The 55,690-nt window shown below is 76.2% G+C and carries 55 protein-coding genes, 1 pseudogene and 1 riboswitch (2 of these 57 only partly in view); of the genes and pseudogenes, 27 read left to right on the top strand and 29 right to left on the bottom strand.

Annotated elements, in window-relative coordinates; translation table 11 throughout:
• Positions 1–25: the final stretch of an MFS transporter gene (locus BLQ97_RS04425; protein WP_091363474.1), read on the top strand. It extends 1,256 nt beyond the left edge of the window; only the last 25 of its 1,281 coding nucleotides appear in the window; its start codon lies off the left edge, out of view; it ends in the stop codon at positions 23–25.
• A gap of 77 nt (positions 26–102) precedes the next feature.
• Here the strand turns inward: BLQ97_RS04425 and BLQ97_RS04420 are convergent, their stop codons facing one another.
• Positions 103–1,809 (bottom strand): alpha-glucosidase, encoded by a 1,707-nt coding sequence (locus tag BLQ97_RS04420; protein WP_091363472.1) that lies wholly within the window; start codon positions 1,807–1,809, stop codon positions 103–105.
• 57 nt (positions 1,810–1,866) lie between these two features.
• Here BLQ97_RS04420 and BLQ97_RS04415 point away from each other — a divergent pair, with 57 nt between their 5' ends.
• The 4 genes from BLQ97_RS04415 to BLQ97_RS04400 all read left to right on the top strand — a co-directional run bounded on the left by BLQ97_RS04415 (position 1,867) and on the right by BLQ97_RS04400 (position 4,952).
• Positions 1,867–2,613 carry an SDR family oxidoreductase gene (locus BLQ97_RS04415; protein ID WP_245691797.1) on the top strand — a complete coding sequence of 249 codons (747 nt, stop codon included), beginning with the start codon at positions 1,867–1,869 and terminating at the stop codon, positions 2,611–2,613.
• A 74-nt stretch (positions 2,614–2,687) separates the two neighbouring features.
• Positions 2,688–3,065, top strand: a complete 378-nt coding sequence (locus BLQ97_RS04410; RefSeq protein WP_091363467.1) for an FKBP-type peptidyl-prolyl cis-trans isomerase — start codon at positions 2,688–2,690, stop codon at positions 3,063–3,065.
• Positions 3,066–3,225: 160 nt separating this feature from the next.
• Entirely contained in the window at positions 3,226–4,230 is a 1,005-nt protein-coding gene (locus BLQ97_RS04405) for a cation diffusion facilitator family transporter (RefSeq protein WP_091363464.1), read from the top strand.
• A 29-nt stretch (positions 4,231–4,259) separates the two neighbouring features.
• The gene (locus BLQ97_RS04400) at positions 4,260–4,952 is read left to right on the top strand and encodes a DsbA family oxidoreductase (protein WP_175471583.1); all 693 of its coding nucleotides are present in this window, start codon (positions 4,260–4,262) and stop codon (positions 4,950–4,952) included.
• A gap of 47 nt (positions 4,953–4,999) precedes the next feature.
• On the opposite strand, the gene BLQ97_RS04395 is transcribed toward BLQ97_RS04400, so the two are convergent.
• Together BLQ97_RS04395 and BLQ97_RS04390 are read right to left on the bottom strand one after the other, a co-directional pair.
• Complete coding sequence (locus BLQ97_RS04395) at positions 5,000–5,242, bottom strand: acyl carrier protein (protein WP_091363460.1); 243 nt, start codon at positions 5,240–5,242, stop codon at positions 5,000–5,002.
• A gap of 95 nt (positions 5,243–5,337) precedes the next feature.
• Positions 5,338–5,568, bottom strand: coding sequence for a hypothetical protein (locus BLQ97_RS04390; protein WP_091363459.1), 231 nt, complete (start codon positions 5,566–5,568; stop codon positions 5,338–5,340).
• An 81-nt stretch (positions 5,569–5,649) separates the two neighbouring features.
• Between BLQ97_RS04390 and BLQ97_RS04385 the strand changes: the two genes are divergently transcribed.
• Positions 5,650–6,174, top strand: a complete 525-nt coding sequence (locus BLQ97_RS04385; RefSeq protein ID WP_091363457.1) for an SRPBCC domain-containing protein — start codon at positions 5,650–5,652, stop codon at positions 6,172–6,174.
• Here BLQ97_RS04385 and BLQ97_RS04380 read toward each other — a convergent pair.
• Positions 6,150–6,572: a hypothetical protein gene (locus BLQ97_RS04380; protein WP_091363455.1), complete on the bottom strand. Its 423-nt coding sequence runs from the start codon at positions 6,570–6,572 to the stop codon at positions 6,150–6,152. The genes BLQ97_RS04385 and BLQ97_RS04380 overlap by 25 nt on opposite strands.
• Positions 6,569–7,810: an NADH:flavin oxidoreductase/NADH oxidase gene (locus tag BLQ97_RS04375; protein WP_091363454.1), complete on the bottom strand. Its 1,242-nt coding sequence runs from the start codon at positions 7,808–7,810 to the stop codon at positions 6,569–6,571. Before BLQ97_RS04375 ends, BLQ97_RS04380 begins: the two co-directional genes overlap by 4 nt.
• A gap of 217 nt (positions 7,811–8,027) precedes the next feature.
• On the opposite strand from BLQ97_RS04375, the gene BLQ97_RS04370 reads away from it, so the two are divergent.
• The 3 genes from BLQ97_RS04370 (at position 8,028) to BLQ97_RS24140 (ending at position 11,950) form a co-directional block, all read left to right on the top strand.
• The gene (locus BLQ97_RS04370; RefSeq protein WP_091363452.1) at positions 8,028–9,842 is read left to right on the top strand and encodes a phosphoenolpyruvate carboxykinase (GTP); all 1,815 of its coding nucleotides are present in this window, start codon (positions 8,028–8,030) and stop codon (positions 9,840–9,842) included.
• 216 nt (positions 9,843–10,058) lie between these two features.
• The gene (locus BLQ97_RS04365; RefSeq protein ID WP_091363450.1) at positions 10,059–11,273 is read left to right on the top strand and encodes an MFS transporter; all 1,215 of its coding nucleotides are present in this window, start codon (positions 10,059–10,061) and stop codon (positions 11,271–11,273) included.
• Positions 11,270–11,950, top strand: coding sequence for an acVLRF1 family peptidyl-tRNA hydrolase (locus BLQ97_RS24140; protein WP_281181369.1), 681 nt, complete (start codon positions 11,270–11,272; stop codon positions 11,948–11,950). The genes BLQ97_RS04365 and BLQ97_RS24140 overlap by 4 nt, the downstream gene beginning before the upstream one ends.
• A gap of 105 nt (positions 11,951–12,055) precedes the next feature.
• Here BLQ97_RS24140 and BLQ97_RS04355 read toward each other — a convergent pair whose 3' ends face one another.
• Complete coding sequence (locus tag BLQ97_RS04355) at positions 12,056–13,072, bottom strand: zinc-binding dehydrogenase (RefSeq protein ID WP_217637028.1); 1,017 nt, start codon at positions 13,070–13,072, stop codon at positions 12,056–12,058.
• A 142-nt stretch (positions 13,073–13,214) separates the two neighbouring features.
• On the opposite strand from BLQ97_RS04355, the gene BLQ97_RS04350 reads away from it, so the two are divergent.
• Complete coding sequence (locus BLQ97_RS04350; RefSeq protein WP_091363448.1) at positions 13,215–15,278, top strand: HelD family protein; 2,064 nt, start codon at positions 13,215–13,217, stop codon at positions 15,276–15,278.
• A gap of 80 nt (positions 15,279–15,358) precedes the next feature.
• Complete coding sequence (locus BLQ97_RS04345; protein WP_091363446.1) at positions 15,359–17,824, top strand: transglycosylase domain-containing protein; 2,466 nt, start codon at positions 15,359–15,361, stop codon at positions 17,822–17,824.
• A 23-nt stretch (positions 17,825–17,847) separates the two neighbouring features.
• Here BLQ97_RS04345 and BLQ97_RS23785 read toward each other — a convergent pair.
• A pseudogene (locus tag BLQ97_RS23785) lies at positions 17,848–18,666 on the bottom strand (YhjD/YihY/BrkB family envelope integrity protein); the annotation flags it as partial.
• A 47-nt stretch (positions 18,667–18,713) separates the two neighbouring features.
• Positions 18,714–18,938: a hypothetical protein gene (locus BLQ97_RS04335; protein ID WP_091363445.1), complete on the bottom strand. Its 225-nt coding sequence runs from the start codon at positions 18,936–18,938 to the stop codon at positions 18,714–18,716.
• A 186-nt stretch (positions 18,939–19,124) separates the two neighbouring features.
• A riboswitch (cyclic di-AMP (ydaO/yuaA leader) is annotated at positions 19,125–19,254 on the top strand.
• A 12-nt stretch (positions 19,255–19,266) separates the two neighbouring features.
• Between BLQ97_RS04335 and BLQ97_RS04330 the strand changes: the two genes are divergently transcribed.
• The 3 genes from BLQ97_RS04330 to BLQ97_RS04320 all read left to right on the top strand — a co-directional run bounded on the left by BLQ97_RS04330 (position 19,267) and on the right by BLQ97_RS04320 (position 22,166).
• On the top strand, positions 19,267–20,391 hold the full coding sequence (locus tag BLQ97_RS04330; RefSeq protein ID WP_245691794.1) for a C40 family peptidase: 1,125 nt from the start codon (positions 19,267–19,269) through the stop codon (positions 20,389–20,391).
• 113 nt (positions 20,392–20,504) lie between these two features.
• The gene (locus BLQ97_RS04325) at positions 20,505–20,822 is read left to right on the top strand and encodes a DUF3817 domain-containing protein (RefSeq protein ID WP_091363443.1); all 318 of its coding nucleotides are present in this window, start codon (positions 20,505–20,507) and stop codon (positions 20,820–20,822) included.
• A 15-nt stretch (positions 20,823–20,837) separates the two neighbouring features.
• Positions 20,838–22,166, top strand: coding sequence for a serine hydrolase domain-containing protein (locus tag BLQ97_RS04320; RefSeq protein WP_091363441.1), 1,329 nt, complete (start codon positions 20,838–20,840; stop codon positions 22,164–22,166).
• Between the two features lie 34 nt (positions 22,167–22,200).
• Here the strand turns inward: BLQ97_RS04320 and BLQ97_RS04315 are convergent, their stop codons facing one another.
• Positions 22,201–22,719, bottom strand: a complete 519-nt coding sequence (locus BLQ97_RS04315; RefSeq protein WP_091363439.1) for a hypothetical protein — start codon at positions 22,717–22,719, stop codon at positions 22,201–22,203.
• Positions 22,720–22,773: 54 nt separating this feature from the next.
• On the opposite strand from BLQ97_RS04315, the gene BLQ97_RS04310 reads away from it, so the two are divergent.
• Positions 22,774–23,028, top strand: a complete 255-nt coding sequence (locus tag BLQ97_RS04310; protein WP_091363437.1) for a DUF3253 domain-containing protein — start codon at positions 22,774–22,776, stop codon at positions 23,026–23,028.
• Here the strand turns inward: BLQ97_RS04310 and BLQ97_RS04305 are convergent.
• Positions 23,018–24,094 carry a M20/M25/M40 family metallo-hydrolase gene (locus BLQ97_RS04305; protein WP_091363435.1) on the bottom strand — a complete coding sequence of 359 codons (1,077 nt, stop codon included), beginning with the start codon at positions 24,092–24,094 and terminating at the stop codon, positions 23,018–23,020. The two genes, BLQ97_RS04310 and BLQ97_RS04305, sit on opposite strands and share 11 nt — an antisense overlap.
• 9 nt (positions 24,095–24,103) lie before the next feature.
• The gene (locus BLQ97_RS04300) at positions 24,104–24,607 is read right to left on the bottom strand and encodes an Lrp/AsnC family transcriptional regulator (protein WP_091363433.1); all 504 of its coding nucleotides are present in this window, start codon (positions 24,605–24,607) and stop codon (positions 24,104–24,106) included.
• 217 nt (positions 24,608–24,824) lie between these two features.
• Between BLQ97_RS04300 and pdhA the strand changes: the two genes are divergently transcribed.
• The 3 genes from pdhA to BLQ97_RS04285 are packed head-to-tail and all read left to right on the top strand — an operon-like array spanning position 24,825 to position 28,460.
• A complete protein-coding gene (pdhA, locus tag BLQ97_RS04295; protein ID WP_091363431.1) occupies positions 24,825–25,964 on the top strand; it encodes a pyruvate dehydrogenase (acetyl-transferring) E1 component subunit alpha in 1,140 nt (379 codons plus the stop codon).
• Positions 25,964–26,941, top strand: coding sequence for an alpha-ketoacid dehydrogenase subunit beta (locus BLQ97_RS04290; protein ID WP_217637027.1), 978 nt, complete (start codon positions 25,964–25,966; stop codon positions 26,939–26,941). Before pdhA ends, BLQ97_RS04290 begins: the two co-directional genes overlap by 1 nt.
• Positions 26,942–26,945: 4 nt before the next feature.
• A complete protein-coding gene (locus BLQ97_RS04285) occupies positions 26,946–28,460 on the top strand; it encodes a dihydrolipoamide acetyltransferase family protein (RefSeq protein ID WP_091363430.1) in 1,515 nt (504 codons plus the stop codon).
• A gap of 21 nt (positions 28,461–28,481) precedes the next feature.
• Here BLQ97_RS04285 and BLQ97_RS04280 read toward each other — a convergent pair whose 3' ends face one another.
• Positions 28,482–29,681, bottom strand: a complete 1,200-nt coding sequence (locus BLQ97_RS04280; RefSeq protein ID WP_091363428.1) for an FAD-dependent oxidoreductase — start codon at positions 29,679–29,681, stop codon at positions 28,482–28,484.
• Between the two features lie 174 nt (positions 29,682–29,855).
• Here BLQ97_RS04280 and BLQ97_RS04275 point away from each other — a divergent pair, with 174 nt between their 5' ends.
• Complete coding sequence (locus BLQ97_RS04275) at positions 29,856–30,320, top strand: SRPBCC family protein (protein ID WP_091363427.1); 465 nt, start codon at positions 29,856–29,858, stop codon at positions 30,318–30,320.
• A 183-nt stretch (positions 30,321–30,503) separates the two neighbouring features.
• Here BLQ97_RS04275 and BLQ97_RS04270 read toward each other — a convergent pair whose 3' ends face one another.
• Genes BLQ97_RS04270 through BLQ97_RS04255 form a run of 4 tightly spaced genes read right to left on the bottom strand, consistent with a single transcriptional unit; the run spans position 30,504 to position 34,773 of the window.
• Entirely contained in the window at positions 30,504–30,764 is a 261-nt protein-coding gene (locus BLQ97_RS04270) for an HPr family phosphocarrier protein (RefSeq protein WP_091116973.1), read from the bottom strand.
• 56 nt (positions 30,765–30,820) lie between these two features.
• Positions 30,821–32,953 (bottom strand): PTS fructose transporter subunit IIABC, encoded by a 2,133-nt coding sequence (locus tag BLQ97_RS04265; protein ID WP_091363425.1) that lies wholly within the window; start codon positions 32,951–32,953, stop codon positions 30,821–30,823.
• 18 nt (positions 32,954–32,971) lie between these two features.
• The gene (locus BLQ97_RS04260) at positions 32,972–34,009 is read right to left on the bottom strand and encodes a 1-phosphofructokinase family hexose kinase (RefSeq protein WP_091363423.1); all 1,038 of its coding nucleotides are present in this window, start codon (positions 34,007–34,009) and stop codon (positions 32,972–32,974) included.
• Positions 34,006–34,773: a DeoR/GlpR family DNA-binding transcription regulator gene (locus BLQ97_RS04255; RefSeq protein ID WP_091363422.1), complete on the bottom strand. Its 768-nt coding sequence runs from the start codon at positions 34,771–34,773 to the stop codon at positions 34,006–34,008. Before BLQ97_RS04255 ends, BLQ97_RS04260 begins: the two co-directional genes overlap by 4 nt.
• A 190-nt stretch (positions 34,774–34,963) precedes the next feature.
• Between BLQ97_RS04255 and BLQ97_RS04250 the strand changes: the two genes are divergently transcribed.
• The 3 genes from BLQ97_RS04250 (at position 34,964) to BLQ97_RS04245 (ending at position 39,364) form a co-directional block, all read left to right on the top strand.
• On the top strand, positions 34,964–36,673 hold the full coding sequence (locus BLQ97_RS04250) for a putative PEP-binding protein (protein WP_091363420.1): 1,710 nt from the start codon (positions 34,964–34,966) through the stop codon (positions 36,671–36,673).
• Positions 36,674–36,832: 159 nt separating this feature from the next.
• Entirely contained in the window at positions 36,833–36,979 is a 147-nt protein-coding gene (locus BLQ97_RS23225) for a hypothetical protein (RefSeq protein ID WP_175471581.1), read from the top strand.
• A 342-nt stretch (positions 36,980–37,321) separates the two neighbouring features.
• Positions 37,322–39,364, top strand: a complete 2,043-nt coding sequence (locus BLQ97_RS04245; RefSeq protein ID WP_245691792.1) for a diguanylate cyclase domain-containing protein — start codon at positions 37,322–37,324, stop codon at positions 39,362–39,364.
• A gap of 10 nt (positions 39,365–39,374) precedes the next feature.
• Here the strand turns inward: BLQ97_RS04245 and BLQ97_RS04240 are convergent, their stop codons facing one another.
• The 4 genes from BLQ97_RS04240 to BLQ97_RS04225 form a co-directional block, all read right to left on the bottom strand.
• Positions 39,375–40,208 (bottom strand): tyrosine-protein phosphatase, encoded by an 834-nt coding sequence (locus BLQ97_RS04240; protein ID WP_091363417.1) that lies wholly within the window; start codon positions 40,206–40,208, stop codon positions 39,375–39,377.
• A gap of 46 nt (positions 40,209–40,254) precedes the next feature.
• On the bottom strand, positions 40,255–41,133 hold the full coding sequence (locus BLQ97_RS04235) for a 3-methyladenine DNA glycosylase (protein ID WP_091363415.1): 879 nt from the start codon (positions 41,131–41,133) through the stop codon (positions 40,255–40,257).
• Between the two features lie 20 nt (positions 41,134–41,153).
• Positions 41,154–43,097: a helix-turn-helix domain-containing protein gene (locus BLQ97_RS04230; RefSeq protein WP_091363413.1), complete on the bottom strand. Its 1,944-nt coding sequence runs from the start codon at positions 43,095–43,097 to the stop codon at positions 41,154–41,156.
• 71 nt (positions 43,098–43,168) lie between these two features.
• Complete coding sequence (locus BLQ97_RS04225; protein ID WP_091363411.1) at positions 43,169–43,921, bottom strand: 3-hydroxybutyrate dehydrogenase; 753 nt, start codon at positions 43,919–43,921, stop codon at positions 43,169–43,171.
• A 242-nt stretch (positions 43,922–44,163) separates the two neighbouring features.
• Here BLQ97_RS04225 and BLQ97_RS04220 point away from each other — a divergent pair, with 242 nt between their 5' ends.
• The 5 genes from BLQ97_RS04220 (at position 44,164) to BLQ97_RS04200 (ending at position 49,345) form a co-directional block, all read left to right on the top strand.
• Positions 44,164–45,537 carry an MFS transporter gene (locus BLQ97_RS04220; protein ID WP_091363410.1) on the top strand — a complete coding sequence of 458 codons (1,374 nt, stop codon included), beginning with the start codon at positions 44,164–44,166 and terminating at the stop codon, positions 45,535–45,537.
• A 177-nt stretch (positions 45,538–45,714) separates the two neighbouring features.
• A complete protein-coding gene (locus tag BLQ97_RS04215; RefSeq protein WP_091363408.1) occupies positions 45,715–46,659 on the top strand; it encodes an ABC transporter ATP-binding protein in 945 nt (314 codons plus the stop codon).
• 24 nt (positions 46,660–46,683) lie between these two features.
• On the top strand, positions 46,684–47,502 hold the full coding sequence (locus BLQ97_RS04210) for an ABC transporter permease (RefSeq protein WP_091363406.1): 819 nt from the start codon (positions 46,684–46,686) through the stop codon (positions 47,500–47,502).
• 47 nt (positions 47,503–47,549) lie between these two features.
• Entirely contained in the window at positions 47,550–48,740 is a 1,191-nt protein-coding gene (locus BLQ97_RS04205) for a sensor histidine kinase (protein WP_175471580.1), read from the top strand.
• Positions 48,737–49,345, top strand: a complete 609-nt coding sequence (locus BLQ97_RS04200; protein WP_091363402.1) for a response regulator transcription factor — start codon at positions 48,737–48,739, stop codon at positions 49,343–49,345. Before BLQ97_RS04205 ends, BLQ97_RS04200 begins: the two co-directional genes overlap by 4 nt.
• On the opposite strand, the gene BLQ97_RS04195 is transcribed toward BLQ97_RS04200, so the two are convergent.
• The 9 genes from BLQ97_RS04195 to BLQ97_RS04155 all read right to left on the bottom strand — a co-directional run.
• A complete protein-coding gene (locus BLQ97_RS04195) occupies positions 49,342–49,533 on the bottom strand; it encodes a hypothetical protein (RefSeq protein ID WP_091363400.1) in 192 nt (63 codons plus the stop codon). The genes BLQ97_RS04200 and BLQ97_RS04195 overlap by 4 nt on opposite strands.
• Positions 49,530–49,790: a hypothetical protein gene (locus tag BLQ97_RS04190; RefSeq protein WP_091363948.1), complete on the bottom strand. Its 261-nt coding sequence runs from the start codon at positions 49,788–49,790 to the stop codon at positions 49,530–49,532. The genes BLQ97_RS04195 and BLQ97_RS04190 overlap by 4 nt, the downstream gene beginning before the upstream one ends.
• A 173-nt stretch (positions 49,791–49,963) precedes the next feature.
• Complete coding sequence (locus BLQ97_RS04185) at positions 49,964–51,808, bottom strand: acyl-CoA dehydrogenase (protein ID WP_091363398.1); 1,845 nt, start codon at positions 51,806–51,808, stop codon at positions 49,964–49,966.
• 140 nt (positions 51,809–51,948) lie between these two features.
• Positions 51,949–52,335 (bottom strand): lipopolysaccharide assembly protein LapA domain-containing protein, encoded by a 387-nt coding sequence (locus tag BLQ97_RS04180; RefSeq protein WP_091363396.1) that lies wholly within the window; start codon positions 52,333–52,335, stop codon positions 51,949–51,951.
• 40 nt (positions 52,336–52,375) lie between these two features.
• The gene (locus tag BLQ97_RS04175; RefSeq protein WP_091363394.1) at positions 52,376–52,561 is read right to left on the bottom strand and encodes a hypothetical protein; all 186 of its coding nucleotides are present in this window, start codon (positions 52,559–52,561) and stop codon (positions 52,376–52,378) included.
• A 46-nt stretch (positions 52,562–52,607) separates the two neighbouring features.
• On the bottom strand, positions 52,608–53,033 hold the full coding sequence (locus BLQ97_RS04170; RefSeq protein ID WP_091363392.1) for a hypothetical protein: 426 nt from the start codon (positions 53,031–53,033) through the stop codon (positions 52,608–52,610).
• Positions 53,034–53,103: 70 nt separating this feature from the next.
• Positions 53,104–53,772 (bottom strand): TetR/AcrR family transcriptional regulator, encoded by a 669-nt coding sequence (locus tag BLQ97_RS04165; RefSeq protein WP_091363390.1) that lies wholly within the window; start codon positions 53,770–53,772, stop codon positions 53,104–53,106.
• Between the two features lie 212 nt (positions 53,773–53,984).
• A complete protein-coding gene (locus BLQ97_RS04160) occupies positions 53,985–55,133 on the bottom strand; it encodes a ribokinase (protein ID WP_091363389.1) in 1,149 nt (382 codons plus the stop codon).
• Positions 55,134–55,167: 34 nt separating this feature from the next.
• Positions 55,168–55,690 carry the 3' portion of a DUF6328 family protein gene (locus BLQ97_RS04155; RefSeq protein WP_175471579.1) on the bottom strand. Its footprint extends 113 nt past the window's final position, so only the last 523 of its 636 coding nucleotides appear in the window; its start codon lies off the right edge, out of view — the gene reads right to left on this strand; it ends in the stop codon at positions 55,168–55,170.

Genomic DNA, 55,690 nt, shown 5'->3' with positions numbered 1-55,690 from the left:
CGAGCGGGTCGGCGAGCCGGCCTGACGAAGGACCCCGTCCTCCGCACCCCTCGCAGGCTCGGGGCGGGACCCGGGACGGGGCCGAGGAGCGGGACGGACTGCCTACGGCAGGCGCAGGACTCTCGCCTCCCAGGGGCGCAGGACCGCGGGGTCGTCCTCGGGCAGGTTCCCGAGGACGACCTCCGCGGCCACCGCCTCCGGCAGCAGCCCGGCCAGCGGCTGCGGCGTCGCGCTCAGGTTGCACACGACGAGCAGCGTCCGGCCGTCGAGGGAGCGGGTGAAGGCGTAGACCTCGTCGTGCTCCGGCAGCAGCATGCTGAAGTCACCCAGCGCGACCACCGGGTCCTCGTGCCGCAGCGCGATCAGCCGCCGGTGGTGGGCGAACACCGAGTCCGGGTCCGACCGCTGGGCCTGGGCGTTCCACTCGACGTGGTCGGGGTTGACCGCGATCCACGGCGTCCCGGTGGTGAACCCGGCGTTCGGCGAGGCGTCCCACTGCACCGGCGTGCGGGCGTTGTCCCGGCTCATCCGGCGCATCGCGGCCAGCACCTCGTCGGCGTCGGCGCCGTGCGACACCGCCTGCACGTGGTGGTTGAGCGACTCGACGTCGCGGAACTGCTCGAGCGCGGTGAACGGGAAGTTGGCCATCCCGAGCTCCTCGCCCTGGTAGACGTAGGGCGTCCCGCGGTGCAGGTGCAGCAGGGTGGCCAGGCAGGTCGCCGAGTCCCGCCGGTACTGCGGCGAGTCGTCGCCGAAGCGGGACACCGCGCGCGGCTGGTCGTGGTTGTCCCAGTACAGGGAGTTCCACCCGACGTCGGCCAGCCCGGCCTGCCAGCGGCCCAGCGACGCCTTGAGGTCGCGCATCCGCAGCGGCCGGGGGTTCCACTTGTCGCCGTCGAAGTCGAGCTGGACGTGCTCGAACTGGAACACCATGTCCACCTCGGCCCGCGCGGGGTCGGTGTAGAGCCGCGCCTGCTCGATCGTCACGCCGGGCATCTCCCCGACCAGCAGCAGCGGTTCGGGGTGGCCGGCGAACACCTCGCGGTGCATCTCCTGCAGGTACTCGTGGATGCGCGGGCCGTTGAGGAAGTGCGCCGTCCCGTCGCCGTGGGGCAGGCCCGGCAGCGGCGGGCCGTCGGGCAGCGAGCCGTCCGGGGCGACGGCCTTGCTGATCATGTTGATGACGTCCATGCGGAAGCCGTCGACCCCGCGGTCGAGCCACCAGCGCATCATCGCGTGGACCGCGTGCCGGACCTCGGGGTTCTCCCAGTTCAGATCGGGCTGCTTGGCGGCGAACAGGTGCAGGAAGTACTCGCCGCTCGCCTCGTCGAGCTCCCAGGTGGGGCCGGAGAAGAACGAGTGCCAGTTGGTCGGCTCCGCGCCCGGCTGCCCCGGTGCCATGCCGTCGCGCGGCGGCCGCCACCAGTACCAGTCCCGCTTGGGCGAGTCCGGCGAGGACCGGCTCTCGACGAACCACGGGTGCTCGTCGCTGGTGTGGTTGACCACCAGGTCCATCACCAGCCGGATGCCGCGCTCGTGCAGCGCCGCGATCACCCCGTCGAGCTGCTCCAGGCTGCCGAACAGCGGGTCGACGCCCTGGTAGTCGCTGATGTCGTAGCCGTTGTCGGCCTGCGGCGAGGGGTAGACCGGCGAGAGCCAGACGACGTCGACGCCGAGGTCGGCGAGGTGGTCGACCCGCTGCAGGATGCCGCCGAGGTCGCCGATCCCGTCGCCGTCGGAGTCCTGGAACGAGCGCGGGTAGACCTGGTAGACGACGGCACGGGTCCACCACGGCGACGGGTCGGGCACGGGCCCAGCCCAGCACGTCGCACCGCCACCCGCACCTGCGCGCTACGGTCGCCGACCGTGCCTCCCGGTGTGCTGCTCGTGACCGGCGGGAGCCGCGGGATCGGCGCGGCCACCGCGCGCGCCGCCGCGGCCGCGGGCTGGTCGGTCGTCCTCACCTACCGCGACGACGAGGCCGCGGCCGCCGCCGTCGTCGCCGACGTGCAGGCCGCCGGGCGCCCCGGGCTCGCCGTCCGGGCCGACGTCGCGGTGGAGGACGACGTCCTCGCCGCGTTCGCCGCCGCCGAGCGGCTCGGCCCGCTGACCGGCCTGGTCGCCAACGCCGGCGTCGTCGCGCCGCGGGCACGGGTCGACGAGCTCACCGCCGAGCGGGTGCAGCGGGTGCTGGCCGTCAACGTGCTCGGGGCGGTGCTGTGCTGCCGGGAGGCGGTGCGGCGGATGTCCACCCGGCACGGCGGGACCGGCGGGTCGGTCGTGCTGGTGTCCTCGGCGGCCAGCCGGCTCGGCTCGCCCGGCGAGTACGTCGACTACGCGGCCAGCAAGGGCGCCGTCGACACGCTCGGGATCGGCCTGGCCCGCGAGGTGGCCGGCGAGGGCGTGCGGGTCAACGTCGTGCGCCCCGGCATCGTCGAGACCGACATCCACGCCAGCGGCGGCCAGCCCGACCGGGTCGCCCGGATCGCGCCGACGGTGCCGATGGGCCGTGCCGGGCTGCCCGGGGAGGTGGCCGCCGCGGTGCTGTGGCTGCTCGGTGAGGAGTCCGGCTACTGCACCGGCAGCCTGCTCGACGTCTCCGGGGGGCGGTGAGCGACCCCGCCGGCGCGCTGTTTGGATGGGCGGGACCCCGTCGGGACCACCCGGCGCCGACCCGAGGAGCACCGATGTCCCAGCCCACCCGCCCCGACGTCGAGCCGCCCACCGGCCCCGCGCCCGCCGACCTGGTGATCGAGGACATCACCGTCGGCGACGGCCCCGAGGCCACGGCCGGCGACCTGGTCAGCGCCCACTACGTCGGCGTCACCCACGACGGCGGCGAGCAGTTCGACGCCTCCTGGGACCGCGGCGACCCGCTGGAGTTCCGCCTGGGCGTCGGCATGGTCATCCAGGGCTGGGACGAGGGCATCCAGGGGATGCGGGTGGGCGGCCGCCGGCGGCTCACCATCCCCGCGCACAAGGCCTACGGCGACCGCGGTGCCGGCGGCGTGATCAAGCCCGGCGCCACCCTCGTCTTCGTGGTGGACCTCGTCGGCGTCCGCTGACGACGTCGATGACCAGGTGACCTGATCCCGCCGCGTCCTCCCTCACCGTGCAGCGTCCTCCCCGACCGTGGGACGTCGGGTAGGACGCTCGACGATCAGGTCACCTGATCGTCGCGCGCCCGGTGGTTGTGCCGGGCAACGGGTGGGCACGGGAGCGGCCATGACCGAGCCCGTGCCCACCCGCACGCACGCGCTGACCGAGGAGGCGAGCGCCGGCGAGTCGGGCGGTGAGTCCACCGGCACCGTCGTCGTCGCCGGGCTGGCCAACCTCGGCATCGCGATCGCCAAGCTCGTCGGGGGCCTGGTCAGCCACTCCTCGGCGATGCTGTCCGAGGCGGCGCACTCGCTCGCCGACACGATCACCGAGGTGCTGCTGTTCGTCGCGCTCAAGCGCGGCACCCGCGCCCCCGACGCCCGCCACCCGGTCGGCTACGGGCGGGAGACCTACTTCTGGGCGCTGCTGGCCTGCCTGGCCACCTTCACCCTCGGCGCGGGCTTCTCCTTCTACCAGGGCGTCCAGACGATCGTCGAGGGCGAGGAGCAGGGCGACCCGCTCATCGCCTACGTCGTCCTCGGCGTCTCCTTCCTGCTCGAGGGCGCGTCCTGGCTCAAGGCCGTCCGGCAGGTGCGCGGCTCGGCCCGCCGCTGGGGGACGACGTGGCGGCGCTACCTCGCCGAGACCACCGACACCACGGTCAAGGCGGTCACCTTCGAGGACAGCGCGGCGCTCGTCGGCCTGGTGCTCGCCGCGCTGGGCCTGTTCCTGGAGCAGGTGACCGGCGACCCCGTGTGGGACGGCCTCGCGGCGATCCTCATCGGCGTCCTGCTGCTGGTCGTCGCCGGCGCCCTGGCCCGCACCAACGTCTCCCTGCTGATCGGGCAGTCGGTGCCCCGGACCGTCGAGGACCAGCTGCGCGCCGAGATCACCGCGCTGGACCAGGTCGTCGACGTCCCCGTGCTGATGACCTCGGTCATCGGCCCCGGCCAGCTCATCGTCTCGGCCAAGGTCGACTTCGCCGACGACGCCACGGTCGCCGACGTCGAGCGCGCCTCCGACGAGGCCGAGCGGCGGCTGGTCGCCCTCCACAGCGGTGTCCGCTACGTGTTCCTCGACCCGACGCCGGGCGACGGCCGGGCCCGCGCGGAGGTGCACCGGCCGGAATGACGCCGACCGGGCCGCGGTTGAGGGCCTCCGTGCGCATCGAGGTCTGGTCCGACGTCGTCTGTCCGTGGTGCTACATCGGCAAGCGCCGGCTGGAGGCCGCGCTCGAGCGGTTCCCGCACCGCGAATCCGTCGAGGTGGTCTGGCGGTCCTACCAGCTCGACCCGTCGATCCCGGAGGGCGAGACCCACCCGACGCTGCCCGCGCTGGCCGCCAAGTACGGCCGCCCGGTCGAGGAGGTGCGGGCGATGGTGCGGCACGTCGAGGAGACCGCGGCCGGCGAGGGCCTCGAGTACTCGCTGGCCGACGGCGTCAGCGGCAACACGCTGCTCGCCCACGAGCTGCTCCACCTGGCCGCCGAGCGGGGCCTGCAGGCACAGGCCAAGGAGCGCCTGCTGCACGCGTACTTCGAGGAGGGCCGGTCGGTCTTCGACGTCGACGCGCTCGCCGCGCTGGCCGTCGAGGTCGGCCTGGACGAGGCGGAGGTGCGCGCCGCGATGGCCGACCACCGCTACCGCCCCGCCGTCCTCGACGACGCCCGCACCGCGCAGGCGCTCGGAGCCACCGGCGTGCCCTTCTTCGTGGTGGACCGGAAGTACGGCGCCGCGGGCGCCCAGCCCGCCGAGCTGCTGCTGCAGCTGGTCGAGCGCGCCTGGGCCGAGCGCGCCCCGCTGACCACCGTCCCCGCCGCCGAGGGCTGCGACGGCGACACCTGCGCCGTCTGACGACGGAGGCCCCACCCGGCTCGGGTGGGGCCTCCGTCGTCGTGGGGTCAGGTCGTGGCGGGACCGCCCTGCTCGGTGCCGGAGATGTTCCGCAGGAACTCGTGGCAGCGCCGGGCGCGCGCCGAGTCCTGCTCCATGACCTCGCGGAAGAACGCGGCGATGTCGTCGAGTCCCGCGTTCTCGGCGTCGCGGACGTACTGGCCGTAGTCGTGCCCGGCCTTCAGCGAGTGGTACTGCACGGAGATCAGGTCGAAGGTGACGTCCTCGAAGCCGGTCTCACCGGTGGCCATGACTACCTCCTCGTCGACGGGGGTGGGCGCCCGAGCAGGTTCCCCGCCGCCGGGGTGCGGAAACGGACCGATCCGTCACGGACGGCGGGGTCGGCTCACGCCCCGGAGAACGCACCGCCGGTGACGTCGCCGCCGCCGGCGTCGTCGGCGAGGGTCTGCCCGGCCGTGGTCCCCGCGTCCTCGGCGGACAGCTCGTCCTCGCCGGTGGCCGCCGGGTCGTCCCCGGCCGAGGCGAGGTCGGCGCCCTCGCCGTAGGCACCGGGGTCGGCCTGCGTCGTCCGGGGGTCGTTGAGCGGGTCGGGGACGTCGGGGTCGGTGACGGTCATGCGCCCTCCCTGCCCGTGCCGGCGTGCTGACAACCCCGGCCGGCTGCGGCAGGGTCGGCGTCCCCGACGGAGGAGCACGCCGTGACCGCAGCCCAGCCCCGTGACGTCCCCACCGACCGCCGCGGCGTGGTCACCGAGGAGCCCGACGGCCGGCTGCGGCTGGAGTTCCGGCGCGCGTGGGGACAGGGCCCCGACGAGGTGTGGGCGGCGCTCACCGAGCCCGGCCGGCTGGCCCGCTGGATCGGCAGCTACGACGGCGAGCGGGCGCCCGGCGGCTCGGGCACGTTCACGATGACGCACGAGGCCGAGCCGGCCGCCGAGGCGCTGCGGATCGTCGAGTGCGACCCGCCCCGGCGGCTGGTCGTCGAGTGGCCCGACCAGGAGGGCTGGCGGGTCGAGGTGGCGGTCACCGTGGAGAGCGGCCGCAGCACCCTGCACCTCGTCCAGCGGTTCGCCGCCGGCACCGACGTCACCGACGTCGCGCTCGGCTGGCACTGGTACCTCGACAAGCTGGACGCCGAGGTGGGCGGGCGCCCGGCCCCGGCCGGCTGGGACGCCTTCCTCGCCGAGACCGGTCCGGCCTACGGCCGCGCGCCGGAGGCCTGAGCGCCCAGCACCGCCATCGCCCCCGCGGTGGCCAGCCCCACGGCCACCACCGCGGTCTCCGCCGGCTCGGCGGCGGGGGAGGCCAGCCGCTGCCGCACCAGCCGTTCCTGCAGGTAGCCGGGCACCAGGGCGGCGCCCACCCACCCGAGCACCGCGGCAGCGCGCGCGTCCGGTCGGGCGGCCAGCCGGGCCAGCGCCCACCCGTGGACGGCGAGGGTCCACGCCGGCGGGCCGAGCGCCGTCCCGGCCCACCACGCGTCGCGGCCCACCCGGGCCGGGTCGCCGGCCAGCAGCGGGGTGTCGAACGCGCGACGGCGGCGCAGCGCCAGCGCCTGCCCGGCCACTCCGGCGGCGAGCTGGACGGCGGCGACGGCGACCAGCGCCCGGCGACGGGTCACGGCGCCGCAGGCTGGTTCCTCCGGCCCCCGTTCAGGGGCCCGCCCTGAGCGGGCGAAGGGTGGGGGGAACGGGGGTCCTTCGTCTGCACCGGCCCGGGTCCCGTCCACGGGCCCAGCATGCCGAGGAACTCCCGCCGCCGGCCCAGCCGCGGCCCCGCCTGCACGGGGTAGGCGTCGTAGCGGCCGGTGAGCTCGCGGGCGGCGTGCACGGCGAAGTTCGGGTCCTCCTGCGCCTCCCGGGCGACCGCCACGAGGTCGGCCAGCCCCGCGGCGACGACGGCCTCGGCCTGGTGCGGGTCGACGATCAGCCCGACGGCCATCGCCGCGACGTCGGCCTCCGCGCGGACCCGGGCGGCGAAGGGGACCTGGTAGCCGTAGCCCAGGGGGTGCTGCCAGCCGCCCAGCCCGCCGCCGGACACGTCGACGACGTCCACGCCGCGGGCGCGCAGCTCGGCGGCGAACGCCACGGTGTCCTCGAGGGTGATCCCGCCCGGGGAGCCGTCGACGGCGGAGACGCGCACGAACAGCGGCCGGTCCTCGGGCCACTCGGCGCGCACCGCCTCGACCACCTCGAGCGGGAACCGCGTGCGTGCCTCCCGCGAGCCGCCGTAGCCGTCGGTGCGCCGGTTGGACAGCGGCGAGAGGAACTGGTGCAGCAGGTAGCCGTGCGCGGCGTGCACCTCGACGACGTCGAAGCCCGCCGCCAGCGACCGGCGGGTGGCGGCCGCGAACGCCTCGCGCACCTCGCCGAGCTCGGCGACGGTGAGCTCGTGCGGCACCGGCCAGCCCGGCCCGGCGGGGACGGCGCTCGCCGAGACGGTCGGCCACGGCGCCTCACCCGGCCGGGCGTCCTCCGGCGTGACGGCCGCCCCGCCCTCCCACGGGCGGTGGCTGCTGGCCTTGGCGCCGGCGTGCGCCAGCTGGATGCCCGCGACCGCGCCGTGCGCGCGCAGGAACTCCGCGGTGCGCGCCAACCCGGGGACGTGCCCGTCGGACCACAGGCCGACGTCGCCGTGGCTGATCCGCCCCTCCGGCGTCACCGCCGTGGCCTCGACGACGACGGTGCCGAAGCCGCCCAGGGCGAAGCGGCCCAGGTGCACGAGGTGGTAGTCGCCGACCAGGCCGTCGCGGACGGAGTACTGGCACATCGGGGCGACGACGAGGCGGTTGGGCAGGGTGACCCCGCGGAGGGTCAGCGGGGTCAGCAGGGCGGGCGTCGCGGGTGTGGGACTGGTCACGCCAGGAGCCCAACACCGCGCTGGCCTGGCCTCTTCCGGGGGACCACGGCGCGCGTGGCAAGACGTCCTAGACGTAACATCTCTCACCGTTACAGGCGGGTGTCCCCGCTTGTACGCTGACCCGACCCGACGGCCGGACCCGTTCCGCCGTCCCGGACCCAGCAGGCACCGGCGCCGGTGGTGACCGCACCCGGCGTGCCCAGAGGATGGAGACGCCGTGACTTCCGTGGCCACCCCCGGTCTCGACAACGCCCCGACCACCCACGCCCGCCTGCTGGCGTGGGTGCGCGAGATGGCGGAGCTGACGCAGCCGGACCAGGTGGTGTGGGTGGACGGCACCGACGAGGAGTGGGAGCGGCTCACCCAGAAGCTGGTCGACGCCGGCACCTTCACCCGCCTGGCGAAGAAGCCCAACTCGTTCTGGTGCGCCTCCGACCCCAGCGACGTCGCGCGCGTCGAGGACCGCACCTTCATCTGCTCGGTCGACGAGGCCGACGCGGGGCCCACCAACAACTGGATGGCCCCCGACGAGATGAAGTCGATCATGACCGAGCTGTACCGCGGGTGCATGCGCGGCCGGACGATGTACGTCATCCCGTTCTGCATGGGCCCGGTCGAGGCCGAGAACCCGATGTTCGGCGTCGAGCTCACCGACTCGGAGTACGTCGTCGTCTCCATGCGCGTCATGGCGCGCATCGGCAGCCACATCCTCGAGGCGATGGGCAGCGACCGGCCGTTCGTGCCGGCCATGCACTCCCTCGGCGCCCCGCTGGCGGAGGGCCAGGAGGACGTGCCGTGGCCCTGCAGCGACACCAAGTACATCGTGCACTTCCCCGAGGAGCGGGCCATCTGGTCCTACGGCTCGGGTTACGGCGGCAACGCCCTGCTGGGCAAGAAGTGCTACTCGCTGCGGATCGCCTCGGTGATGGCCCGCGACGAGGGCTGGCTCGCCGAGCACATGCTGATCCTCAAGCTGGTCAGCCCCCAGCAGAAGACCTACTACGTCGCGGCGGCCTTCCCGAGCGCCTGCGGCAAGACCAACCTGGCGATGCTCGAGCCGACCATCCCGGGCTGGAAGGTCGAGACCCTCGGCGACGACATCGCCTGGATGCGCTTCGGCGAGGACGGCCGGCTCTACGCGCTCAACCCCGAGTTCGGCCTGTTCGGCGTCGCCCCGGGCACCGGCTGGGACACCAACCCCAACGCCATGCGCACGATCGACAAGGGCAACTCGGTCTTCACCAACGTCGCCCTCACCGACGACGGCGACATCTGGTGGGAGGGCATGACCGAGGAGCCGCCGGCGCACCTGACCAGCTGGAAGCACCAGGACTGGACGCCGGACTCCGACGAGCCCTCGTCGCACCCGAACTCGCGCTTCTGCACCCCGATCACCCAGTGCCCGATCCTGGCGCCGGAGTACGAGGACCCGAAGGGCGTGCCGATCTCGGCGATCCTCTTCGGCGGCCGCCGCAAGACCACGATCCCGCTGGTCACCGAGGCCCGGGACTGGAACCACGGCGTGTTCATGGGCGCCACGCTGTCCTCGGAGACGACGGCGGCGGCCACCGGCGCGGTCGGCGTCGTCCGCCGCGACCCGTTCGCGATGCTGCCGTTCATCGGCTACAACGCCGGCGACTACTTCGGCCACTGGGTCGAGACCGGCAAGATGCACGACTCCACCAAGCTGCCGCGGATCTTCTACGTGAACTGGTTCCGCCGCGACGAGGACGGCGGCTTCCTGTGGCCGGGCTTCGGTGAGAACAGCCGGGTGCTCAAGTGGGTCGTCGAGCGCATCGAGGGCACCGCGGCCGCCGAGGAGACCGCGGTCGGCCACGTCCCGACGGCGGACTCGCTCGACGTCTCGGGCCTGGACATGACCGAGGACCAGGTGCGCCAGGCGCTCGCCGTCGACAAGGACGAGTGGCGCCAGGAGATCCCGCAGATCACCGAGTGGTTCGAGAAGTTCGGGGACAAGCTGCCCAGCACCATGTGGGACGAGCTGGAGATCCTCAAGAGCCGGCTGGCGTGAGAAGGACCCTCCTGCCCCCCACCCCTCGCTGACGCTCGGGGCGGGACCCTGCAGGAGGGCCGCCCGCGCGGGTCCAGGGCCCCGCACCGGACAGCGTCGTCCGGGGCGGGGCCCGCTGCCGTCCCGGCACGCAACGGAGCTGTCCGACTGCTGTGCGCGGCGACGTCGGTTAGCGTGGCGGGCGCACGGCGTCCCCTGACGACAGGTCCATCCCCGGTGCCCAATCCCTACCTGCACGTGCTGCGCACGCCGCACGCGCTGCCCATGGTGCTCGCCGCCTTCATCGGCCGGCTGCCCCTGTCGATGGTCGGTCTGGGCTGCGTGCTGCTCGTGGCCTCCGAGACCGGGTCCTACGGCCTGGGCGGCGCGGTCGCGGCCGCCGGCGCGGTCACCACCGCGATCGCCGGGCCGCTGCTCGGCCGGTGGGCCGACACCCACGGCCAGCGCCGGACGCTGCTCCCGGTGGTCGTCGTGTTCGCCGCCGCCGGCGCGCTGTTCCTGACCGCGGTCAAGGAGGACTGGCCGCGCTGGACCTTCTTCGTCACCGCCGGTCTGGCCGGGGCGTGCATCCCGCCGGTCGCCTCGATGATCCGGGTGCGCTGGACGCACCTGCTGCGCGGCACCACCCGGCTGCCCGCGGCGCTGGCGATGGAGTCCGTCGTCGACGAGTTCGTCTTCATCGTCGGGCCGGTGCTGGTCACCTTCCTCTCCACCACGGGACACGCCACCTCCGGCGTGGTGACCGCCTTCGTGCTGGCCGTCGTCGGCGCCCTGCTGTTCGCTGCGCAGGGCCGCACCGAGCCGCCGCCGCACGGGCACGAGGCCCGCCGGGGCCCCGCGGCGATCCGGACGCCGGGGCTCAAGGTGCTCTTCGTCGTGGGCGCCGCGGTCGGCTCGATCCTGGGCACGCTGGAGATCGCGCTGGTCGCCTTCGCCGACGAGGTCGACGCGATGAGCCTGTCCGGCGTGCTCATCGCCGGCCTGGCCGTCGGCTCGATGGCCAGCGGCATCGGCTGGGGCGCCGTGCACTGGCGGCACCCGCTGCGGCACCGGCTGCTCGTGGTGCTGGGCGCGCTGACCGTGCTCACCGTGCCGCTCTCGCTCGTCGGCAACGTGTGGGTGATGATCCCGCTGGTCGTCGTCGCCGGCGTGGCCGTGTCGCCGTCGCTGATCAGCTCGTTCACCCTCGCCGAGCTGATCGTGCCGCGGTCGGCGGTGACCGAGGCCTTCACCTGGATCGGCACCGCGCTGGGGCTCGGTGTCGCGGTCGGCACCTCGGTCGCGGGCAAGATCGTCGACACCTACGGCGCCAACGCGTCGTTCCTCGTCGCCACGGTGTCCGCGGGGCTGGCCGGCGTCGTCGTCCTGGTCTTCCAGCGACTGCTGCACGTGCCGGCCGAGCACGCCGCCGAGCCCGCCCTGGCCCGCTGAGTGGCCCGCTGACCCGGCCCCGCCCCGCGGCCGGCGGCGGCCGCGTCCTCGGCGTCGTCCCCGAGCGGCTCGGCCGGTGGGTCGACGGCGTCGTCGCCCGGCACGGCGCGCTGGAGACCACCGTCGACGACGACGGCGCGCTGCGGCTCACCTGCGCCGACGGCACCACCGTCACGCTGCGGGCCCCCTTCGGCTGGGCGCCGTCGGCCCCGCTGCTCACCACCTTCACCGCCGAGGCCCGCCGTCCCCGGCACGCCGCCGTCCTGCTGGTGCGCCGCGGGCGCTGGGCGGCCGGCGTGTTCGCCGGCGGCGACCTCGTCGTCTCCAAGGTCGACACCCGCCTCGTGCAGGGTCGCAGCGCCGCCGGCGGCTGGTCGCAGCAGCGCTTCGCCCGCCGCCGGGCCCACCAGGCCGACGCGGTCGTGGCCGCCGCCGCGGACACCGCCGCGCGGGTGCTGCTGCCGCACGCCGGCGAGCTGACCGCGCTGTTCACCGGCGGCGACCGCGGGATGGTCGACGACGTGCTGGCCGACCAGCGGCTGCGGACCCTGGCGGCGCTGCGCCGGGAGCCCGCGCTGGAGGTCGGCGAGCCCACCAAGCAGGTCCTGCTGGCCACCCCGGCGCAGTTCCGCGCCGTCCGGGTGCACGTCGTGGACCCCCGTCAGGGGTCGACCTGACGAGTGGGGCCCGGAGGGCTGCGCGAGGACGGGCGGGTACGGCTCAGCGCCGCTGGGGGACGGCACCGGGCCGCGGTGCGGTCCGGAGGACCGCCGTGTCGTCTCTCAGCCGTTCGGGAGCAGGACCAGCCGGATCGGGTTGCCCTCCTTGCGCTCGAGCGCCTCGATGCCACGGGCGGCCTCGGTCAGCGGCAGCGTGCCGGAGATCGAGCGGGACAGGTCCAGCCGGCCGTGCCGGACCAGGCGCACCAGCTGCTCGACGTGCTGCGGCTCGGAGCCGTAGTGGCCCAGCAGCCGCTGGCCGAAGTAGGAGAACTGGGTGCCGTTGCGGAGGGTCAGCGGCTGGTCGGTCAGGCCGACGAGCACCAGCCCGCCGTCGCGCTCGAGGCAGCGCACCGCCTGCTCCCGCACCGGCGGCACCCCGGCGAAGTCGAAGGCGTGGGACAGCCCGAGGCCCCCGGTCAGCTCGCGCACCCGCGTCGCGACGTCCTCCGACGGGTCGAGCGCCAGGTCCGCGCCGAGGGCCAGCGCCCGCTCCCGCGCCGACTCCACCGGGTCGACGGCGACGATCGGCGCCGCCCCGGCCAGCCGCAGCAGCTGGACGGCGTGCGCGCCGAGCCCGCCGATGCCCCACACGCCCACCGGCTCACCGGCGCGCACCCCGGCCGTGCGCACGATCGAGGCCCACGGCGTGGACACCGCGTCGGGGATGATGCAGGCCTGCTCGAAGGGCAGCTCGTCGGGGATGGGCACCAGCGTGCCGACGGTGGCCAGCGCGTACTGCGCCCAGCCGCCGTCGTAGTCGACGCCCCGGGTGTGGATCCAGCCGTCGACCTCCTCGCCGGCCTGGAGGGTGACCCGCTGGCCGGGCCGCCAGCCGGTCACGCCCTCCCCGAGGTCGGCGACGACGCCGGCCACCTCGTGCCCGAGCGTGACCTCCTCGCCCTGCAGGAACAGCGGGCTGAGCGTGCCGTCGACCAGGTGGACGTCGGACAGGCAGATGCCGGCGGCCCGCACCTCGACGAGCACCTGCCCGGGACCGGGCGTCGGCCGCGGGACCTCCGTGACCTCGAACCTCCTGGTGCGCACGTTCAACCGGCCGGCGAGCATCGTGTCGGGCATGCCCGGTACCTCCCCACGGGCCCGCGGCACCACACGGCCACGCCCCGGTGCACTTCCGCGGAGTCGCCCCGTGCACTTCCGCGGAGTTGCCCCGGGAAACCCGCGTGACGGGGCGCGCGGGAGGGCGTAGCGTCCTCCGACCGTGTCCGCGACCCCGACCGACACGACACCGACCGACACGCCCCCCACCGACACCACCCCCGCCGCGACCGACCCCGTCCTCGCCGCCGAGCGCGCCCACCTGGCCCTCGCCGGGGACTGCCTGACCGGGATGCGCGCCGCCGCCTCCGCCGTCGTCGACGCCGGCGTCGACGCCTGGGCCTCCGAGCGCCTCGGTGCCGCCCGTGCCGAGCGGCTGCGCTCGCTGGCCGCCGACCCCGGCGTCCCGCCGTTCTTCGGCCGCACCGACACCGGGGAGGAGACCTTCCACATCGGCCGCCGCCACGTCCGCGACGCCGCGGGCCGGCCGGTGGTCATCGACTGGCGGGCGCCGATGAGCCGGCCCTTCTACCGGGCCAGTGCGGCCGACCCCCAGGGTCTGGTCCGCCGCCGCCGCTTCGGCTTCTCCGGTGGTGAGCTCACCGGCTACGAGGACGAGCTGCTCGGCGCCGGTGAGGAGGGCGACGGTGCCCTCCTGCGGGCCGAGATCGAGCGCCCGCGCAGCGGCCCGATGCGCGACATCGTGGCCACCATCCAGCCCGAGCAGGACGAGATCGTGCGCGCGCCGCTGGCCGAGTCGGTCTGCGTGCAGGGCGCCCCGGGCACCGGCAAGACCGCCGTCGGCCTGCACCGCGCCGCCTACCTGCTCTACACGCACGGCGGCCAGCTGGCGCGCACCGGCGTGCTCGTCGTCGGCCCCAACCGGGCGTTCCTGCGCTACATCGAGCAGGTGCTGCCCACCCTCGGCGAGGTCGACGTCGAGCAGACGACGGTCGCCGCGCTCACCGCGCGCGTCCCGGTGCGCGCCCAGGACCGCCCGGAGGTCGCGGCCCTCAAGGGCGACGCCCGCATGGCGCAGGTCCTGGAGCGGGCGCTGTGGGGCGCGATCGCCAAGCCCGCGGACGACGTCCTGGTACCACTGGCCGGCCGCCGGTACCGGGTGCCGGTCGAGCGACTCAAGCGCCACGTCGACGACCTGCGCCGACGCGGCCGCGGCGCCGACGACCAGCAGCGCCTGCACTACTCGGCCGGCCGTGAGCGGCTGGCGATGCTGCTGGCCGAGGACGCGCGGCGGCAGAAGGAGGAGGCCGGCGGCAGCCCGACGGACGCCGAGACCCGCCGCGCGGCCCGCAGCCCGGAGGTGCGCGCGTTCTGCGACGCCGTCTGGCCCGCCCGGGACGCCGAGGGGCTCGTGGCCGCGCTGCTCACCGACCCCGCCGTCCTCGCCCGGGCCGCGCGCGGGCTGCTCACCGACGACGAGCAGGCCCTGCTGCTGCGGCCGGCCACCCGCTCGCCACGCACCGCGCCGTGGACCGGGGCCGACGCCGTGCTCGTCGACGAGGCCGCCGGGCTCCTCGAGCGCACCCCCGGCTACGGGCACGTCGTCGTCGACGAGGCGCAGGACCTCTCGCCCATGCAGTGCCGCGCGGTGGCCCGCCGGCTGGCCGCCGGCTCGCTCACCGTGCTCGGCGACCTCGCGCAGGCCACCAGCCCGTGGTCGCCGTCGGACTGGGCGCCCACGCTGGCCGGGCTCGGCCGCCCGGACACCGCGGTCCGGCCGCTCACCCGCGGCTACCGCGTGCCCGCCGAGGTGCTCGACTACGCCAACCGGCTGCTGCCGGCCATCGCCCCGGGCCTGCCCGCGGCCACCGCGGTGCGCCACGAGGCCGGGGCGCTGGAGGTGCGGCCGGTCGCCGACCTCGCGGGCCCGCTGGCCGAGGTCGTCACCGCGCTCGCCGCCGGGCCCGGGTCGGTGGGCGTCGTCTGCGCCGACGCCGCGGTCCCGGCGGTGACCGGGGCGCTGCGGGACGCCGGGCTGCCCGCCGCGGTGCTGGCCGACGACGGCGCGGCCGCCGGGCGGGTCGCCGTCGTGCCCGCGACGCTGGCCAAGGGGCTGGAGTTCGACGCGGTCGTGGTCGCCGACCCGGCGGCCATCGCCGCCGCCGAGCCACGCGGCCTCAACCGGCTCTACGTGGTGCTCACCCGGGCGGTGAGCACCCTCGTCGTCCTGCACCGCGACGACCTGCCGGCGCCCCTGGCGGGGTGACCGGGACCACTCGTTCGGCGCGGGTGGTTGTGGTCCCTGTCGATCTCCGTTTCCATGGGCGCGGCCGAGGAGGGGAGCCCATGGACCGGCAGTGGAGCCGGGGGGACGCGCTGCTGCGCCTGGCCGCGACGATCGTCGTCGCCGGGGCGCTCGTGGCGGGCCTGCTGCTGCCCTGGGTCGGCGTGCCCGCGGTCGCGGCGCAGCAGTCCACCGGCCTGCTCGGTGACCTGCCCACGGAGTTCACCGTCGACCCGCCACCGGGCAACACCGTGCTGCTCGCCGCCGACGGCGAGCCCGTCACGTACTTCTACGACGAGAACCGCGACCCGGTGGAGCCCGGCGAGATCGCCGAGGTCATGAAGCAGGCGATGGTCGCCATCGAGGACGCCCGCTTCTACGGGCACCGCGGCCTCGACGTGCAGGGCACGCTGCGCGCGCTGGTCACCAACCTCGCGGCCGGCGGCGTGCAGGAGGGCGGGTCGACGCTCACCCAGCAGCTGGTCAAGCAGACGCTGCTGCAGACGGCCGACACCCCGGAGGAGCGGCAGGCGGCCACCGAGCAGACCCTGGGCCGCAAGCTGCGCGAGGCCCGTCTGGCGCTGGCCCTCGAGGACGTCTACAGCAAGGACGAGCTCCTCACCCGCTACCTCAACATCGTCTACTTCGGCTCCAACGCCTACGGCGTGCAGCCCGCCGCCCGCGCCTTCTTCGGCGTCGACGCCGCCGCGCTCACCCTGCCGCAGGCCGCGCTGCTGGCCGGGCTGGTGCAGAGCCCGACCTCCGACGACCCGTTCACCGCCCCCGACGCGGCCCTCGCCCGCCGCAACGAGGTGCTGTCCCGGATGGCCGAGCAGGGCCTCGTCGGCGCCGAGGAGGCCACCGCGGCGCAGGCCGAGCCGCTGGGGCTGGCGCCGGCCCCCGCGCCGCCGCGCGGGTGCGCGCAGGCCACCGTCGGCCCCTACGTGTGCGACTTCGTGCAGCGCCACCTCACCCAGGAGCTCGGGCTCACCCAGGAGCAGCTCGACAACGGCGGCTACGTCGTCCAGACGACGCTGGACCCCGAGCTGCAGCGCTCCGGCGACGCCGCGGTGCTGGAGACGCTGGCCGTCGACGACTCGCTGGCCGGCATGTTCACCGCGGTGGAGCCGGGCACCGGCCACCTGCTGGCGATGAGCGTCAACCGGGTGTTCGGCTACGACCGGTCCGACCCGCGGCAGGAGTCGTTCAACCTCAACACCTGGCCCAGCCAGGGCTCGGGCTCGACCTACAAGGTGTTCGTCGCCGCGGCGGCGCTGGCCCGCGGGTACTCCTCCTACTACACGCTCACCGCGCCCGAGCCCTACGTGTCGCGGGTCTACTCCGGTCCCTGCCAGGGCCGTGACACCGACGGCCGGTACTGCGTGCGCAACGCCGGGTCGGGTTACCGGCCGACCCTGGACCTGACGACGGCGCTCTACCAGTCGTCCAACACCTACTTCCTCGCGCTGGAGGACGCCCTCGGCAGCGTGGAGGAGCCGGTGCGGATGGCCGAGGCGATGGGCCTGTTCCAGTTCAGCCCGCCGGGGCTGGCGCAGCAGATCGTCGACGAGAACCGCGGCTCGTTCACCTTCGGGTCGGAGGCCACCAGCCCGCTGGCGCTGGCCAGCGCGTACTCGACCTTCGCCGCCGGCGGCACCCAGTGCGACGTCGTCCCGGTGACCGCCGTGCTCGACCAGCACGGCGAGCCCGCGGTCGGCGCCGACGGCGAGCCGCTGCCGGTGGGCGACCGGTGCACGCCCGAGGCCATCCCGCCGGGCGTCGCGACCACGATGAACCAGATGCTGCGCAAGGACGTCGAGCCGGGGAACCCGGGCCAGACCGGGTCGCGCGCCTACGTGCGCGGGCACCAGATCGCCGGCAAGACCGGCACCTCGCAGGACAACTACTCGGTGGCCTTCGTCGGCTACACCCCCGAGATCACCGCCAGCGTCATGGTGCTCAACCCCAAGGAGAACGAGGACGTCGGCGGGTTCGGCGGCGGCAAGGGCGCCACCATCTGGCGCGACGCCATGGCGCCGATCCTGGACGCCCGGGGCAGCGGGGAGTTCCCGCCGGCCGACGAGACGGTGATGAACGGCAACACCCGCCCGGTACCCGGCTGCTCGGGCGTGCGCAGCTGCACCGCCACCCTCACCGACGCCGGGTTCGTGCCGCGGACGGTGCGGGTCGACGGCGACGAGCCCGCGGGCACGCTGCTGGGGACCAGCCCGCCGCGCGGCAGCCGCGCCGTCCCCGGCCAGGAGGTCCTCGTCCTGGTGAGCAACGGCAGCGACTACGTGGAGCCCGCGCCGGAGCCCGAACCCGAACCGGAGCCCGAACCGGAGCCGCCCGCCGAGGCACCGGCGCCCGAGCCGGAGCCCGCGCCCCCGCCGGAGCCGGCGCCCGCGCCGGCCCCGGAGGAGGGGGCCCCCCCGGCGCCCGAGCCGCCCACGGCGCCCGCCGCGCCCGCTCCGGACGGGCGGCCGTCGTCCCCGCCCGGCGGCCCGCCCGGGGGTCCCCCGGGCTGAGGCCGGCCGAGCCGCTCGTCGAGGGCCTGGGTGAGCAGCCACCCGCCGAGCAGCACCAGGTGCAGCAGGAACATCCACAGGGCGACGGCGACCACCGCGCCGACGGCCACCAGCCCGCCGAAGGGCGCCCCGAGGTCCAGCGGCAGGGACAGGAACAGCACGAAGCCCTGCAGGAACCCCGACAGGCAGGCCGCGGTGAACAGCGCCCCGGTGACCAGCGCGGCGCGGCGGCGCCGGACCCCGGCCACCACGCCGAACCCCCACAGCAGCGGCACGGTGAGCACGAACAGCACCGAGTAGTAGCCGACGGCGAAGCGGCCGAAGGCCGGGGCGGCGCCGTCCTCCCGGGCCAGGTCGGCCATCACCGAGGCGGCCAGCAGCAGCGGGTACAGCAGCGCGGGCGTGAGCAGCACCAGCGGCATCGCCAGCAGCCGCCCCCGCCAGGCGGTGAGGGTCTCCTGCCGCTGGCTGAACCGCAGCAGCGCCCGGCGCAGGCCCTCCCCGTAGAGCGACATGGGCAGCAGCGCCAGCAGGAACCCGAGCAGGTCCACCCGCACGCCCGCGGCCACCAGCCGCTCGACGGCGTCCGGGGCGCCCAGCTGGGCGGGCAGCAGCTCGGTCAGCCGCGCGGTGAGGGCGCGCACCTCCTCCGCCGAGGTGACCAGCGCGGTGAGCCGGACGGCGACCAGCAGCAGCGGCACCACCGCGATGCCGGCGTAGAAGGTCAGGCCCGCCGCGATCAGGGCCAGGTCGCGGCCGTGCAGCTGGTGGCGCGCGCTGCCCAGGAGCGTCCGCGCCTCGGCGCCGAGCCGGGCCGCCGTCCACGTCCGTCCAGGGCTCACCGGCTCACGCCACCAGCCCGTGCCCGCCGCCGGTCCCGACGCGGTGCTCAGCCGCCGGGGTTCGCGTCGTCGGTCGTCGGCGCGTCGTTGCCCGGGTTCTCGCCGGTCTCCTGGCAGCTGGCGTCGTTCTCGTTGCTGGCGTTCTCCCCGGCCGAGTCGCAGTTCGTCGGCCCCCGGGAGAAGTCGGTGTTGTCGCCGCAGGCGACCACGGACCCGAGCAGGGCGAGCACGACGAGCGGCCGGGCGAGGCGCATCCGGGTGGAGGAGGACATGCCCCGCCTCCTGCTCGGCCCGGGCCCGTCCCAAACCGGCGCCCGGCGGGGCTGTGCCCGCCGTCACCGGGATCACGCTGACGGAATCACACGGAGGGGATTGTCACGCAGGGGTCACGCTGCCTACTCTCTGTGTGTCCGACGGGGCGCTCCGTCACCGGCCTGGGTGACACCCCGCGGACGCCGTCGAGCCGGTGACCCCGCGGGGTTACCGGGCCGGGGACCCATCGCAGTCCTGGGGTGTGGCGCGCGTGCGCGCCGGGCGACTCCACGCCCGAACCCGTCAGCTAACCCGGTAGGCGGCCTGGGAGAAGGAGAGTCGCCGACCGTGGCGTTCCCCCGCACGACCGTCCCCGGCACGCCCGCGACCACCCGGTCGCGCCGCCGGGCCGTCCTCGCCCTCGCCGGGGTCCTCGGCCTGGGCGCCGGGCTGGCCGCCACGCCGGCCGCGGCCGAGGAGCCGACCAGCGCGGCCGCGGCCGCCGACCTGGTCGCCGCCCGCGGGCACGAGCTCGAGGTCGTGACCGAGCGCTTCAACGAGGCCCGCGAGACCCTGGCCGCCCAGCAGGCCGCCGCCGAGGCCGCCGCCGCCACCCTCGCCGAGGCGCAGGCCGCCGTCGACACCGCCCGCCGGCAGGTCGTCGGCATCGCCCGCTCGGCCTACACCGGGGAGAGCATGGGCTCGCTGCAGGCGCTCATGACCAGCGCCGACGCCGACGAGTTCGTCAACCGGGTCACCCTCCTGCAGGGCGTCGCCGGCTACCAGAACGAGCTGCTCGGCCAGGCCGTCACCGCCACCGACACCGCCACGGCCGCGCAGGCGCAGGCCGCGCAGACCGCCGCCGAGGCGCAGCGCCTCTACGACGACGTCGCCGCCCAGCAGGCCGACCTCGAGCACCAGATCGCCGACTACCAGGCCGACTACGCCCGGCTCAGCGCCGAGGAGCGGCGCGCCGCGCTGGAGGCCGCCGCGGCCGCGCACGCCGCCGAGGACACCCGGGCCAGCCGCGACGAGGAGCGCAGCGAGCCCGCCGCGACCAGCGCGCCGGCCTCGTCGTCCGCCTCCGCCGAGACCACGACCGCCGTCCCGGCCGGCGACAGCGGGGCCGCCTCGACCGTCGTGGCCACCGCCATGGCCCAGCGCGGCAAGCCCTACGTCTGGGCCGCCGCCGGGCCCGGCTCCTTCGACTGCTCCGGGCTCACCCAGTACGCCTACCGCGCGGCCGGCGTGAGCCTCCCGCACTCCAGCAGCATGCAGTCGAAGATGGGCACCGCGGTCTCCCGCGCCCAGCTGCAGCCCGGTGACCTGGTGTTCTTCTACAGCCCGGTCAGCCACGTGGGCATCTACATCGGCAACGGCCAGATGGTGCACGCGCCCACGTCGGGCGACGTGGTCAAGGTCGCCAGCGTCGACTCGATGGGCGGCTACGCCGGCGCCCGCCGCCTGGTCTGAGCGGCGGGGCCCCCCGGCCCCTGCCACGCAGGTCACACCGGACGGCGGGACACCCGCGGGCGGCCCGCCGTTGGAGCGGGGAGAGCCGCTCGACCCCGGAGGACCCGCCCCCGATGAACCCGCGCACCGTCGCCCTCGCCTTCCGCGCCGTCGCCGTCGCCGAGGCCCTGTCCTGGGTGGGCCTCCTGGCCGGGATGTACGTCAAGTACGTGCCGCAGACCTCGGAGGCGGGCGTGCAGTTCTTCGGCCCGGTGCACGGGGCGGTGTTCGTCGCCTACCTGGTCGTCGCGCTGGCCGCGGCGCGGGTGCTGGGCTGGTCCCGGTGGACGACGCTGCTCGCGCTGGCCGCCTCGGTCCCGCCGCTGGCCACCGTGGTCTTCGAGCGCTGGGCGGGGCGCACCGGCCGGTTGCGGGTGCCCGCGCGGGCCTGACCTACGGTTCCGGGCATGGCCGAGCCCGTGCTGCCCGCGACCGCCCGCACCCTGCTCGCCCGCACCGCCCGGGTGCAGCGCGACGGGCGGGCGCCGAGCCTGGTGGCCGGGGTGGTCCGCGACGGCGGGCTGGCCTGGTCGGCGGGTCGCGGTGACGTCGCCGCGCCGCACACCGACGTCCAGTACCGGCTCGGGTCGATCAGCAAGACCGTCACCGCCGTCGCCGTGCTGCGGCTGCGCGACGAGGGCCGGCTCGCGCTCGACGACCCGCTGGACCGGCACGTGCCCGGCACGCCGCTCGGCGACCGCAGCGTCGGCCAGCTGCTCTCCCACCTCGCCGGCGCGGCCGCGGAGAGCCCGGGCGGCTGGTGGGAGCGGGTGCCCGGCGGGTCGCTGGCCGACCTGGGCCTGGCCGGCGGGCACGTGGTCCTGGGGGAGGCGCGCCGCTTCCACTACTCCAACCTCGGCTTCGGCCTGCTCGGTGAGCTGGTGGCCCGGCTGCGCGGCCGGTCCTGGGCGGACGCCGTCACCGCCGAGGTGCTCGCGCCGCTGGGGATGACCCGGACGACGCCGCGCCCGTCCGGCCGCGCCGCGCAGGGGTGGGCGGTGCACCCGTGGGCCGACGTCGTGCTGCCCGAGCCCGAGCACGACGCCGGCGTGATGGCCGCCGCCGGGCAGCTGTGGGCCACGCTCGCCGACCTCGCCCGTTTCGCGGCCTTCCTGCTCGGCGACACCGGCGACGTGCTCTCGCCGGCCACGTTGGAGGAGATGGCGGTGCCCGCGGGCGTCGACCCGTCCTCGCCCGCCTGGTCGGCCTACGGCCTGGGCCTGCAGGTGCTGCGGGTCGACGGGCGCACGCTGACCGGCCACGGCGGCTCGATGCCCGGCTTCCTCGCCGGGGTGTTCGTCGACCGGGAGGAGGGCACCGGCGGGGTCTCGCTGGCCAACACCACCAGCGGCCTGGACGTGCTGGTCCCCGGCCTGCTCGCCGACCTGCGGGCCGCCGAGCCGCGGGTGGTCGAGGCGTGGCGGCCGGCGCCGTCGCCGGTGCCGCTGGAGCAGCTGGGCGTCTGGTACTGGGGACCGGCGCCGGTGGTGCTGCGCGCGCTGCCCGGCGGGCTGCTGCACCTGGGGCCGCTGCCCGGGCGCCCGGGACGGGCCAGCCGCTTCTGCCGGCGTGGCGACGGCACCTGGCTGGGCCTGGACGGCTACTACGCGGGCGAGCCGCTGCGGATCGCCGCCGACCACCTCGACGTGGGCACCTTCGTCTTCACCCGCACGCCCTACGACCCCGCCGCCCCCGTCCCCGGCGGCGTCGACCCCGGCGGCTGGTCGGTGCCGTGAGGGAACGGCCGCCCTCCCGCGGGAGTGCACGTCCTCACAGGCGGTCGAAGGCGTCCATCGTGGTCTTGACGACGGCGCCGTAGGCCAGGTGCGGGACGAGGTCGCTGGCCCAGTCGGTGGCCGACCACGAGCGCGGGTCGGTGATGCCCAGCACGGTCATCGGCCCGTTGGCCGCGACGAGCACGCCGAGCGTGGTGAGCGCCGTGCCCACCAGCGGCTGCGACCGGAAGCCGGAGGCCCGCAGCAGCCCGACGACGACGCCCACGCCGACGCCGGCGACCAGCCCGGTCATCGGCCCCAGCCCCTGGACCCGGTTCGACCGGTGCTCCTCGTCGCCGGGGATGGGCACGTGCGCCTTCTCCGCGAGCCTCTCCACGGTCTGCTCCGGCGTCGAGCTGGTGCCGCGGCCGCGGACGACCATGTCGAGGTAGGTGACGGCGTTGAGCGCCGTGGTCCCGGCCGCCCCGGCCGCCGCGCCGCGCACCGCCCAGCCGAGCGTGGTGATGCCCCGCCTGCCCTTGCCGAACGTCCCCACGGGAGTGCGTCTCGCCATGCCGCCCGCGGTACCCGCCGCGCTCACCAGGGCAAACGGGGGCACAGTGGGGGAGTGGACGACGCCGGCGCCGCGCTCGAGCGCGCGATCGAGGCGCTGCTCGACGCCCGGACGCCCGGCGCGACGATCTGCCCGTCGGAGGCGGCCCGCGCGGTGGCCCCGGAGGGCTGGCGCGACCTGATGCCGGAGGCCCGCGCCGCGGCCGGCCGGCTGGCGGAGCGCGGCACGGTCGAGGTGACCCAGCGCGGCGCGGTGGTCGACGTCGGCACCGCCCGCGGCCCGGTGCGGGTGCGCCGGGTCAGCCGCTGACCGGCGGGACCGGCCGGGCGAGGAAGGCGGCCAGCAGCCGGGCGGTCCGGTCGACCGTGCCGCTGTGCAGCACCTCGTAGCCGTGCGTGCTCAGCGTGGGCAGGCTGAGCAGGGCCGCGCGCGCCGTCAGGCCCGCGGCCTTGGCCTGCGAGGCGTCGGAGTCGAAGGACTGCCACACCGCCGTCTGCGGGTCCAGACCCAGCTCCCGGCCGACGTCGACGAGCGCGTCGGCGACGGCGCGGTCGTAGACGACGGCATCGTCGGCGTAGGCGACCACCGGCCCGCCGTCCACGGTCACCTGGTACTCCGCCTCCGCGGGGCCGACGTCGAGGGCCAGGGTGAGGTCGCCGGGCAGCGTGCGGCTGGCGTGCAGGGCGCCGATGCCGCCCATCTCCTCGCTCGAGGTGGCCACCAGGTAGACGTCGCCGGGCGGCCGGCCGCCGTCGGCGCGCAGCAGCCGCGCCGCCGCGACCAGCGCGGTCAGCGCCGCCCGGTCGTCGAGGAACCACGACCCCAGGAAGTCGCCCACCGTGGTGAGCTCCCGCCGGTCGGCGTGCACGCACACGCGGGTCCCGGGGTGGACGCCCGCGGCGGCGAGGTCGTCGGCGGACCGGCCGGTGAAGACGTACACGTGCGTCCAGTCCATCGCCTGGTCGCCGCCGTCGGGCTTGGTCTGCCAGATCCGCGGGCTCTCCGGCGTGGTGTGCTCCGACCCGAGGGTGAGCACGCCGGTCAGCGTCTCCCGCCGGCCGAGCACGGCGACCGGCCCCAGGCCGAAGTTGCCCGGGTACATGACGCCGAGGGAGTTGACCCGGAGCGTGCCGTCGGGCTCGACCCGCTTGACGACCATCGACAGCTCGTCGAGGTGCGCCGTCACCCGGACCGGCGGGGCGGACCGGTCCGTCCCGTGCACGAGGGCGACCAGGTTGCCCGCGGCGTCGACCGCCACCTCGTCGGCCAGCGGCTCGAGCTCGCGGCGGACGACGTCACGCACCGCGCCCTCCTCGCCGCAGGGGCCGTAGGCGCGCAGGAGCTCGGCGAGCAGGTCGGGCAGCGGGGTCGGCACCCGCCCTCCCTACCCCACCGGAGGGTGCTGGTCGGCACCGGCCGCCCGCTCCAGCAGCGGGCCCATCCGGTGGTCGACGTAGCGGCGCAGCGCGAGCGCGGTGTCGGTCCGCTGGACGCCGGGCAGCGCGAGCACCTGCTCGGTCAGCCGCCACAGGTCGTCGGCGTCGACGGCCACCACCCGCACCAGCAGGTCGGCCGCGCCCGACAGCGCGGTCACCTCGAGCACCTCGGGGAGCGCGGCCAGGGCGGCCGCGACCTCCTCCAGGCCGCGCTGCACCACCTGCACGGTCACGTAGGCCGAGAGCCGGTAGCCCAGCGCCTCGGGGCGCACCCGGGACTCGAACGGCGCCAGCACCCCGCCGGCCTCCAGGCGGGCCAGCCGCGCCTGCACGGTGTTGCGGGCCAGTCCCAGCCGCTGCGACAGCGCCATCACGGTGGCGCGCGGGTCGGTGCCGAGGGCCTGCAGCAGGCGTGCGTCGGTGGCGTCCAGGCGGTCCGGGGGCGCGGGCACGGCGTCAGTCTGACACCGCAGCGCCCCGCGGTCACCACATCCTGCTCAACTCCGCTCCGGGGACTTGCGCACACCGACCGGGTGGTGGTGTGCTCGCTCACACGCGGGCCGTGCCACGATGTGTGAGTGGCGCCACACCCGGGCGCCGCAGGACGTCCCATCCCGCGAGCCCGACCGGTGACCCCGGTGGCCCGCGGACGACGGCGAGGAGGAGCACGTGAGCGTGTCCAGCGCGACCACCGAGGTGGTCGACCCCGTACCGGGGGCGGCAGCGCCCCACCTCCCGGCCCAGCCCGACCTCGTCCAGCTGCTGACGCCGGAGGGCGAGCGGGTGGAGCACCCCGACTACGCGATCGACGTCTCCGCCGAGGAGCTGCGCGACCTCTACCGCGACCTGGTGCTGGTGCGCCGGTGGGACGTCGAGGCGACCGCCCTGCAGCGCCAGGGCGAGCTCGGCATCTGGGCCTCGCTGCTCGGCCAGGAGGCCGCCCAGATCGGCGCCGGCCGCGCGCTGGCCGACGGCGACGTCGCCTTCCCCACCTACCGCGAGCACGGCGTGGCCTGGACCCGCGGCGTCGACCCGCTGCACGTCATCAGCCTGTTCCGCGGTGTCGACAACGGCGGCTGGGACCCCGTCGCGACGGCGTTCAACCTCTACACCGTCGTCATCGGCGCCCAGTGCCTGCACGCCACCGGCTACGCCATGGGCCTGCAGCGCGACGGCGCCGAGAGCGCCGCGCTGGCCTTCCTCGGCGACGGCGCCACCAGTCAGGGCGAGGTCAACGAGGCGATGATCTGGGCGGCCAGCTTCTCCGCCCCGGTCGTCTTCTTCTGCCAGAACAACCAGTACGCGATCAGCGTCCCGCTGGAGCGCCAGACACGGGTGCCGCTGTACCAGCGGGCGGCCGGCTTCGGCTTCCCCGGCGTCCGCGTCGACGGCAACGACGTCCTCGCCGTGCTCGCCGTGACCCGCGCGGCGCTGGCCGCCGCCCGCGAGGGCCAGGGGCCGACGTTCATCGAGGCGTTCACCTACCGGATGGGCGCGCACACGACCTCCGACGACCCCACCCGCTACCGGCTGGCCAGCGAGCTGGAGGAGTGGAAGCTGCGCGACCCGATCGCCCGCGTCAAGGCGTACCTGTCGCGCAGCGGCGTCGCCGACGCCGCCTTCTTCGACGCCGTCGAGGCCGAGGCCGACGAGCTGGCGAAGCGGATCCGCACGGGCACCGTGGAGATGCCCGACCCGCCGGGCACGGCGATGTTCGACCAGGTCTACGCCGAGCAGACGCCGCCCCTGGCCGCGCAGCAGGCGGAGTTCGAGGCCTACCAGGCCTCCTTCGAGGGGAGTGGTCACTGATGGCCGAGACGCTCACCATCGGCAAGGCCCTCAACCTCGGCCTGCGCCGGGCCATGGAGGACGACGCCAAGGTCGTGCTCATGGGCGAGGACATCGGCCGGCTCGGCGGGGTCTTCCGGATCACCGACGGCCTGCAGAAGGACTTCGGCGAGGACCGCGTCGTCGACACCCCGCTGGCCGAGGCCGGCATCCTGGGCACCGCCGTCGGCCTGGCCATGCGCGGTTACCGACCGGTGTGCGAGATCCAGTTCGACGGGTTCGTCTTCCCCGCCTACAACCAGATCGTCACCCAGGTGGCCAAGATCCACGCCCGCTCGCGGGGCCGGCTGCCGATGCCGATCGTCATCCGCATCCCCTTCGGCGGCGGCATCGGCGCGGTCGAGCACCACAGCGAGAGCCCCGAGGCCTACTTCGCGCACACGCCGGGCCTGAAGGTGGTCGCGGTCAGCAACCCGGTGGACGCCTACTGGGGCATCCAGCAGGCCGTCGCCCACCCCGACCCGATCGTCTTCCTCGAGCCCAAGCGGCGGTACTGGGAGAAGGCCGAGGTCGACACCGGCGCCACGCCCGGCCCGCTGTTCGCCTCGCGGGTGGTCCGCGGCGGCGACGACGTCACCGTGCTGGCCTACGGCCCGATGGTGAAGACGGCGCTGCAGGCCGCCGAGGCCGCCGCGGAGGAGGGCCGCTCGGTGGAGGTGGTCGACCTGCGCACGATCAGCCCGCTCGACCTCGAGCCGGTGTTCGACTCGGTGCGGCGCACCGGGCGCTGCGTCGTCGTCCACGAGGCGCCGGTCACCCTGGGCCTCGGGGCGGAGATCGCCGCCCGCGTGACCGAGACCTGCTTCCACTCCCTGGAGGCCCCGGTGCTGCGGGTGGGCGGCTACGACACGCCCTACCCGCCGTCGAAGCTCGAGGAGGAGTACCTCCCCGACCTCGACCGGGTGCTCGACGCCGTCGACCGCGTGATGGGGTTCTGAGGACATGGCCCTGCGTCAGTTCAAGCTGCCCGACGTCGGTGAGGGCCTCACCGACGGCGAGATCCTGCAGTGGCTGGTCGCCGTCGGCGACACGGTCACGGTCAACCAGCCGCTGTGCGAGGTGGAGACGGCCAAGGCCGCCGTCGAGCTGCCCTCGCCCTACGCCGGCACGGTGACCGCGCTGCTGTTCGAGGCGGGCACCACCGTCGACGTCGGCACGCCGATCATCACCATCGACGACGGCGCCGACGCCCCCGCCGCGGCCCCGGCGCCGGCCGGTGCGGGTGCCGAGGCCGCCGCCGGTGGGCCGGCCGAGTCCGCCGAGCCCGCCGCGGGGCTGATCGGCGGTGCGGCACCGGGCGGCCGGACGGCGGTGCTGGTCGGCTACGGGCCGCGCACCACCGAGGCCCGCCGTCGCCCGCGCCGCGGGGGCCCGCCGCCCGCGCGACCGGCGGCCACCCCCGGTGCCGACTACGGCTCCGGCGGTCAGGACCGGCCGCCGCTGCTGGCCACCGCCCCGGACATGACCGTCAAGCCGGTGCGCCACGGCGGCCTGGAGGTCGGGCGGCAGGCCGAGGCGCACGCCGCGGCCGAGGAGGCCGCCACCGCGCTCGGGGCCGCCCCGGGCCGCGGCCGGCTGCGCCCGCTGGCCAAGCCCCCGGTGCGCAAGCTGGCCAAGGACCTCGGCGTCGACCTCGCCGCGCTGACCGGCACCGGCGCCGGCGGGGTCATCACCCGCGAGGACGTCACCGCCGCCGCGGCCGGGCCCGCGCCCGAGGCCGTCCCTGATGCCGTCGTCGCCGCCGCGCCCGTGGCGACCGCCGGCGAGCAGCGGGTGCCGGTCAAGGGCGTGCGGCGGGCGACCGCCCAGGCGATGGTGGCCAGCGCCTTCACCGCGCCGCACGTCACCGAGTTCCTCACCGTCGACGTCACGCGGATGATGAAGCTGCGGCAGCGGATCGCCGCCCGCCCGGAGTTCGCCGGCGTCAAGGTGAGCCCGCTGCTGTTCGTGGCCAAGGCGCTGCTGCTGGCCGCGCGCCGGCACCCGATGGTCAACAGCTCGTGGGACGAGGCGGCGCAGGAGATCGTCGTCCACGGGCAGGTCAACCTGGGCATCGCCGCGGCCACCCCGCGCGGTCTGCTCGTGCCCAACGTCAAGGACGCCGGCCGGCTCTCGCTGGCCGAGCTCGCGGCCGCGCTGACCGAGCTGACCGAGACGGCCCGGGCCGGGCGGACGGCGCCGGGCGACATGACCGGCGGCACGATCACCATCACCAACGTCGGTGTCTTCGGCGTCGACACCGGGACGCCGATCCTCAACCCCGGCGAGTCGGCGATCCTCGCCTTCGGCGCGGTCCGCGAGCTGCCGTGGGTGCACAAGGGGAAGGTGCGGCCGCGGCAGGTGACCCAGCTGGCGCTGTCGTTCGACCACCGGATCGTCGACGGGGAGCTGGGCTCCCGGTTCCTGGCCGACGTCGGCGCGCTGCTGTCCGACCCCGGGACGGCGCTGGCCTTCTGACCCGCCCGGCGCCGTGCCCGGTCAGCCGCCGGGCACGGCCGCCGGCGGTGTCCAGCGCACGACGCGCGCACCGGCGTCCACGAGCAGGGCCGCCGGCAGCCGCCGGAGGACGGCGTTGCGCGCCAGCTGGGGCCAGCCGCCGGGCAGGTGGGCGCCGATGCGCGCCGTCACCCGCGACTCCCGGGCGATCCGGCGGCAGCGCGGACGGCGGGCGGCGTCGTAGGCGGCGAGCGCGTCGGCCAGCGGCGTGCCCGCGGCGACCGGCGCGGCCACCAGGCGACCCACGCTCACGCCGTCCTCGAGCGAGGTGTTGGCGCCCTGTCCCATGGTCGGGAGCATCGCGTGCGCCGCGTCGCCGACCAGGACGCTCCGCCCGCGCACGTAGGAGTCCGGCCCGTCCTGCAGGTGGTGGACGTCGTGGCGGACCAGCCGCCCGGGCGGGGTGCCGGCCACGGTGGCGCGCACGCGCGGCGCCCAGTCGGCGAACCGCGCGACGGCCGCGGCGTGCTCGTCGTCGTGCCGGACGCCCTCGGGGGAGCGGGTGTAGCCGTACCAGTAGACCTGCGTGGCGCCGATGGGCACGGTGCCGAACTCGGCCTGCGGTCCCCAGACCGCGACGAACCGGTCGCCCGCGGTGCCGGCGACGTCGACCACCGCCCGCCAGCTGCTCCACCCGCTGTAGCGCAGCCGGGCGCGGGGGAACAGCTGCGCCCGCACGGCGCTGCGGATCCCGTCCGCGGCCACGAGCAGGTCCGACGTCCGCGTGTGCTCGGCGCCGCCGGACCGCCAGGTGACCGACGCCGGCTCCCCGCCGGGGTCCCCGGGGACCACCCGGACGACGGCGGCACCGGTGACCAGGTCGGCGTCCCCGGCGGCGCCCAGCAGTGCGGCGTGCAGATGCTGCCGGTGCACGCCCCACAGGCGGTTGACCGGGTCGGGCTCGTCCCCGGGGGCCGGGACGCGCAGCAGCCAGCGCCCGTGCCGGTCCTGCGTGCCGGCGGTGGACGTGGCGCACCCGGCCGCGCGGACCCGGTCGCCGACGTCCAGGGCGTCCAGCGCGGCCATGCCGTTGCGGGTGACCGCCAGACCGGCCCCCACCTCACCGAACTCGGGGGCCCGTTCCAGGACGGTCACCTGCCAGCCGGTCCGGACGAGCGCGGCCGCGGCAGCCAGGCCGGCGATGCCCCCGCCGACCACCGTCGCCGTGCGTTCTCCGGTCACCCGTCCTCCGCTCCCGCGCGAGGTGCTCCGACAGCCGGGAGTGTGCCGGTCCGCAGGCGTCCGTGGCGGCGCGGACGGCGTGCCGGCCTGCGCGGATCCCACGTGTCCACGCCTGCGGGCGGGGGTAGGGCGACCGTGACCGCAACGAGAACCCGAGCCAGAGGAGCGAGTCCCGTGGCCAGCGTGCAGGAGTCCGTCGACGTCGACGTCCCCATCCGGGTCGCCTACGACCAGTGGACCCAGTTCGAGTCCTTCCCCCAGTTCATGGGTGGTGTCGAGCGGATCACCCAGCTCGACGACACGCGCACCCACTGGGTCACCAACATCGACGGCGTCACGCGCGAGTTCGACGCCGAGATCACCGAGCAGCACCCCGAGGAGCGGGTGGCCTGGACCAGCACGAGCGGCGGTGCCAAGCACGCCGGCGTGGTGACCTTCCACCGCCTCGACGACACCAAGACCCGGGTGATGATCCAGATCGACTGGGAGCCCACCGGGATCGTCGAGAAGGCCGGCGCCGCGCTCGGCTTCGACGACCGTCAGGTCAAGGCCGACGCCAAGCGGTTCAAGGAGTTCATCGAGAGCCGCGGCAGCGAGACCGGTGCCTGGCGCGGCGACGTCTCCCGCCCCGACCAGTAGCAGGACCCCCTCGCCCCCGTCCCTCGCGAGCTCGGGCCGGGCCCCTGCGAGGGAGCCGATCCCGCAACGACGACGGCGCCCGCCCCCTCCGGCCGAGGGGACGGGCGCCGTCGTCGTTGCTGGAACGGCCGCCCTTCAGGGTCCCGCGCTGAGCCTGCGAAGCGTGGGGGGAAGGGTGGTCCTTTATTCGGCGTCCAGGTCCTGGGCGACCAGGCCGGCGATCTGGTCGACGACGGACTGGTCGTCGCTGGTGACGGTCACCTCGGTGCCCTTCTGGGCCCCCAGGGTCATGATCATCAGCGGCGACCCGGCGTCGACCGGCGCACCGCCGGGGGTGGCCAGGGTGACCGGGACGCCGGCCTTGCCCACCGCCTCGGCGATGAGCGCGGCGGGGCGGGCGTGCAGGCCGACCCGGGAGCCGACGGTGACGGTCTGGCTGGGCATCAGTCGTCCTCGCTTCTGGTGGGGTGGGTTCCGGTGCTGGGGGACAGCCTGCCCGGTCAGGCGCGAGCGGGCGCGCTGACCCCGGACGCCGGGGTGGCGGTGTGGGCGTGGGCCAGGTCGACGGCGTCCTCCGGGACGGCCTCCTCGGCCTTGGTGCGGCCGATGCTCTTGGCGATGGTGACCGCCAGGCCGCCGACCACCATGCCGGCGACCAGGGCCAGGACGAAGACCACCACGTTGTTCATCGCGAAGAACACGAAGATGCCGCCGTGGGGCGCCCGCAGCTCGACGCCGCTGGCCGCCACGATCGCGCCGGTGGTCGCGCCGCCGAGCATCATCGACGGGATGACCCGCAGCGGGTCGGCCGCGGCGAACGGGATGGCGCCCTCGGAGATGAAGGAGAGGCCCAGCAGCCAGGCGGCCTTGCCGTTGTCCCGCTCGGCCGGGGTGTAGAGCTTCGGCCGGATCGCGGTGGACAGCGCCATCGCCAGCGGCGGGACCATGCCGGCCGCCATGACGGTGGCCATGATCACCAGGGAGCCGCTGGTCTGCGAGGCCAGGCCGGCGGTGGCGAACAGGTAGGCCGCCTTGTTGATCGGGCCGCCGAGGTCGAAGCACATCATCAGGCCGAGGATGATCCCGAGCAGGACCGCCGAGGTGCCGCTGAGGCCGTTGAGCCAGTTGCCCAGGCCCTCGAGCGCGGCGGCCAGCGGGCGGCCCAGCACCGCGACCATGATCCCGCTGGAGATCAGCGTGGCCAGCAGCGGGATGATCACGACCGGCTGCAGCCCGCGGACGCCGGCGGGCAGCTTCCACGAGGCGATCCACCGGGCCACCAGGCCGGCCAGGATGCCGCCCACCAGACCGCCGAGGAAGCCGGCGCCGACGCTGACCGAGACCGCGCCGATGACGAAGCCGGGTGCGATGCCCGGGCGGTCGGCGATCGCGTAGGCGATGTAGCCGGCCAGCGCGGGCACGAGGAACCCGAAGGCCGCCTGGCCGAGCACGGTGCAGACCGCGCCCAGGTAGCCCCAGAAGCCGTCGTTGAGGCCCTCGACGCCGGAGGCGCTCGGCAGGTCGAAGAACGAGTTGTTCAGCACCCAGCTCAGCGCGTAGTTCTGCCCCTCGACGTCGGGGTTGCTGCTGACGATCTGGTAGCCGCCGAAGAGGAAGCCCAGCGCGATGAGCAGACCGCCCGCCGCGACGAACGGGATCATGTAGCTCACGCCGGTGAGCAGCCAGCGGCGGATCTCCGCGGCGGTGGACGGGCGGCCGGCCGCGGCGGCAGCGGGCTCCCCGGCCGCACCCGAGCCGGGCACCCGGCGGGCGTTCGGGTCGTCGGCGGCGGCCAGCGCCTCGCGGATCATGACGTCGGGCTCGTTGATGGCCCGCTTGGTGCCCGACTGGACGACGGGCTTGCCGGCGAACCGGTCGCGGTCGCGGACGCCCACGTCGACGGCGAAGATCACCGCGTCGGCGGCCCGGATGACCGAGGGGTCCAGCGGCGTGGAGCCCGAGGAGCCCTGGGTCTCGACGACGAGGTCGACCCCGGCGTCCTGGGCGGCCGCGGTGAGCTTGTCCGCGGCCATGTAGGTGTGCGCGATGCCGGTCGGGCAGGCGCTGACCGCGACGATCCGGCGGCGGGCCGACGTCCGGTCGGTGGACGCCGGGTCCGCGGCGGCCGGCGAGGTGGCCGGTGCGGGGACCGAGGTGGCCGCGCTCGCGCCGGTCGCCGGCTGCGGGGAGACGACCTCCTCGACCAGGGCGACCACGTCGGCCGGGGTGGCGGCGGCCCGCAGGGCGGCCACGAAGTCCGGCCGCACCAGGGCCCGCGCCAGCGCGGACAGCAGCGTGAGGTGGTCGGCGTCGCCGGCCGCGGGCGCGGCGATGAGGAAGACCAGGTCGGCCGGGCCGTCGGCGGCACCGAAGTCCACGCCCGGGCGCAGGCGGGCGAAGGCCAGCGACGCCTGCGTCACGGCCGCCGATCGGCAGTGCGGGATGGCGATGCCGCCGGGCAGCCCGGTGGCCGCCTGGGCCTCGCGGGCCAGCGCGTCCCCGGCGAGCGCCTCGGCGCCCGTCGCCCGGCCGGCGTCGGCCACCAGGCCGGCCAGCCGGCGGACCACCGTGGCCTTGTCGGAGCCGAGGTCGCTGTCGAGGACGACCAGCTCGGGGGTGATGAGTGCGGACATGACGGACCTTCCGGGGCGTCAGGGGACGTCCCGGCCGGCGGCCGGGACGGGCTGCTGTGCGGGCGGTGCTGCGGGTGGTGCGGGCGGGACGGACCCGGGCAGGCCGGGCTGTGCGGAGACGCCGGCCAGGTCGACCTGGTCGGGCGTGGGGAGGGCGGAACCGGGCAGTGCGGCGGCGGCCGCGCCGGTGGCGACCGCGCGGCGCAGCCGCTCGGCGGCCGGGGCGCCGGCGAGGTCGGCGAGCACGTGCCCGGCCAGGCTGGAGTCGCCGGCGCCGACCGTGCTGCGGACGGTGGTCCGCGGCGGCCGGGCCGACCACACCTCGCCGTCGGCGGTGGAGAGCGTGGCGCCGTCGCCGCCGAGGGTGAGCAGCACCTCGGCGATGCCGCCGTCGTGCAGGCCGCGCACCGCGGCCGAGAGGGCGGCGGGGTCGGCGAGCAGCGCGGCCTCGGTGGTGCCGGCCACCTGGGCCAGCTCCTCGGCGTTGGGCTTGACCAGGTCCGGCGCGGCGTCGGGGCCGGCGGCGAGCAGGGCCAGCAGCGGTGCCTCGGAGGTGTCGACGGCGACCCGCGCACCGGAGCCGCGCACCGCGCGGACCAGGTCGGCGTACCAGTCGGCCGGGGTGCCCGGCGGCAGCGAGCCCGAGAGGACCACCCACGCAGCACCCTCGGCGGCCGCGGCCAGCGCGGTGGTCAGCGCGGCCCGGGTGCCGGCGTCCAGGGGGGTGCCCGGCTCGTTGAGCTTGGTGGTCGTGCCGTCGGGCTCGGTGAGCGTGTAGTTGGTGCGCACCGGGGCGCCGGTGCCCACGGTGACCAGCGGCAGGCGCAGGGCCCGCAGCGCGGTGACCAGCGGGTCGGCGTCCTCGGCGGGGACGACGGCGGTGACGTCGGTACCGGCGGCGGCCAGCACGCGGGCCACGTTGACGCCCTTGCCGCCGGGCTCGGTGGAGCTGGTGCCCAGCCGCACGACCCCGCCCCGGGCGAGCTCGCCGGGCAGGACGAGGGTGCGGTCGAGGCTGGGGTTGGCCGTCAGCGTGACGACGCGGCCGCGGCTCACGCGACCACGACCTCGACGCCGCCGTCCTCGAGCCGGGCGACGACCGCCGGGTCCGCGCCGCTGTCGGTGACCACCACGTCGACCTCGTCGAGGGTGGCGAAGCGGACCAGGTGCTCGCGGCCGAGCTTGCTGCCGTCGGCGAGGACCGCGACCCGCTGGCCGGCGCGCACCATCGCCCGCTTGACCGAGGCCTCGGCCTCGTCGGGCGTGGTGAGCCCGTGCCCGGGGGTGATGCCGTTGGCGCCCAGGAAGGTGACGTCGACGCGCAGCTCGGCCAGCGCCCGCACCGGCGTCTCGCCGACGGCGCACTGGGTGAGCCCCCGGACCCGGCCGCCGAGGACGTGCAGCGTCAGCCCGGCGGCGGTGGCCAGCCGGGCGGAGATCGGCACCGAGTTGGTGGCCACGAACAGGTTCCGGTCGGCGGGCAGCACCTCGGCCAGCGCCGCGGTGGTGCTGCCGCCGTCGAGCAGTAGGCTGCCGCCGGGACCGGGCAGCAGGTCGGCCGCCGCGGCGGCGATCTTGCGCTTGGCCTCCGCCCGGGTGGCGTTGCGCTCGGCCAGCGCCGTCTCGACCAGGGTGAGCGCCGCGGCCGGGACCGCTCCACCGTGCACCCGGCGCAGCACCCCGGACCGCTCGAGGACGGCGAGGTCGCGGCGCACGGTCTCGGTGGTCACCCCGAACTGCTCGGCCACGGCGGTCACCGCGACCCGGCCCTGCTCGGTGACCAGCGTGGCGATCGCCTGCTGGCGCTCCTCCGCGTACACCGGCCCACCTCCTCGTCGTTCCACCGGGTGCCTGATCCGGATCACATTCGTGCCCGAATGTGTGGGTCTTGGCTTGTGTCTGTGTTGTTCTACGTGGGATCCGTTGACAAGTCAACACCGAGTCGTGAGTCTGGTCACCGACGGACGACGGTGTCCTGCCCTGACCGCCTGCAGACCCGATGAGGTGCACATGTCCACCACCACCCCGAGCGCCCCCACCGCCGAGCGCCCCGCCTCCGGCGTGCTGACCGGCACCCCCGTCGTCCCCGGCGTGGTCCTCGGCCCGGTGGTGCGCCCCGCCGGCGCCGTCCAGCTGCCGGCCGAGGCGTTCGAGGAGCTGCCGGAGGCCGCCCGCGCGGAGGAGAAGGCACGCTTCGCCGCGGCCGCCGAGACCGTGGCCGGCCGGCTCGCCGAGCGCGCCGCGGCCGCGACCGGCATGACCGCCGAGGTGCTCTCGGCGACCGCCGGGCTGGCCCGCGACCGCGGCCTGCTCGGCGCGGTCGAGCAGCGGATCGCCGCCGGCGTCCCCGCCGCCGTGGCCACCGTCCAGGCCGCGCAGCAGTTCGTCGAGGTCTTCACCTCGCTCGGCGGGGTCATGGCCGAGCGGGTCACCGACGTCCGCGACGTCCGCGACCGGGTCGTCGCCGAGCTGACCGGCCAGGGCGAGCCCGGGGTGCCCGCGCCCGAGGTGCCCTCGGTGCTGCTGGCCGACGACCTGGCTCCCGCCGACACCGCGGGCCTGGACCCCGCCCGGATCGTCGGCCTGGCCACCCGGCTGGGCGGCACGACCAGCCACACCGCGATCATCGCCCGCCAGCTCAACCTGCCCCTGGTCGTCGCCGTCGAGGGTCTCGACGCCGTGCCCGCCGGTGCCACCGTGCTGCTCGACGCGGAGGAGGGCACCGTCACGGTCGACCCGGACCCGGACGCGGCCGCCGGGCAGCTCGAGGCCGCGCGCCGGGCCGCCGCGGCGCTGGCCGGCTACACCGGCCCGGCCGCCACGCGCGACGGCGTGCCGCTGCCCGTCCTGGCCAACGTCCAGGACGGCGAGGGCACCCGCCTCGCGGTCGCCGCGCACGCCGAGGGTGTCGGGCTGTTCCGCACCGAGCTGGCCTTCCTCGGCCGCGCCGCCGAGCCGACGGTGGAGGAGCAGGCCCGCGGCTACGCCGCCGTCTTCGAGGCCGCGGCCGGCCGCCGCGTCGTCCTGCGCACCCTCGACGCCGGCTCGGACAAGCCGCTGGAGTTCGCCACCCCGCCCGAGGAGGCCAACCCCGCCCTGGGCGTGCGCGGCCTGCGGGTGGCCCGGCGCGACCCCGGCCTGCTCGACCGCCAGCTCGACGCGGTCGCCGAGGCCGCGCGGCGCACCGGCGCCTCGCCGTGGGTGATGGCGCCGATGGTGGCCACCGTGGCGGAGGCCGCCGACTTCGCCGCCCGGGTGCGCGCCCGGGGCCTGGTGCCCGGCGTCATGGTCGAGGTGCCCTCGGCTGCGCTGCTCGCCGACCGCGTCCTGCAGCACGTCGACTTCCTGTCGATCGGCACCAACGACCTCTCGCAGTACGCGCTGGCCGCCGACCGGCTCTCGGCCGACCTCGCCGACCTCACCGACCCGTGGCAGCCGGCGCTGCTCGCGCTGGTGGAGACCGCCGCGGCCGCGGGGCGCCGGGCGGGCAAGCCGGTGGGCGTCTGCGGCGAGGCCGCGGCCGACCCGCTGTTGGCCTGCGTCCTCGTCGGGCTGGGGGTCACCTCGCTGTCCTGCGCCGCCCCGGCCGTCGCCGGCGTCGGTGCCCGGCTGGCCACGGTCGACCTGGCCGCGTGCCAGGAGGCCGCCGCGGCCGCGCTCGCCGCCGACGACCCCCGTGCGGGCCGGGCCGCGGCACGTGCCGTGCTGCTCCGGGGCTGAGGGGGTCGGGGGTCGGCCGCACCGGCCGACCCCACCCCGACGGGTGAACGATCGTCGGGGAGTGACGGACACGACCTTCGCATCGTCGGAATATCCGTCGTCCTGCCTGCTTTACTACTGGTGCACCCCACCGGAAGCCCAGCAGAGGAGACGACGGACATGAACAGCGGGACCACCTGGCGGCAGCGTCGGCAGGCGGCTCGGACGCAGCGCGCCCTCGACCGGGCCCTCGCCCGCAGCAGCAGCCCGGCGATGCGCGACGAGCTGCTCACCATGGCCAACAGCGCCTGGTCGTCGCGCGTCTGAGAAAGGACCCCGCTCCCCGGAGCGGGTGACCGGCCACCTCACGGCCCCGGCCCGCACCCGCGGTCCGGGGCCGAGCCTCGTCCGGGCCGCCGCAGCCGACGTCCTCCCGCACCGCAGCGCGTCCCACCCGACGTCCCACGGTCGGGTGGGACGCTCGATGACCAGGTCACCTGATCGTCGCACCGGGGGGTCCCCCCTTGGGGGTGGGCGGCTCAACCCGGAGCCGTCCGGTGCCGATGGGACGGCGTGAGTGGAGTACGCCCCGGGGCAGACCCCCGGCCCGGCACCGGCCCGGACCCGGTGGCCCCCCGCGCCGGCGGGGAGGCGCGCGAGACGTCCGGGGTGACCACCGGCCTGCTCGTCTCCTACGTGCGCGAGCGCGCCGGTGAGGCCGCCGTCGAGGAGACGCTGCGCCGCGCCGGCGTGCCCTTCACCGCCGAGGAGCTCTCCGAGCCGTCCACCTGGACCAGCTACGACACCCGCATCCGGCTGTTCACCGCGGCCACCGAGGTGCTCGGCGACCCCGACGCGATGTTCCCGATGGGCGCCGAGGCGCTGCGCAACGGGATGAACGCCGCGGTGGTGCTGCTGGTGCGCGCCATGGGCACGCCGCGACAGGTCTACGCCCGGCTGCCCCGCGCCGTGGCCAACTTCAGCACCACCTCGACCATGCAGGTGCTCGAGGCCGGCGCCACCACGGCCACCATCCGGTACCAGCTGCACGAGGGCTACGTGCACTCGCGCCTCGACTGCGACTACGCCCGCGGCCTGATCAGCATGGTCCCCACCGTCTTCGGCCTGGCGCCGGCGCAGGTCGTGCACGAGGAGTGCGAGTCCTCGGGCTACGAGGCCTGCGTCTACCACCTGTCCTGGGACCGGCGGCAGCGCCTCCCGTGGCGCCGGCGCGGCGCGACGACGGCGGCCGACCCGGAGCTGGCCGCGCTGCGCATCCAGGTCCGCAGCCTGCAGTCGGCGGCCACCGACCTGGTCGACGGCGTGGACCTCGACACCGTGCTGCCGCGCATCGTCGAGCGGGCCGCCGCCGCCGTCCTGGCCCCCGCCTACCTGCTCGCCGTCTCCGCACCCGCTGGCGGCGCGCCCCTCGTGCACAGCGCCGGCCTGCCCGACGCCGACGTGCCCGGCCTGACCGCCCGGCTGCTGGCCGGGGAGGACCTCGGACCCGGCGCGGTCGTCGTCGACGTCAGGTCCGCCCGGCGCACGCACGGCCGGCTGGCCGCCCTGCACCGGCCCGGCGAGGGCGGCCTCGGCGACGAGCGGGCCATGCTCGCCGCGTACGCCGGGCACGCCGCGGCCGCCCTCGACCTGGTCATGGCCCTGGAGGGCAGCCGGCTGGAGACCCGCCGGGCCGGCGCCCTGCTCGACCTCGCGCACGGCCTGGCCCAGGCGGCCGACGTCCCGAGCACCTGCGCGACCGTCGCCCGCGCGCTGCCCAGCATCGTCGGCTGCGACAACGCCGCGGTCATGCTGTGGGACCCGGCCGCCGGCGCCCTGTCGACGGCGGCCACCGTGGGGCTGCCCGCCGACCGGGAGACGGTCATGCGCACCACCTCCCTGCGGGCCGAGGAGGTCCCGGAGCTCCTCGGCATGCTCAGCGACCGCGAGCCGCGGGTGCTCAGCCCCACCGGCGGCAGCGCGCCCATGCGGCGGCTGCTCACCTCGCTGGGTGTCAGCGACGCGGTCGCCGTGCCCCTGCTGGCCGGCAGCACGTTCCTGGGGGTCGTCACCGCCAGCTGGTCGGAGGGGCAGTCCGGCGGCGCGGTGGACGCCGACGTCCTCGCCCGCCTGCGCGGTGTCGGCGACCAGGCCTCCACGGCGCTGCAGAAGGCCCGGCTGCTGGAGACCGTCCGCCACCAGGCGACCCACGACGCGCTGACGGGGCTGCCCAACCGGGTGCTGTTCCGCGAGCGCCTGGCCACGGCCCTCGCCGCGGTCCCGGACGGCAGCGCGGTCGGCGTCCTGTTCTGCGACCTCGACCGGTTCAAGGCGGTCAACGACACCCTCGGACACGCGGCCGGCGACGAGCTGCTGCGCCAGGTCTCGGCCCGGCTGCGCGCCGCGGTGCGCCCCGGCGACACGGTCGGCCGGCTCAGCGGCGACGAGTTCGCCGTGCTGCTCCCGCGGCTGGGCGGTCCCGCCGACGCCGACAGCGTGGTCGCCCGGGTGGACGAGGCGTTCGCCGAGCCCTTCCGGCTCGACGGCACCCCCGTCGACGTCGGCACGAGCACCGGCGTGGCGGTGCGCAGCGGCCCGGTCGCCGACGTCGCGGCCGTGGCCGAGCAGCTGCTGCGCGACGCCGACGCCGCGATGTACCGGCACAAGCACCGCGACCGCCCGCCGGCGCCCTCCCCGCGTCAGGCCACCTGAGCCGCGCGGCTCAGTCGCGGAGGCGCGCGCGCAACGCCGCCTGCTCGCGGGCGCCGAAGCCGTGCGCGGCCAGCCAGCCGAGCGGGCCGCCGTGCCGCTCGCGCAGCACCGCGAGCACCCGCCGCATCGTCTCGGCGCGCGGCGTGTGGCTGGCCACGTCGCGCCGGGTCATGTCCTCGGCGTAGGTCGGCGACTCGCGCAGCTTGGCCACCAGGTCGTCGATGACCTCGGCGGTCATCGCGTAGTCGGCCACGATCTCCTCGTCGGGCACGCCGGCCGCCGCGAGCGCGAACATGACCACCACGCCCGTGCGGTCCTTGCCCGCCGCGCAGTGCACGACCGCCGCGCCCCCGCCCTCGCCGTCGACCAGCGCCCGCAGCGCGGCGACCACGTTCTCCGGCCGGTGGTGCAGGTAGCCGAGGTAGGCGCGCACCGCCGGGGGCTCGACCTCGTCGGCCGCGGTGGTCTGCCGCGGCAGCACCGTCTCCGCCCAGTCGGCCGGCAGGTCGGGCAGCTCGTCCTCCTCGACGGCGAAGACGTCGGTGTGGTGGCCCCGCTCGGGCAGCAGCGTGAAGTGCCGGTGGGTGACGTCCTCGACCGACCGCAGCGGGCCGCGGCCCTCGAGCAGCACCTCGGCGGTCGTGCGCAGGTCGACCACGTCCCGCAGCCTCAGCTCGCCGACCAGCCGGCGGACGTCGTCGTCGCTGAGCGTCTGCAGGTTGTCGCTGCGCAGCACCCGGCCGAACGCCGTCGTCCCGCCGTCGGTGGTCGGCAGCCCGCCGAGGTCCCGGGTGTTGGTGGTGCCGTCGAGGCGCAGCCAGCGGTCGGAGGGTGCGGAGGTCACGCTCCCGACCGTACGGCGTCGGCGCGCCCGCCCCGGCCGCCGGAGGTCAGGAGCCGAGCAGCGCGTCGCAGAGGCCGACGAGGCGCTGCCGCAGCGGGGCGGCGCGGGCGGCGAAGGCCCGCTGCGCGGCCGCGTACCCGGCCCGGCCCTCCGGCGTCTCGATCCGCACCGGCGGGTAGCCGTGGCCGGCGAGGTCGTAGGGCGAGGCCCGCATGTCCAGCTCGCGCACCTCGACGGCGAGGGCGAAGCAGTCGGCCACCAGCTCCCCGGGGACGGCGGGGGAGAGCTTGTAGGCCCACTTGTAGAGGTCCATCGTGGCGTGCAGGCAGCCCGGCTGCTCCATCGCGACCTGCGTCTCCCGCGTCGGCCGCAGCCGGTTGAGGCCGACGGCCTCGGGGGTGAAGAACCGGAACGCGTCGTGGTGGCTGCACCGCACCGGGTGCGACTCGACCACGGCGTCGGTGCCGGCCCGGCCCAGCCGAAGCGGGACGGCGTGCCGGCGCTCGTCGGCGCGGTAGACCATCGCCCACTCGTGCAGCCCGAAGCAGCCGGTCTGCGCCGGCCGCGACGCGGTGGCCGCCAGCAGCTCCCGCACGAAGCGCACGGTCGGCTCCCGGTCGGCCAGGAGGGCGGCGACGTCGAGCCGCACCGTCCCGTCGCCGTCGGTGGCGTACCACCGCCACGCCGCGTGCGGCGCCGGACCGTCGGCCGACGGCGCCAGCGCGACCCCGGCTCCGGGGTGCCAGCGGCGCAGCCGGCCGGGCGTCTCGGAGTAGTAGGTGAACAGGAAGTCGAGCACCGGGTGGCGCTCGCCGCGGCGACGGCGCTCCCGGTGCGGGGCGGTCCACTGCTCGACGCGCGCGTCGTGCGCCGCGGCCCGCGCGGTCCACTCCGCCGCGCTCAGGCGGGGCAGCACGGCGGTCACCGCACCAGCCTAGGAGCCGCTCAGCCGTCGTCGACGGCGGTGAGCCGGTGCAGCCGCAGCGCCAGGTGCACCTCCAGCGCGCGGTCGGGCGCCGACCAGTCGCGGCCGAGCAGCCGGCCCACCCGGTCCAGCCGCTGGGTGACGGTGTTGACGTGCACGTTGAGCACCTCCGCCGCCCGCGCGGGGGAACTCCCGGTGTCGAACCAGGCCCGCAGCGTGGCCACCAGGTCGGTGCCGCGGCGGGCGTCGTAGTCGAGCACCGGCGCGAGCGTCGCGCTGACGAACCCCGGCACGTCGCGACCCTCGCCCACGAGCAGCCCGACGAAACCGAGCTCGTCGGCGCTGGCCGACTCGCCCGCCCGCCCGAGCGCCTCCAGCGTCGACGCACAGCGCCCGGCCTCCGCGCAGGCGCCCGCCACGGCAGCCGGTCCGTCCACCGGCCCGGCGCCGCCCGCGGTCACCGGCCGGCCGACCGCCGCGGTCACCTCCCGGCACACCAGCGCGGCGGCCTCCCCGGCGGCGAGGTCGGGCAGGCACACCACGACGCGGCCGTCCCGCGTCCCGGCCAGGCCCCCGCGGGTGGCGGCCAGGTGGGTGGCGGCGGCCAGCGCCCGCCCCCGGCCCTGCTCCGGCACCCGGACGACGACCACCGCCAGCGGCCGGTCGAGGTCGGCACCCAGCCGGCGGGCCCGCTCGCGCAGCCCGTCGGGGTCGCGCAGCGGCACGGTGAGCAGCTCGTCGACCAGCTCGCCGCGCACCCGGCCCTCCGCCTCGCTGGCGGTGCGCCGGATGAGCAGCAGCAGCGCGGTCACCAGCGCGGCGCGCTCGAGGATCCGCTGGTCGGCGTCGGAGAGGTCGGCGGCCTGCTGCAGCACCAGGCCGCCGAGCAGCTCGCTGCCCACGGTGACCGCGGCGGTCCACCACTCGCCGTCGCGGACCGTGCGGCCGGTGGCGCGGGCCAGCGCCAGCGCTCCCGCGGGGTCGGGCGGCAGGGCGTCGGCGCCGCCGTCCCCACCGGTGGGGCGCCCCTCCTCGTCGAGCACCGCGATCCGGCCGCCGAGGGCCTCGGTGACCGCGGCGGCGACGCCCTCGACCCCGCCGCCGCGCAGGACGACGTCGATGAACCGGTCGTGCACCCCGGCCGCCCGCTCGACCGACTCGGTGTGCGCCCGCAGCTCTCGGGTGGCCGCGGACAGCTCCTCCAGCGCGGTGCGGGTCTCCTCCAGCAGGCGGGCGTTGTCGATCGCGATCGCCGCGTGCGCGGCGAGCGAGCCCAGCAGGGACACCTCGGAGCGGTCGAAGGCCCGCTCGGTGCGGTCGGCGGCGTAGAGCACCCCGATGACCTGCGACCCGCGGATCAGCGGGACGCCGAGGATGGCGACCAGGCCCTCCTCGCGGACGCCGTCGTTGATCTCGTCGGTGTGGTGGAACCGCGGGTCGGCGAAGTAGCTGGCGGTCGCGTAGGGCGCCGCGGTCTGCGCCACCAGCCCGCCCAGACCCGCACCCATCGGCAGCCGCAGCGCCTGGAACCGGGCCGACACCGAGCCGTCGGTGACCCGCATGTAGGTGTCGCCGCGGGCGTCGTCGTTGAGCGTCAGGTAGGAGACGTCGGTGCCCAGCAGCTGCCGGGCGCGCCGCACGATGGCGGTCAGCACCGAGTCGACGCCGCGCAGCGTGGCCAGGTCGCTGGCGGTGTCGAACAGCGCGGAGAGCTCGGACTCCCGGCGACGGCGGGCGGCGAACGCGGCGCGCACCTGCAGCGCCAGCAGCCGCACGTCCTCCAGCTCGGCGAGGGTGGCGGCGTCGGCGCCGGAGGCCCGGGCGCGCACCAGCGGCCCCTCGAACTCGATGGCCGCGGCGTCGTCGAGCACCAGCCGCAGGTACTCGGCGGCCGCGGAGGTGGCGCGGGGTGCCCGGCCGGTGCCGTCGGCGGGCGGTGCTGCGCTCCGGGCCACGACCGGCATCCTCTCGGTTCCAGGCCCCCTGGAGGGCCCCGCCGCGAGCTTGCGAGCCGTGGGGGGTAGGGGGTCCTGTCTCAGTGGGCGGTCCACCCGCCGTCCATGCGCAGGGAGGTGCCGGTGACCGACGTGGCGGCCGGCGAGCACAGCCAGGCGATCGCGTCGGCCACCTCGGCCGGCTCGATGAGCCGCTTGAGCGCCGCCGGGGCGAGCATGACCTGCTCGACCACCTCGTCCTCGGAGATGCCGTGGGTGCGCGCCTGGTCGGCGATCTGGCCCTCGACCAGCGGCGTGCGCACGTAGGCCGGTGCCACGCAGTTGGAGGTGACGCCGTGCGGGGCGCCCTCCAGCGCGACCACCTTCGACAGGCCCTCGAGCGCGTGCTTGGCCGTCACGTACGCGGACTTGAACGGCGAGGCCCGGTGCCCGTGCACCGAGCTGACGTTCACGATCCGGCCGAAGCCGCGGCCGTACATGTGCGGCAGCGCCCCGCGCACCAGCCGGAACGGCGCCTCGACCATCAGCCGCTGGATGGTCGAGAACACCTCGACGGGGAACTCGTGCAGCGGCGCGACGTGCTGGAAGCCGGCGTTGTTGACCAGGACGTCGACGTCGAGGTCGAGCGCGTCGACGGCGGCCAGGTCGGAGAGGTCCACGGTCACCGCGGTGCCCCCGACCGTGGCGGCCACCTCCTCGGCGGCCGCGGCGTCCCGGTCGACGACGACCACCGCGGCGCCGGCCTCCGCCAGCCGCGCGGCCACCGCCCGCCCGATGCCCGAACCGCCACCGGTCACCATCGCCCGCCGACCCTGCAGGTCCTCCGCGCCCATGGGGGCACGGTAGGGGGTGGGGGCGCCGCCCTCCCACGGGTGTGGTCCACACACTCCGCCGATCTCCGGTGGGTCGGACGCACACAGCCAGCGGCGGTGCGACCCGGCCGACGTGGTTCCGGAACCTGTCGCGCCCACACATGAGCGTCGTCACAAGACTGGTGGAGAGCACATGGAGCCGGCCCGCGCACCTGCCTAGCGTCGGACCCCGACCGGACCCCGACGTCCCCCAGGAGACCCGCATGACCGCACCGTCCCCGGTGCCCCGCCAGCGAGGGCGCTTCGGCCGCGTCGTCGGCGCGAGCATCATCGGCACCACCGTCGAGTGGTACGACTTCTTCCTCTACGGCTCGGCCGCCGCCCTCGTCTTCGGCCCCCTGTTCTTCCCCGACTCCTCCGACTTCGCCGGCGTGCTGCTGTCGTTCGCGACCTACGCGATCGGCTTCGCCGCCCGCCCGATCGGCGCCCTGGTCTTCGGCCACTTCGGCGACCGCGTGGGCCGCAAGAAGCTGCTGGTCGTCTCGCTGCTGATGATGGGTGGCGCCACCTTCGCCATCGGGCTGCTGCCCACCTACGCCACGATCGGCGCGGCCGCACCGCTGCTGCTGGTGCTGCTCCGGCTGGTCCAGGGCTTCGCGCTCGGCGGCGAGTGGGGCGGCGCGGTGCTCATCGTCTCCGAGCACGGCCGGCCCGAGCACCGCGGCTTCTGGGCCTCCTGGCCGCAGGCCGGCGCCCCGGCCGGGCAGCTGCTGTCCACCGGCGTCCTGGCCGTGCTGGCGGCGTTCCAGTCCGACGAGGCGTTCGCCGCCTGGGGCTGGCGCATCCCGTTCCTGCTCTCGGCGGTGCTCATCCTCGTCGGCCTGTGGGTGCGGCTGGCGGTGAGCGAGTCGCCGGTGTTCCTCGAGGCGCAGCGGATCGCCGAGGAGAAGGCCCGCGCGACCGGTGCCGCCGAGGAGGCCCCCATCGCCGTCGTGCTCAAGCGGTACAAGCGCGAGGTGCTCGTGGCCATGGGCGCGCGCATCGCCGAGAACGTCGCCTTCTACGTGCTGACGGCCTTCACCACCGCCTACCTCACCCAGGCCCTCGGCCTGGACGCCTCCTTCGCGCTCAACGCGCTGCTGGTGGCCTCCGCCGTCCACCTGGTGACCATCCCGCTGTGGGGCGCGCTGTCCGACCGCGTCGGCCGGCGCCCGGTCTACCTGTTCGGGGCCGTCGGCACCGGCGCGTGGGCCTTCGCCCTGTTCGCGCTCTACGCCACGGAGAGCTTCTGGCTGGTCGTCCTCGGCCTGGTCGTGGGCCTGCTGTTCCACGGTGCGATGTACGGCCCGCAGGCGGCCTTCTTCGCCGAGCTGTTCGGCACCAAGGCCCGCTACACCGGCGTCTCGATCGGCGCCCAGCTCGCCTCGGTCGTGGCCGGGGCCCCGGCGCCGCTGATCGCCGTCGCGCTGCTCGGCAGCTTCGGCGACCCGACCCCGGGCCGGGTGGCCGTCTACGTGGCGGTGTGCGCCGCCATCACGCTGGCCGCCGTGCTGTCCTACGGCGAGACCCGCGTCCGCGACCTCGGCGCCGACGACGCCGTCGAGGCCGCGGGACGGCGGTCCACCGCCGCCGTGTAGGTCGGCCGCCCCACCACACGGGCCCCCCGTGACACACGTCACGGGGGGCCCGTGTGCGTCCCGGTCCAGGTCGTGAGGGACGGCACCTGTGCCCGGCCCGAGCCGGCGGGAGCGTGGAGGCGTGCCCGGCCCACAGCGGCCGACCCCCGGCCGACGGGCACCCGAGGAGGTCCCTCCGTGCACCCCACACCCGCCCTCGCGCCGACCCCGGCACCCGTCGTCCCGCCCGCGGTCGAGGTCACCGACCTGCGGCGCCGCCACGGCTCGTTCGAGGCCGTGCGCGGCATCTCCGTCGAGGTCCGCCCCGGTGAGGTCCTCGCGCTGCTCGGCGTCAACGGCGCCGGCAAGACCTCCGCGCTCGAGGTGCTCGAGGGCCTGGCCCCGGCCGCGGGGGGCTCGGTGCGCGTCCTCGGCGCCGACCCGCGCCGTGAGCGGGCCGCCGTCCGCCCGCACCTCGGCGTGCTGCTGCAGGACAGCGGCCTGCCCGGCGACCTGACCGTCGCCGAGACCGTCCGCACCTGGGCGGGGACGCTCACCGCACCCCGTCCGGTCGGGGAGGCGCTGGCGCAGGTCGGCCTCTCCGGCCGTGCCGACGTCCGCGTGCGCAGCCTCTCCGGCGGGGAGCGTCGCCGGCTCGACCTGGCGCTGGCGCTGCTCGGCCGCCCGCGGGTGCTGGTCCTCGACGAGCCCACCACCGGCCTGGACCCGGAGAGCCGCCGCACCGTGTGGCGGCTGGTCCGCGGCCTGGTCGACGACGGCGCCGCGGTCGTGCTCACCACGCACCACCTCGAGGAGGCCGAGCAGCTGGCCGACCGGATCGCGATCATGCGCGCCGGCACGGTCGTGGTGGCCGGCACCCGCGAGGAGATCGCCGCCAGCCAGCCGGCCACCGTGTCCTTCCGCCTCGACCCGGGCGCGCCGCGGCCGCCGGTGCCCGCCGGCGTCACGGTCGTCTCGGCCGGCCCGCGCGTCGAGTGGCACACCCACGCCCTGCAGCCGGTGCTCGCCGAGCTGCTCGCCTGGGCCGCCCGCGCCGGCGTGGTGCTGCCCGGCCTGCAGGCCCGCGCCGCCTCGCTCGAGCAGGCCTTCCTCGCCGTCGCCGACGGCGCCGACCTCGGCTGACCCGCCGCCCGACAGGAGCCCCCGATGACCGCCACCACCGCACCCGCCGTCCCGGCCGCGACCGCCGGGCCCTCCCGCCTCCGCCGCGTCGGCGCCCTCGCCCGCGCCGAGACCCTCCTGCTGCTGCGCAACCGCACCGCGGTCGTGAACTCGGTCCTCTCACCGCTGCTGCTCGTCGCGCTGGTGCCGCTGTTCGGCACCGACGAGGCGCCGCTGGGCCAGGCGCTGCTGGCGGCCGCGGCGGGCTTCACGCTGGTCTTCCTGACCTACTACAACCTCGTCGTCACCTACGTCGCCCGGCGCGAGGCCCTGGTGCTGCAGCGGATGCGCACCGGCGAGCTCACCGACGGCGAGGTGCTCGCCGCCACCGCCGTCCCCACGCTGCTGGTCACCGCCGTCCAGATGGCCGTGGTCGCGGTCGGCGTCGTCGTGCTCGGCGAGTGGCGCGCCCCGGTCGACCCGGTGCTGCCGGTGCTGGCCGTGCTGCTCGGTGCGGTGCTGATGGTGGTGCTGGCCACCCTGAGCAGCGTCTGGACCCGGACGCCGGAGTCCGCCCAGGTCACCACGCTGCCCGTCGTCGTCGCGGCCACCGCGGCCTCGGGGCTGTTCTTCCCGCTGACGGCGCTGCCCGAGGTGTTGGCCACCGTCGCCCGGCTGCTGCCGCTGACGCCGGTCGTCGAGCTGGTCCAGCTGGGCCTGTCCGGCCGGACCTGGGACGGCGCGGCCGTCGCCGGGGCCGACCTGTGGTGGGCCGCGCTGGGCCCGGTGGTCACCCTGCTGGCCTGGGTGCTCGTGGCCGGCGCGCTGAGCCTGCGGTGGTTCCGCTGGGCGCCGAAGCGCTAGGCCTGGCCCGCCCGGCGACCGGCGGTCGGTACGGCAGCATGGGTGCCGTGCCGACCGTCGCGCGCTGGTGGAGCAGCCGCACCGACCCCCAGCGCATCGACCTCTACACGCGCTGGTCGTACTACTCGACCCTGGTGCTGCTGCCCCCGCTGCTGCTGCTCGCGGTGGCCGCCGACTGGGCGGGGCCGGGCCGGTGGGTCGTGCTGCTGCTGGGCGCGGCCACCCTCGCGACGACGGGCGCCTGCCTGTGGCTGACCCACCGGGGGTTCGCCGACCGGACCGCCCGGCCCGACCCGACGGCGCTGACGGTCGCCGTGGTCGCCGGGGCGGTGACCGTCGGCGCCGCGGTGCCGGCCACCGCCGACGGGCCCTCGCCGGCGCTGCCCTGGGTCGTGGGGCTGGTCAGCGCCGCGGTCCTGCTCGGCCTGTCGGTGACGGTGCCCACCCGCCCGCTCTGCGCCGGCGCCGCCGCCGGCGGGCTGCTCGCCGGCGGGCTGTCCCTGGCCGAGGGCAACCCGCCGGCGGCCGCGCTGGTCGTGGGCGTCTCGATCGCGGTCACCCTGGTCGCGCTGGCCACCGCGTTCCGCTTCACCGTCTGGATCCTCGACGTGGTGCAGGAGATGGAGCGCACCCGCGGCGTGCAGGCGCAGCTCGCCGTCGCCGAGGAGCGGCTGCGCTTCGCCCGCGACCTGCACGACGTCATGGGCCGCAACCTCTCGGCGATCGCGGTGAAGAGCCAGCTCGCCGCCGAGCTGGTGCGCCGGGGGCGGGAGGGCGCGGTGGCGGAGCTGACCGACATCAGCCGGGTGGCCGAGGAGTCGCTGCGCGAGGTGCGCGACGTCGTCCGCGGCTACCGCGGCAGCGACCTGCCCGGCGAGCTGGCCGGTGCCCGGTCGGTGCTGCGGGCCGCCGGGGTCGAGGTGACCGTCACGGGCGAGGACGACGCGGTCGCCCTGCCCACCGCGGTGCAGACCGCGCTGGGCTGGGTGGTGCGCGAGGCGGTGACCAACGTGCTGCGGCACAGCCGCGCGCGCACCTGCACCATCGGGCTGTCGACCTCGGGCGGGGGAGCCGACCTGCGCGTGGTCAACGACGGCGTGACCGCCGACGGCGACCGCGGTGCGGGGCTGACCGGCCTGGCCGAGCGGCTGGCCGCGACCGGCGGGCGGCTCTCGGCCCGCCGCGAGGGCGACCGCTTCGTGCTGACCGCGAGCGTCCCGGTGGGGGTGCGGGTGTGATCCGGGTGCTGCTCGCCGACGACGAGAACCTCATCCGCTCGGCGCTCGCCGCGCTGCTCGCGCTGGAGGACGACCTCGAGGTGGTCGCGCAGGCCGCGTCCGGCGACGAGGCGCTGGCCATGGCCCGGGCGCACGCCCCCGACGTCGCCGTCCTCGACCTGCAGATGCCCGACCTCGACGGCATCACCGTCGCCGGCCGGCTGCGCACCCTGCTGCCGGGCTGCGCGGTCGTCATCGTGACCGGCCACGGCCGGGCCGGGCACCTCAAGCGCGCGCTGACGGCCGGGGTGCGCGGCTTCCTGCCCAAGACCGTTCCGGCGCCGGTGCTCACCGACGTCGTGCGCACCGTGGCCCGCGGTGGCCGCTACGTGGACCCGGAGCTCGCCGCCGAGGCGATCAGCGCCGGGGACAGCCCGCTGACCCCCCGCGAGGCCGACGTGCTGGAGCTGGCGGCCGGGGGTGCCCCGGTCGAGGAGATCGCCGCCCGCGCGCACCTGTCACCGGGGACGGTGCGCAACCACCTGTCCTCCGCCGCCGGCAAGCTCGGCGCGGCCAACCGGCACGCCGCCGTCGCCGTCGCCCGCCGCCACGGCTGGATCGGCTAACCGGCCTGGTTGCCGCCGCGGACGACGGAGTCGTCGTGCTGGGCCTCGTCGTCGGTGGTGAGGACGGTGTCGCTCTCCCCGGCGTCCGCGCGGTCCTCGCCCGGGACGCCGTCGACCAGGTTGCTGTCGGCCGGCCCGTCGGCGGTGTCGGGGGACTCGCGGTACCCGGTGTGGTCGGACTCGCTCATCGGTCGTTGCCTCCTCCGGAGCGCGGCGTGGGGCGGTCCACCTCGCCGGACGGGCCGTCGGTGCGGGCCCGGGCGACGTCGGAGTCGGCGCGGGCCGGCAGGTCGTCACCGCTGGCGGCGTCCCGCTCGATCGCCTCGTCGGCGGTGAGCGGGACGTCGTCGAAGGACGAGCCGGCGTCCGTGCTGCTGTCGTCCCCGGTCGCCGAGGCGGTCGGGACGCCCTGCTGGATCCGGTCGCTGCCCTGGGGGTCGCTCACGGGCTCCTCCTGTCCGACGGCGCTGTCGTCGGGTGCCATGCCCGCCGTCGCCCCCCCGAAACGACCCCCGGTGGGGAGCCGGCCTCGCGCGGCGGTGCCCGACCTCACCGCGCAGCGCGAGGTCGGGCACCGCCCGGCGGGGCCGGCCGCCTCCCGCGGGGGAGGCGGCCGGCTCAGAACGCCGCCTCGGGGACCTCCATGAGCGCGTTGTCGGTGGCCTCGGCGACGGCCCGCTCGGCGGAGAGCCGCGGCAGCACCTGCGTGCAGAAGAAGCGGGTGGCGGCGAGCTTGCCCTCGTAGAAGAACCGGTCCCGCTCGGGCACCTCCCCGGCCAGGGCGGCGAGGGCGACCTCCGACTGGCGGACCAGCAGCCACCCGGTCACCAGGTCCCCGGCGGCCATGAGCAGCCGGGTGGTGTTCTGCGCGACCCGGTAGAGGCTGGTCACGTCGTCCTGGGCGGCGGTCAGCTGCCCGAACATCGCGGTCAGGATGCCCTGCACGTCGGCGAGGGCGGTGGCCAGCAGGGCGCGCTCCTCCTTGAGCCGGCCGTTGCCCACCTCGGCGTCGATCGTGGCCTGGACCTGGCCGGCCAGCCAGGTCAGCGCGACACCGCCGTCCTTGACGATCTTGCGGAAGAAGAAGTCCTGCCCCTGGATCGCCGTCGTCCCCTCGTAGAGGGTGTCGATCTTGGAGTCCCGGACGTACTGCTCGATCGGGTAGTCCTGCAGGTAGCCCGACCCGCCGAGGCACTGCAGCGACTCGCTCGTGAGCAACTGGGTGGCGCGCTCGGAGCCGTAGCCCTTGACCACCGGCAGCAGCAGGTCGTTGACGCGGGCGGCCAGCCGCGCCTCCTCGCCGTCGGCGGTGCCGGCGGCCTCGGCCGCGGTGACCCGGTCGCGGAACGTGGCGGTGTAGAGGTAGAGCGCCCGCATGCCCTCGGCGTGCGCCTTCTGCAGCATCAGCGAGCGCCGGACGTCGGGGTGGTGGGTGGTGGTCACCCGCGGGGCGTCCTTCGACGTCGCGGTGAGGTCGGCGCCCTGCACGCGCTCCTTGGCGTAGGCCAGGGCCTGCTGGTAGCCGGCCGACAGGGTGGCGATCGCCTTGGTGCCCACGAACATCCGGGCGTGCTCGATCACCCGGAACATCTGCGCGATGCCGTCGTGGACGTCGCCGACCAGCCAGCCCCGCGCCGGCACCGGCCCGTCGCCGAAGGTGAGCTCGCAGGTCGTGGAGACCTTCAGCCCCATCTTCTTCTCGACGTTGGTCACGTACACGCCGTTGCGCTCGCCGAGCTCACCGGTCTCGAGGTCGACGTGGAACTTGGGGACGACGAACAGCGACAGGCCCTTGGTGCCCGGCCCGGCACCCTCGGGGCGGGCCAGCACGAGGTGGACGATGTTGTCGGAGAGGTCGTGCTCGGCCGAGGTGATGAACCGCTTGACGCCCGTGAGGTGCCACGACCCGTCGGGCTGCTGCACGGCCCGCGTGCGGCCGGCGCCGACGTCGGACCCGGCGTCGGGCTCGGTGAGCACCATCGTGGCGCCCCACTTCCGCTCCAGCATGAGCTCGGCGAGGCGCTTCTGGTCGGCGGTGCCCAGCTCGTGCAGGACGGCGGCGAAGGCGGCCCACGAGCCGTACATGAAGACGGCGGGGTTGGCGCCGAGCACCATCTCGAACGCGCCCCAGGTCAGGGCGTGCGGGGCGCCGAAGCCGCCGAGGTGCTCGGGCAGGTCGAGGCGGTACCACTCGCCGTCCTCCATGGCGCGCACCGACGCGGTGAAGCTCTCCGGCAGCGTCACCGAGTGCGTGGCCGGGTCGAAGACCGGCGGGTTGCGGTCGGCGTCGGTGAAGCTCTCGGCGAGCGGGCCCTCGGCCAGCCGGCGGATCTCGGCGAGCACGCCGCGCGCGGTCCCGGCGTCCATCTGCTCGAACGGCCCGGTGCCGAACCGGTCCTTGGTCTCGAGGAACTCGAACAGGTTGAACTCGAGGTCCCGCAGGTTCGCGGTGTAGTGGCCCATGCCGTCGCTCCCGTGCTCCGTGCCGCTGCGGCGAGCGTCGTTACCCGCCGGTAACGAACGGTATTACCGGCGGGTAACCAGGAGCAAGGCAGGACCGCGGGACACGCCCGCAGGGGGTGGGTCGGGGTGTCCGGTGCCGGTCAGCGGTTGCGCCGGCGGGCGGCCAGCACCGCACCCAGGAGCGCCGCGATCAGGGCCCCCAGCGCCGCGGCGATGAGCAGCGCGACGACCAGCGGGGCGCGCACGTCGGTGAAGACGAGGCTGATCGGCACGGTCTCGCCGTTGAAGACGACGAACAGCACCAGGACCACGGTGACGGCGATGAGCAGGGCGAGCGCGAGACCGCGGCCGGCGGTGCGCCCGGCCCGGCCGACGCGCGAGGGACCCGGGGACCGCGCCGGGGCGGGGGAGGTGCCGGCGGGTGCGGCGCCGGGGGTGCCGGTGGGACGGGTGCCGTAGCCGGTCGCGAGCGGGTCGGTGCCCGGGGCGGAGGGCCGGGGCTCGGCGGGCGTGCCGGGGGAGGTCATCCCCGGGGTCTGTCCGCCCCGGCCCCGGGCCAAACCGGTCTCAGTCGCGGTGCGCGGCCGGCTCGGTCCCCGCGGGTGGCCAGGAGGGACCGGCGGCGCCGTCCGCGGGGCCGGTGTCCTCGGGGCCGTCGGAGTCCGGGGCCGGCGGCCCGGAGCTGTCGCTGCCGAGGGGGCCGACGGAGCGCGGGGTCTCCGGCTCGGGCATCTTCTGCTCGGGGGTGCTCACCCTCGGCAGTCTGCGTCCCGGGCGGCCGGCCGGCGACCGCGCGGGCTCACTCCGACAGCGACGGGCCGGCCTCGTGGGCGGGGTGCCCGGCGCTGCGCTCGCGCTGCTTCATGCGGGCCTCGTAGACGTGCCGGTCGCCGTCGGAGAGCTCGGTGCGGGCGCGCTCGTCGAAGGCGCGGAACACCGACCAGTAGGAGGCGTCGTAGTCCTCGACGATCTGGAAGGTCCACCGGTCGGCGATCACGTTGCGGCCGACGAGGTCGCGGTCGAGGTCGTCGGCCAGCTCGGTGTGGCCGGCCTCCCGGAACAGCTCGACGGCGTCCTGCAGCAGCAGGTCGGCCTTGCCCGAGTGCTGGTGGAACCCGTACAGCTGGCCGCGGGCCTGCTCGATCGTCTCGAGGGCCTCGGAGAGCTTGCCCAGTCCCTCGACCGTGGTGTCGTCGAGGTCGGGGCGGCTGCGGTCGGCGGTCACCGGCCCATCCTGCGGGCTGCGTCGCGACCCCGCCCGGCGAGCCGGTGTGCCGCCGGGCGGGGGTGCGCGCTCAGGCGGGGGTGGCGAGGGCGGGGTGCGTCCCCGCGCGCTCGGCGGCGATGTCGACGGCGAGGTCGACGAGGCGCTCGGCCAGCCGGCGGCCGTGGGCGGCGGGGCCGTCGGGACCGAGCAGACCGCCGGAGAGGTACATGCCGTCGAGGATCAGGTGCACCTGCGCGGCGAGGTCCTCACCCGCGCCCGGGGCGACCAGCTCGGCGAGCCGCTCGAGGCGGCCGTGCAGCTCGAACTTGTAGTCGGCGGCGGCGACGCGGGCCGGGTGCTGGGCGTCGTCGTACTCGCTGCTGACGTTGGTGAAGGGGCAGCCGCGGAAACCGGCGCGGGTCACGTCGCGCTCGACCACGTCGACCACCGACAGCAGCGCGGCGCGCGGGTCGTGCGCCAGGCGGTGCAGCTCGGCGTCGATGCTGGCCAGCACCGTGGCGGCCTTGCGCGCGAGGTAGGCGCCGACCAGCTCGTCCTTGCTCCGGAACAGCCGGTAGACGGTCATCTTGCCCAGACCGGTCTCGCGGACGAGCTCGTCCATGCCCACACTGCGCGAGCTGCGGCCGGCGAAGAGCCGCTCCGCGGTGTCGAGGACGATCGCCTCCCGTTCCGCGCGGCTGCGGCGGACCGGGGCCGGGCTGTCGGCGTCGGCGAGGGGGAGGGCAACGGCGGTCACACCGGGGATGGTGCCGCCTCCCGTGACGGATCAGTCCACGGCGCGCCGGTCCCCCGGCACGGGTGATCGCTCCGGGTGACCGAGGGGCGAACGCGCTGGTCGGTGCGGTGGTGAGCCGTGGGACCCGTGGGACGACGCCGCCACCCGCCACCCGGGCCCCCTCCCGCGCGCGGTCACGGGCGCACGGGAGGGGTGGACGGGTCCGTCCGCCGTCAGCCGGGGCTGTCGGCGGGGCCGTCGCCCAGGGGCTGCCCCTCGGCGGGGTCCTCCGAGCGGGGGGTGCGGCCGTCGTCGGTCTGCTGCTCGCCGGGGTCGCCCTCCGCGCGCTCGGGCGTGCGCGGGGGCCGTTCGGGCTCGGTCACGGCGTCCTCCTCGGGTCTCGGGACGGTGCTCCCGGGGCTTGCCCCGTGACCGGCCGGGTGAACCTCCGGCGGTCGGCCGACCGGGACCGCGGGCGGCACGTCGGCCAGCCGCTCCCGGACCGCGGCGGGGCCGGGCAGCGCGCCCCGGGCGCCGGCCCCCGTGGTCGACAGCGCCGCCGCCGCGACGGCCTCGCGCACCGCGTCGCGCAGGTCCGCACCCCGGGCGAGCGCGACGCCGAGGGCGCCGGCCAGGCAGTCTCCCGCGCCGGTGGTGTCCACCGCCTCGACCGGCGGCGGCGCCTGCAGCAGCACCGGCCCCTCCTCCGGGACGACGAGCGCGCCGCGGGCACCGAGGGTCACCACGGTCGCGGCGGCCCCCAGCCCGCGCGCCAGCCCGGCGAGCTGCGCGGGCGAGCGCTCGCCGGGGTCGGCGCCCGCGAGCTGTACCAGCTCGTGCTCGTTGGGCACCAGCACCGACACCCGCGCCAGCAGCTCCGGCGGCAGCGGCCGGGGCGGGGCGGGGGTGAGGACGACGGTCCCGGTCGCGGCGTCGGCGGCCGCCTGCACCGCGGCGAGCGGCACCTCCAGCTGCAGCAGCACCACCGCCGCCCGCTGCACCTCGGGCACCTCGACGTCGGCCGGCGCCAGCGCGGCGTTGGCGCCGGGGACGACGACGATGAGGTTCTCGCCGCTGCCGTCCTCCACCGGGATGGTCGCCGAGCCGGTGGGGGTGCCCGCCGTCGGCAGCACCCGCGCGGTGTCCACCCCCGCCTCACCGAGCGCGGCCACCTGGCGCGCGCCGGCCGGGTCGTCGCCCACCCGGCCGACCATCGCGACGCCGGACCCGGCCAGCCGTCCCGCGGCCGCCGCCTGGTTGGCGCCCTTGCCGCCGGGCGCGAGCACCGCCTCCCGGCCGACCACGGTCTCCCCGCGACCGGGCAGCCGCCCGACGGCGACCAGCACGTCCTCGTTCAGGCTGCCGACGACGGTGACGGACACGGACGACCTCCGGGAGGGGCGGGGGTGCGGGCCCTCATCCTGCGGGCCGGTCGCCCCCACCGGCGGGTCCGGGGTCGGTGCCCTCCTCGGTGCCCTCCTCGGTGCCCTCCTCGTCGCCCTCCTCGTCGCCGTACCCGTTGCCGGCGCGCCGGGCCCGGACGGGCAGCCCGTACCAGAGGCCGACGGCGACGAGGAGCACCAGCGCGCTGCCGAGCAGGCCCGGACCGCGCCCCAGGACGACGTCGAGCACCAGCAGCACGCCGCTGCTGATGGCCAGCACCAGCAGCGCCAGGCCGACCACCAGCATCCGGTCGGCCATCGCGATCAGCGCCGCCTTCTGCCGCCGCCGGAACACCAGCCGGTGGAAGGAGACCGGCGCGATGAGCACCACCGTGGCCAGCGCCGTCGCCAGCAGGGTCACCGTGTAGACGGTCAGCGCGAAGGCGTCGAGCTCGGTGAACCGCTGGGTGAAGGCGAGGCCGAGCAGGAAGGCGAACAGCACCTGCACTCCGGTGATCGCCACCCGCAGCTCCTGCAGCAGCTCGGCGAGGTTGCGG

The organism is Geodermatophilus telluris (assembly GCF_900102745.1).
Classification (GTDB): Bacteria; Actinomycetota; Actinomycetes; order Mycobacteriales; family Geodermatophilaceae; genus Geodermatophilus; species Geodermatophilus telluris.
Note: the sequence above shows the minus strand (reverse complement) of the source record. Positions and strands in the feature narration are given on the sequence as shown.

Excerpts from the sequence above, each read along its gene's own strand:
- BLQ97_RS04180 (WP_091363396.1), bottom strand. The coding sequence starts at position 52,335 with ATGACCTCCCCCGGCACGCCCGCCGAGCCCCGGCCCTCCGCCCCGGGC.
- BLQ97_RS04195 (WP_091363400.1), bottom strand. The coding sequence starts at position 49,533 with ATGAGCGAGTCCGACCACACCGGGTACCGCGAGTCCCCCGACACCGCC.
- BLQ97_RS04285 (WP_091363430.1), top strand. The coding sequence starts at position 26,946 with ATGGCCCTGCGTCAGTTCAAGCTGCCCGACGTCGGTGAGGGCCTCACC.
- BLQ97_RS04290 (WP_217637027.1), top strand. The coding sequence starts at position 25,964 with ATGGCCGAGACGCTCACCATCGGCAAGGCCCTCAACCTCGGCCTGCGC.
- BLQ97_RS04395 (WP_091363460.1), bottom strand. The coding sequence starts at position 5,242 with ATGGCCACCGGTGAGACCGGCTTCGAGGACGTCACCTTCGACCTGATC.
- BLQ97_RS04230 (WP_091363413.1), bottom strand. The coding sequence starts at position 43,097 with ATGCCGGTCGTGGCCCGGAGCGCAGCACCGCCCGCCGACGGCACCGGC.
- BLQ97_RS04185 (WP_091363398.1), bottom strand. The coding sequence starts at position 51,808 with ATGGGCCACTACACCGCGAACCTGCGGGACCTCGAGTTCAACCTGTTC.
- BLQ97_RS04250 (WP_091363420.1), top strand. The coding sequence starts at position 34,964 with ATGTCCACCACCACCCCGAGCGCCCCCACCGCCGAGCGCCCCGCCTCC.
- BLQ97_RS04270 (WP_091116973.1), bottom strand. The coding sequence starts at position 30,764 with ATGCCCAGCCAGACCGTCACCGTCGGCTCCCGGGTCGGCCTGCACGCC.
- BLQ97_RS04225 (WP_091363411.1), bottom strand. The coding sequence starts at position 43,921 with ATGGGCGCGGAGGACCTGCAGGGTCGGCGGGCGATGGTGACCGGTGGC.
- BLQ97_RS04320 (WP_091363441.1), top strand. The coding sequence starts at position 20,838 with ATGGCCGAGCCCGTGCTGCCCGCGACCGCCCGCACCCTGCTCGCCCGC.
- BLQ97_RS04325 (WP_091363443.1), top strand. The coding sequence starts at position 20,505 with ATGAACCCGCGCACCGTCGCCCTCGCCTTCCGCGCCGTCGCCGTCGCC.
- BLQ97_RS23225 (WP_175471581.1), top strand. The coding sequence starts at position 36,833 with ATGAACAGCGGGACCACCTGGCGGCAGCGTCGGCAGGCGGCTCGGACG.
- BLQ97_RS04355 (WP_217637028.1), bottom strand. The coding sequence starts at position 13,072 with ATGCCCGACACGATGCTCGCCGGCCGGTTGAACGTGCGCACCAGGAGG.
- BLQ97_RS04410 (WP_091363467.1), top strand. The coding sequence starts at position 2,688 with ATGTCCCAGCCCACCCGCCCCGACGTCGAGCCGCCCACCGGCCCCGCG.
- BLQ97_RS04335 (WP_091363445.1), bottom strand. The coding sequence starts at position 18,938 with ATGTCCTCCTCCACCCGGATGCGCCTCGCCCGGCCGCTCGTCGTGCTC.
- BLQ97_RS04405 (WP_091363464.1), top strand. The coding sequence starts at position 3,226 with ATGACCGAGCCCGTGCCCACCCGCACGCACGCGCTGACCGAGGAGGCG.
- BLQ97_RS04315 (WP_091363439.1), bottom strand. The coding sequence starts at position 22,719 with ATGGCGAGACGCACTCCCGTGGGGACGTTCGGCAAGGGCAGGCGGGGC.
- BLQ97_RS04345 (WP_091363446.1), top strand. The coding sequence starts at position 15,359 with ATGGACCGGCAGTGGAGCCGGGGGGACGCGCTGCTGCGCCTGGCCGCG.
- BLQ97_RS04390 (WP_091363459.1), bottom strand. The coding sequence starts at position 5,568 with ATGACCGTCACCGACCCCGACGTCCCCGACCCGCTCAACGACCCCCGG.
- BLQ97_RS04210 (WP_091363406.1), top strand. The coding sequence starts at position 46,684 with ATGACCGCCACCACCGCACCCGCCGTCCCGGCCGCGACCGCCGGGCCC.
- BLQ97_RS04265 (WP_091363425.1), bottom strand. The coding sequence starts at position 32,953 with ATGTCCGCACTCATCACCCCCGAGCTGGTCGTCCTCGACAGCGACCTC.
- BLQ97_RS04220 (WP_091363410.1), top strand. The coding sequence starts at position 44,164 with ATGACCGCACCGTCCCCGGTGCCCCGCCAGCGAGGGCGCTTCGGCCGC.